Below are 49,274 nucleotides of genomic sequence, written 5' to 3' on the forward strand. Positions count from 1 at the left end.
TTCGGTTCATGCGAACCGAAATCCTATCCGGTATTAGCCCCGGTTTCCCGGAGTTATCCCAGTCTTACAGGCAGGTTATCCACGTGTTACTCACCCGTCCGCCGCTAACCTTTGGGAGCAAGCTCCCTCAGGTCCGCTCGACTTGCATGTATTAGGCACGCCGCCAGCGTTCGTCCTGAGCCAGGATCAAACTCTCCATAAAAGTGTTTGATATAGCTCTTAAAAAAATAGAATTAACGTTGACGCTTTTCTTTGTTCAGTTTTCAAGGAGCAAGATTACTATTTTAACACACAAGTTAATGAGTGTCAATAGTAATTTTTATTTTAATGCTTTCTTGCTTCAAAAAAATGTTATGATGCAAGAGCATTTTTGGTTCGTCACTTTAAAACAGCGACCTTTATATCATAACACCCTTAACCAAGAGTGTCAATATAAATTTTTAACCTGAATTTCTTGCTTAGAAGTCGCAACAGCGACGTTTAATACTATATCAAGATAACACCTAAACAGTCAACCATTTTTTCAAAAAAATATACGCAGAGATTTTCACCCTTATAATCTCTGCGTTATTCTTTTTTATAATCCTGAAGGATAGGCATAGAATCGGTGGAACAATCCCGGTCCTTTGGTTTCTTTTTCAACCACTTTAATCACTTTTCGTTCAACTAAATATTCAATCAGCATCCCTAAATCAACAGAATACATATCAAGTTCAGGGTGAGTGAGAATCTCTTGAAACTGCCAATATTCTTTTTCCTTTAAGATTTCTAACAAATGACCTGCACCAATCTCAGTTTTGGAGTGAATTAAGAACTCACTGGCAAGGAATAAAAGCTCTAATCTTTTATCCAACGTCTCTTCACTAGTTACAAGCTCTTCATAAAGCTTATAAATTTCAGGTTCAATTTGCTTCACCTGGTTCCATACTGTTATTTCCGGATGAAAGCCATTTTCGATTACCGCTAATCTCCCTAAATGATGCAAAGAGTGAACAACATGATTATATGCGTCTAAATAATGATGATTTTCAAAGAAAGACTTTCCGTCCATATAGCGGCGGATGAGCTTGGCAAATTCTAATCCCATTTTTATTTTTCTGCCGTAAAACGGAAAGTCCCTAATTTCTTCTTTTAGCTGGTTCATAAACTCATTGCGGTCAAATAAAATTTTTCCATTATACAGCCATTCAAAGATTTTTCGATTGGTTCCGTACATGATCCATTCGCGAAGCTGTGTTTCACTCACTATGTGCAGGGCCGCTTTTTTATTTTCATATGCATAGTGTTTGATAAATACTTTTTGAGACTCATCATTTGTTACGACTAATAATACAGCGTCGAATGTGTCGGTAATGGCGCTGGATTTATGACTTTTCTCTATAAGGATAACACCTAATGTGCCAGGCTGACTTGCTCTTTCCTGATATATGGGTCGAAGGATATCTTCCATGTTCTCTCCTCCAATTGGTTAATAACATTTATTTCTACAATTAATTCAAAAGTCCTCCTCTATCCTACCATGAATCTATTTTCTGTCATGTATTATTAGAAGATTAAAAAGTATGGTATATTGTACCGTAGGAGGGACAATTTTTATGCTTAAATACTCAAGTAAGATTAATAAAATCCGTACATTCGCATTAAGTTTAATATTCGTGGGCTTCATTGTCATGTACTTTGGCATTTTTTTTCGTACTAAACCCATTATCATGACGATTTTTATGCTGCTGGGTCTTTTATTCATTATTGCCAGCACGGTAGTTTATTTTTGGATTGGGATGCTATCAACAAAAGCGGTTCAGGTTACCTGTCCGACCTGCGGAAAAATCACAAAGATCCTTGGAAGAGTCGATATATGTATGTACTGTAATGAGCCGCTGACTCTGGATCCCGCTTTAGAAGGCAAAGAATTTAATGAGGGTTATAACAATAAAAGAAAATCTAAAGAGTTATAAATAAAGCTAAACAAGGTAAACACGGAGAAGGGTTTATCTTGTTTTTTGTTTAAAACAAAAAGGTTACTCGATCGAGTAACCTTTTCTCATTTTTCTTAATGTGTTTCTTTTTTGCTGCAGTCATCACAAGTTCCGTAAATCTCCATGCGATGATGAGTTACTTTAAATCCAGTTACATGTGAAGCAAACTGCTCGACTTCATCTAAACCTGGATAATGGAAATCTACAATCTTCCCACAGCTCTCACAAATAGCATGGTAATGATCTGTAGTTACAAGATCAAATCTACTGGATGAATCTCCATACGTTAGTTCTTTCACTAACCCCACATCTTTAAATACACGTAAGTTATTGTAAACTGTGGCTACGCTCATATTTGGGAACTTTCCCTCAAGCGCTTTATAGATATCATCAGCAGTAGGATGACTCATCGATTGAATTAAGTACTCCAATATCGCATGACGTTGTGGTGTGATCCGGACACCGGTTTCTTTTAAAGCAGATATAGCCTCTTTAAGTTGAATTTGGGTCACCGTCATGCACCTTCTTTCTCGAAAAGTATTATCAGATTATAATCGTTATAATTAGTGTACTAGGAGTTTAGACTTATTGTCAATAACTAGCATAGTTGAATGCCTAAAATTAAACTTCATGCAGATTCTTTTCCAAGCATCCCGCATTTGCATTTACATAACGGGCTGCTACAAAAAGAAAATCTGATAATCGATTTAAATACGATAATACAAGCGGATTTACGTCATCCCCGATTCTGACAGCGAGACGTTCAGCCCTTCGTACGACTGTTCTTGCTACATGAAAGCTGGCCCCGGCGGGATGACCGCCCGGTAAAATGAAATTTTTTAAAGGGGTTAAAGAAGTATCTAATGTATCGATACTTTCCTCTAGCTCCTCTATATATTGAGGAGCTAATTTCCACTTTACCTCTTTTCCAGCAGGAGTCGCCAGTTCTGCTCCGACGTGGAAAAGAATCGTCTGTACAGTATGTAGTATACGCAAAAGTTCGTCTTTCCCTTCAAAAGTGACTTCTTGTAAAAGACTGACACCTTGGCCAATGAATGAGTTTGCTTCGTCACAGGTACCGTATGCTTCTACACGGATATCCGCTTTTGAAACCCGTTGTCCGTAAACAAGCGAGGTCGTTCCCTTATCCCCTGATTTGGTATAAATTTTCACGCTTAGTACCTCCTGTCCAATTGGATCACATTTTTCATTTCGCCAGGTACTCCTTTATATATATGAAGATTATGCGAAAAAATGTCAAAAGCGCGAGGCAAATAGCGCTTGCTCTTCCCGGAGATATGCGGGGTGATCGTCACATTCTCCATTGTCCATAAAGGGTGGTCTTCCGGAAGCGGTTCTTGTTCTAATACATCCAAATAAGCATGTGCAATGTCTTGTTCCTGCAGGGCTTTTATTAGAACGTCAGTTTCCACAAGATCGCCTCGCCCAATATTAATAAAGACAGCACTTTCCTTCATTAATTCAAAATGCTTCTTTTGCAGCATATGGGTGGTTGATTCAAGACTCGGCAACACAGAAACAATATAATCAGCTTGCCGCAGCGGTTCTTCCCATGATTCAATACTGTACATTTCATTAAAATTTTCGGCTGCTCTTCCTGTCGTTTTGACTCCGATGGTATGCATTCCAAATAATTGACAGCGCTTGGCTATTTCACCGCCAATTGCACCAGCACCCAGTATTAAAACAGTAGCCCCGTGTAATTCCTCTGTTCGAATCCCGCGGTTCCAGTTGCTCTCCTTTTGCTCATCAAGAAAACGGTCAAATCGTTTAGCATGCCGCAGCATTAGTCCTAGTGTGTATTCAGCCATCGGAATTTGATGGACACCTCTGGCGTTTGTAACGACGATATCCCTTGCCTGAATCGCTTCAAAAGGTAATTTCTCTACTCCGGCAGACATGACGGATATCCATTTTAAATGTTTGGCTTTTTCAATATCTTCGGCAGTTAAGTCTTCCCCATATGTAATGAAAATCTCTGCGTCTATAAATTCGTTATAAATTTCTCCCTTCAGGCCCTTGTTAAAAATAAACTCATCGTCAGGGAAAAGTTGGCGAACCAGTTCTTGCAACTCTGCAGGAGGCAGGATGGAAGAAACGATTTTCACTGCGATCATCCCCCTTTTTGAAGTCTTTTCAATTATTTTATCATTGAAACGAGTAACTAGGGAGAGATTTTGAGACGTTAAGTCAAGCTCTCCAATGTCTACTAAAAAATTCAGCAGCCCAACAAGACTGCTGAATTTTTAATTTCCTACATATCTAAGTCGTCAGCAAACATCCCTTTTTTCTTGGTTAGTTCCGCGTAGGTGCTCAAAGCCAACACAATAATGGATAGGACAAATAGTGTTCCTGCAATCGGTCGTGTGAATAGTGAAAAGAAATCTCCACCTGTAATGGTCAATGACTGCAAAAGAGCATCCTCCATAAGCTGACCTAATACGAACATCAATACCAATGGTGCAAGCGGAATGTCCACTTTCTTAAATAGATATCCGATAACTCCAAACATTAACATGACACCTACATCAAACAGGCTATTATTAATCGTATAGGTTCCAGTGATTAGAACAATCAGGATAATCGGAAACAAGATTTTAAACGGTACACGTGTGATGTTAGCCCAGATGCCTGCCAACGGCAAATTCATAATGAGCAGCAACAAGTTTCCGATAAACATGCTTGCAATAACAGCCCATACGAAATCCGGACTTTCAGAGAATAAAGAAGGTCCTGGTGTCAAACCGTGCATGATAAATGCACCGAGCAGGATTGCAATAGTAGGCGAACTGGGCAAACCAAGAGTGAATAATGGTATAAGAGCAGCACCAGAATATGCGTTATTTGCTGTTTCTGGACCTGCTACCCCTTCAATCGCTCCATTCCCGAACCTTGATGGATCCTTCGCCAGTTTCTTTTCCACCGAGTAAGAAATAAGCGGCGGAATTACGGAATTTGTCCCCGGAATCAAACCTATCCCAAAACCAATACCCGTTCCGCGAGTTATTGCTAGCATCGTCGGTTTCCATTCCTCTTTCTTTGGCAGTAATCCTTGAAGCTTCGGTGGTTTCTCCGCTTTTAAGTAGCGCTCAGCACTTAGGAGAATTTCCGAAAGTCCGAATAATCCCATTGCAATTGTGACAAAGTCGAATCCTTCCATCAGATTAATTTGTCCAAATGAAAAACGGACCATCCCGGTTACCGGATCCATTCCCACTGTTGCTAGAGTAAGACCAATTATCGCAGCTATGGCACCTCTTAGAAGTGACTTTCCCATCAGTCCAATGACCATTGTCGCCCCAAATAGCATGAGTGCGAAATATTCAGGAGGTCCGAAGTTAAGTGCGAATTTTGCCAAAGCAGGTCCGACAAGTACAAGACCAATTATGGCGACTATTCCTCCTATAAAGGAACCGATTGCAGCTGTTCCCAGGGCTGCACCAGCCCTCCCTTGTTTCGCCATAGGATACCCGTCAAATGCTGTTACAACAGAGGCTGCTTCTCCTGGTGTATTGATCAATACAGAAGTAATGGTTCCACCGTACATCGCTCCATAATATATGCCTGCAAGCATAACTATTGCTGAAATTGGCTCCATCCCGATCGTAAGCGGGATCAGGATGGCAGTTCCTGCACTCGGTCCCAACCCTGGGAGTATACCGACAAGCATCCCTACTGTAACGCCTATCAAACAGTATAATAAGTTCCACCCTGTCATAGCAGCAGCAAAACCTGAAAACAGATATTCGATAGTTTCCATGTTACTCCCTCCTTACCAGCCGAATGAATTTAGGGGTAATGGGACACCCAATAAATGATTAAATATGATAAATACGGCCGTTGTAGTAACCAATGAAATGGAAACTGCTGAATACCATTTCATTTCACCTAAAAACACTATGAGCAGAACGACCATACTTGCAATCGAAAAACCTGTGTAAGGTGCGAAAATAATAAACAATACGACTGCCAATACAATCCGTAAAACTTTCCATGCTGACTTTCCTTTTGGTAAGACGTCACCAGCCATAATCCGATTCTTCCTCATGGAACTAATGATATAAAAGACAGATAGGACAATGAGTGAAGCGCTCAAAATCATTGGAAATAAACCAGGACCCGGTCCAATTTCACTGTAAATATCAAATGATAGTGATTGCCAAAAGATAGTTGCGCCAAATAAAAGAATAACGATTCCAATCCAAACGCCAAGATTCTTCATGATCGTTCACTTCCCTTCTAATCTGTAAATAAACGAAGGTTTATTTATAAAAGCACTGCCCATAAATGCATTTTTAACTATTGAAATATCAGGGTTCATTTTTCAACCTGCTATTTTTCTAATTGGATAAAACGCTTTCATTTCTTAAAAAACTTTTCTCGAACGAAAGATTAGTATATTCTGAATGATATAGTTAATTGACTATCAAGAATTTTCAAAAAATGTTGGTTCTGACTGACTGCTTGGTTTCAAGCATATAATCCATCCAATTCGGCAGCAGTCAGCTAAAAAACAACTATTCAAGATAGAAGGTGCCAGACATGAAGGAACCGATAATGCTCCCCTCCTTCTGGATTGAAAACTCTCCGTATGATTGGAGACTGTTAATTGAAGGAGGGAAACAATACAGCGAATATAAAAAAGGCGAGACACTGTTCTTAGCCGGTGAAAAAATGAAAACAGTGTTTCTTATTAAATCCGGTAAAGTCAAGCTTTCCATCACCAACACCGAAGGAAATGAAAAAACTGTAGGTTACTTGGGAAAAAACAGTATTGTTGGAACCTCTTCCGTGTTTCACGCGGAGTATATGTTTAATGCTACTACTGTTTCAAAATGCCTTTTATTCAAATTCAGTAAGGAAGAATTTATTCAAAAAGTGATGCAGAATGACCAATTGATGCTGCAGGTATTTAAAATCATGAGCATGCGGATTCGTATATTGACGAATCACGCTTTGGATTTATCCTTTAACCATTCTTATAATCGCTTAGCCAGGGCACTAATTGAAATTAGCGAGACCTATGGCAAACCGAAAAAAAATGGTGCAATCCTCATTGATTACAAGATTACACAGCGGGAATTTGCCGAATTGATTGGAACTACACTTGTCACTGTGTCAAATCATTTGAAAAAGCTTATTGAAGCAGGGATTATAGAAAAACGGAAACAGCAGTATACAATATTAGATTTCGATTCCCTTCAAAGAATTGCGGATGGAGAAGATATCACAAAAACTTGAAATCGCAGCCTTCATCTGCTTGAAGGACATTTTCAACAAACATTTTTTGATAACCTCTCTCTGGTTTCTGAGGTTTTACAGGGATCTCTCTTTTCCGTTTTTCTATCTCTTCCTCGGAAACTAAAAGATTCAATTCTCTATTTTCAAGGTCAAATTCAATGATATCTCCATCTAATACATAATTTAATGGCCCCCCTGCAGCTGCCTCTGGAGAAACATGCAAAATCACCGTTCCGAAAGCAGTTCCGCTCATTCGTCCATCAGATATACGCACCATATCCTTGACACCTTCAGCTAATAGTTTTTTAGGTATCGGAATATAACCCGCTTCCGGCATGCCTGGGGCACCTATGGGACCAATATTTTTTAATACCATTATCGTATCCTTATCCACATCTAAATCAGGGTCATCAATTCTCTTATCCATATCGTGGATGTTCTCAAATACCAGTGCACGACCTTTATGGTAAGGAATGGAGGCAGTTGAATGCTTGACAATGGCCCCTCTTGGAGCAAGCGATCCATAAAGCACTGCCAGTCCTCCGCTTTTTGACAATGCTTTTTCCTCTGTTCGGATAATATCCTCATATTCTTTGATACGGGATACCTGTGAAAGATTTTCCCTCAATGTCTTGCCTGTTACAGTCTGCTCGTCCAAGTATAAATACGGCTGTAGCTCTTTCAATAAAACCGGCACTCCCCCGGCTTTATGAAAATCCTCCATCTGATACTTGCCTGCCGGACGGATATTGGCAATCAAAGGGGTATTTTGACTGATTTCATCAAAATCCTTTAAGGTAATGCTAAAGCCAAGACGTCTAGCAATAGCAATTAAATGAATAATTGTATTTGTGGATCCCCCGATTGCCATTAATGCAGTGATCGCATTTCGAATCGAATTTTCCGTAACAATATCAGAAAACTTTTTTCCTTCTTCTACTAAGCGGACAATTGCCTTTCCAGTTTCTATGCTGTGTTGCAGGCGTTCATTATGAGTAGCAGGAATGGAGGCACCTCCTGGCAGCATCAAGCCCATCGTTTCCGTACAAACTGCAATTGAACTTGCACTGCCCATTACCATACAATGACCAGCTGTTGGAGCCAATTTTTCATTAATTTCCATTAACTGTTGTTCATCGATGGCATTTGCTCTATACTCCTGCCAAAAATAGCGGCAATCCGAACAGGCACCTAAAGTACGGCCACGGTATTCCCCATTATTCATCGGTCCACCTGTAATGAGGATAGAAGGAATATCGGCACTTGCCGCACCCATTAGTAAAGCGGGAGCCATCTTATCACAGCCCCCAATCAATACTACCCCATCAATAGGCTGTGCGTTTATCATCTCTTCCGTATCCATCGCAGCTAAATTCCGATAAAGCATGGTGGTTGGGTATGTATTAATTTCTCCCAGAGAAATGATTGGAAATTCAAGCGGGATTCCTCCCGCCATTAACACCCCTTTTTTAATAGCCTCTACAATTGGTTTTAAATGAGAATGACAACGGTTGATTTCACTATACGTATTGCAAATTCCGATAATCGGTTTATTTTGATCTTCTACTGAAAACCCTAACTGACGATTGAAAGCCTTACGTATGAATTTACTGAATCCGATATCACCGTAAGAAGTTAGCTTGTTATTATACATACGTTATCCCCTTTAGCTAAAGATCCCATTATGCTTTTATGAATTTCTTAGATAATTCATTCATTGCCTGTTCATGACCCTCGTGGAAAACACTGATTGCCATTTGTGAAGATACATAGTCAAGGGACTGTTTGAGTGTCATTGTCTGTGATTCTTTTACAATCCGCTTCGTCATTTGAATCACTTCTTGAGATTTTGATAAAATCACGTTGCAAATATCATTGGTAAATCGTTCCAATTGATTATGAGGAACGACATGGCTAACGAGCTTCAAATCAAAAGCTTCATCTGCACTTAAAACTTTTGCGGTCCAGAACATTTCTAAAGCTTTATCCAATCCAACGATTCTTGGGAGATAATACCCTCCACCGTCTCCAGGAACAATTCCCGCGTTAATATACGTCTCGCCAAGCTTTGCTTGATCAGATGCAATTCGAATATCACACATCAATGCCATATCCAAGCCAGCTCCCATCGCATGGCCATTTATCACAGCTATCATCGGCTTATCGATTTCTTCCATAAGTAAAGGAATACGCTGGATATTCTTCCATAGACTATTTTTTACATGAAGCGGAGTACTGCGAAAATCTATATCGTCGGTATCTTTTTTGGATAAGAATCCTTCCTTATTAATCATCGATTTAACATCCCCGCCTGCACAGAATGCACGTCCATTACCGGTAACAATACCGATATGGATGTCATCGTTATCCCGGATTTCGATTAATGCTTTTATCCAGAGATCAATCATTTCCTTACTGAATGCATTCATGCTTTCCGGACGGTTCAGAGTAATCTTTGCGATATTCCCTTCTACCTCAAATAGTAAGTCGGTCATATGAGCGGACCACTCCTTCCGAAATCATTTTGTCTATCTCTTCTTCCGAGTAACCAAGACTTTGCAATATCTCTCTTGAATGTTCGCCTAAAAGATTGGAAGATGATTGGACCTTCACTTCAGATCGGGAAAATTTAATGGGCGCCTTAATAACAGGAATGGTACCTAGAAGCGGATGCTCTGTATTTACTATCACTCCATGTTCCTTTACAATCTCACTGTTAACGAGTTCATGTATTCCCCAAACCGGTCCGTGAAGGACATTGCAGCGCTCAAATATTTCACACCACTCGTCTGTAGTTCTCTGCTTGAATGTTTTATTCAATGCAGCAGTTAGTTCTTCTCTACAATTAACACGTTTATGATTAGTGTCATATTTCTCAATTAGCAAATCTTCACGGCCAACAGCCCGACAGAAAGGTTCCCATGCATGGTCTGCTTGAGCTCCTGCCATAATCCAGCCATCCGCAGTAGGAAATGCTTGGTATGGAACAACCTGGGAATGCTGATTACCCATTGGGATTGGATTTTCTCCAGTTGCTATATATTGTCCAAACCTTGTTGATAAATTAAGGACCATCATATCAATTAAGTTGATTTCAATTTTTTGTCCTTCTCCGCTAATCTCTCGTTCGTATAGAGCTGCTGCAATAGCACCAAAACCAACGAAGGCAGTCGTATTGTCTGCAATTGGTACTCCCGGCAAAATAGGAGGAGAATGTTTGTCATTGGCAGTCATACTCATAACTGCCCCCATCCCCTGGATAATTGGATCCATTCCTGGACGGTCCTTATACTTTCCTTCTTCTCCGAAAGCTGAAACACTTAAATAAATGATACGAGGATTGATTTCTTTGACTTGTTCATAACCTAATCCCAACTTTTCCATAACACCTGGGCGATAGTTTTCAATGATGACATCTGATTCCATGATGAGTTTTCGGACAGCTTCCAACCCGCCCTTTGATTTCAAGTTTACGGATATTCCCTTTTTGCCGTGATTGTATGCAATATAAAGGTAGCTTTCTCCTTTATCGAAATAAGAGCCCGTTGTCCTTACCTGATCTCCTGACGGCGGTTCAATTTTAATCACATTGGCTCCCAAATCTGAAAGGATATTTCCGCAATATGGAGCAGACAGCCAATGTGTAAATTCCAAAACTTGAATACTATTAAGCACACCTTTTCCCATCTATAACATCTCCTTGGAAGTTAAAACATCTAATTAATAGCCAAGCAAATCACTTAAGCTCTTTACGTCTTCCTCGTCTTCCACCATCATTTCTTTGTATCCTTCCGAATCTAAATAGTGGACTTGCAATCCTTGTTCGCCCATCTCCTTCACATGTTCTTCATTTTCAATTGCCTTTTGAAGAGCTTCGCTTAACACTTTTAGCTTATCGTCCGGCAATCCAGCTGGAGCGGCAAGTCCGCGGGCGGAACGGAAAATTAAATCTTCATATCCCAGTTCCACAGTCGTAGGGACATCTTCTAAAAATGGAGAACGTTCCTCAGAGAAAACGGCAATGGCTTCTAATTGACCATTATTATGCAAATTCACAGCTTCCCCCGTTTTCGCTACAAATAAATCAACGTGTCCGCCAAGTACTTGAGTAGAGCCTTCAGCCGCACCTTTTGTATGAACAGGAGTAATTTTTGTACCGTAGTATTCATTCATCTTTAAAATCGCCATATGGTCATTACTTCCGAAACCGGATGTAGTTGCAGTCAATTCATTCTCTTTGGCATATTCAATCATTTCTTCAAAATTAGTAAAGCGTGTTTCCCCTGTTTTAATCGCCACTACCCCTGGATCCAATACATGATTGGCGAGAAACTGGAAGCTCTCAAGATTTTCTGAACGTTTATTTTTCGGGTCTAAATACCCGGTTATAATATTCGGAGAGTTAATATATCCAATTGTGTAACCATCAGGCTTTGCTTTCGCCAATTCTGACCAGCCAATCCAGCCAGCACCCCCTGGCTTGTTCTCAATCTTAATCGCCACCCCTAATTCCTTTTCTAAATACTGCTGTAAAATACGGGCTCCCGTATCCGTTCCGCCGCCAGCCGCATAAGATACAATCAATGTAATCGGCTTATCCGGATATTGTCCGCTATCAGCATCCCCGACAGCAGTTTTGCTGCATCCGCTCATTAACAATGCCACCCCTAAAAGTAGAACCATAAACCATTTTTTCATTTTCATAGCAACCTCCCTATTTAAGAAAACGCTTTCAAATTTAATAGAATTTTATCCTTTGTTCACCTTAAAAAATATAAAATATTTTATATTTTTAGTTTTTTCTTAAAAAAATCACCGTCAATAAAGAAAGTTTTTGCCTTTCGCTTTTATTTACACACAAAAAAAAGCGAGTCCACCGCGTGGACTCGTGACCGAGAAGTATTGAGGAGGTATGCCCTAATACAAGTTATTCTGACAAGACTGGATCGGCATGGACAATTGTCCCTTTTTTAAAAAATGGGCGATTTTTATTTATCACTGTGGCTCTTAATAAACTCAAGCGCTTCTTCTACATGCCCCGCTACCTTCACCTTGCGGAATTCCTTCACCAATATACCCTCAGGGTCAATAATAAAGGTAGACCGTTCAATCCCTAAAAATTCTTTGCCAAACATTTTCTTTGGCTTCCAGACATCGTAAGCCTCTGCTACTTTATGGTTTTCATCCGCCAATAACAAAAAAGGCAGACCATGTTTTTTTATAAATTTTTCGTGAGATTTTACAGGATCCGGGCTAACTCCTAAAATCACTGCGTTTAATCCCTCAAACTCTTTATGATAGTCCCGAAAATCACAGGCTTCGGTTGTACAGCCTGGGGTCATGTCTTTCGGATAAAAATAAACGACGACATATTTGCCCTTGTAATCTGATAATTTTACGGTTTCACCATTACTGGCCACTAGTTCAAATTGCGGAGCTTTTTTTCCAACTGCTGCAGTCATTATGATTCCTCCTTACTGACTTTACTACTAGCTCTAGGGTAACGAAAGCCGCAGCGAAAAACAACCTTCCCGCTTTAGTAGAAAGACCGATGCGCCTCTTCCCGCACTACTTTTATAACAAAACTTGTCGGGATCATATAACCGGTAAAAGCTTCAATGATTGCAATCAACTTTCCGATTCCGATTGGAACAAAGTCGCCATACCCGACAGCAAACAACGTCACACCGCTTACATATAAAGAGTCCGTTAACATCGTAAAGTAATTACTGCTTTCTAAATCCTTAATCACGGTTATTCCATTTAAAGTCAAGATAAGGTAAAGCAAGGCAAAACCTATTAATACGGTCAGATACACAGATAAATAATAAAGCGTATAGCTGCTGAGTTTAGGTCTGCGGGAACGGTCATCCGTTACCACCCCACTCAGGCTTAAAGACAGGATAAATATGATAATTATCAAAAATACAATGACCATGCCTTCACCTAAACCTTTTTTCTACTAATATATGAGACAGGCTCCCCCAACTATTCATCCTGCTATGTAATCCTTTTAAAAATTAGGTTTTTTCTAACTTAATCGTGTTTCTTTATGAAAGAAAGATTAGCATGCTACAATAAAGTAGATTAAACCTTAGAGGAGTGTCTTCATTGAATTTTTCACAATCTGAAACATTACATAAAGAAGCATTAGAACATATTGTTGGGGGTGTCAATAGTCCGTCACGGTCCTATAAGGCTGTCGGAGGAGGCTCACCTGTTGCGATGGAGCGGGCAGAGGGCGCCTATTTTTGGGATGTCGACGGCAATAAATATATTGACTACTTAGCAGCGTATGGACCGATTATTGCCGGACACGCCCACCCTCATATTACAAAAGCAATTACGAAGGCAGCAGAAACAGGAGTTCTTTACGGGACTCCGACGAGACATGAAGTAACGTTTGCGAAAATGTTAAAGGAAGCCATTCCTTCCTTAGATAAAGTTCGTTTCGTTAATTCAGGTACAGAAGCAGTAATGACAACGATTCGCGTCGCTCGTGCCTATACAGGCAGAGATAAGATACTTAAATTTGCCGGCTGTTACCACGGTCACTCAGACCTAGTTCTCGTAGCTGCAGGTTCAGGCCCTTCTACTTTAGGAACGCCCGACTCAGCTGGTGTGCCAAAAAGTATAGCCCAAGAAGTGATTACGGTTCCGTTTAATGAAATTGAGCCTTTAAAAGAGGCACTAGACAAATGGGGCGACCAAATCGCAGCTGTATTAGTTGAACCAATCGTAGGGAATTTTGGAATTGTAGAGCCCAAACCAGGTTTTCTTGAACAAGTGAATGAGTTAGCCCACTCTGCCGGTGCACTGGTCATTTATGATGAAGTCATCACAGCTTTCCGCTTCATGTACGGGGGAGCGCAAAACTTGCTCGGGGTTACGCCTGACCTGACAGCTTTAGGAAAAATTATTGGCGGCGGGCTGCCAATCGGTGCGTATGGCGGTAAAAAAGAAATTATGGAGGAGGTTGCCCCTCTCGGCCCAGCTTACCAAGCTGGAACGATGGCCGGAAACCCCGCCTCCATGCTAGCAGGTATAGCTTGTTTAGAGGTGTTACAGCAAGAGGGTGTCTATGAAAAATTAGATCAGCTAGGCGCAGTGCTTGAAAACGGAATTTTGGAAGCAGCTAAGAAACATGGGACTGCGATTACCATTAATCGCCTTAAGGGTGCCCTAACGGTTTATTTTACAGATCAAAAAGTTGAAAACTACGATCAGGCTCAAGCAACTGACGGCGAAATGTTTGCGAAATTTTTTAAATTAATGCTGAACCAGGGAGTTAACTTGGCCCCTTCGAAATACGAAGCATGGTTTTTAACCACAGCGCATACTTTAGAAGATGTAGAAAAAACGGTAGAAGCAGTAGATTATGCTTTTTCACAACTAAAGAAATAATGAAAATTTATACAGAGTGGTGAATATTGTTCCACTCTGTATTTATTTTATCTAATTTTTTGCAAGCGTTTACATCATTGGTGGTACTAGTTACCATTCAAGTATATGCATAATTATTTGATTTCAGAAAATTCTTATGATATGATAGTGGTACCGTTCTGAATTTTCCATCTACTTAGCTTTTCTTTCCTGTATCACTCCTGTATCTTGAATGCCCTTACATATGTTCTATCCACAAACGTTTTTAAAGGAGGTGAAGGCAGCTAAGGTAAACCTTAGTTAGCCAATGCAAATGAAAAAATGGAGTCCAAAGAATTTTTCCGAATATTATCATGCTGAACACGATGCATGTGGAATTGTAGCCTCAATTGAAAAAAAACGAATCCCTACAAAAGAAAATATTATGAATTGTATCAATGCGCTAATTACAATGAATCATCGTGCTGGTTTCATTAATGGCGAAGGTGACGGGGTTGGTATCCATATCGACGTCCCTAAATCATTATGGAAAGAAAAGCTTAAAGCAAACAACGCTGATCCTTCCCTCGTTAATGACCCAGCCTTTACAGTGGGTCATTTTTTTATCAGCCGGCAAAATCACAGTCAAGATATTGCTCAGTTAAAACAGCTATTAGATGGATTCGGCTTCCAACTAGTCTATGAATCTGCGAATCAAGTGAAAGAAGAAGCCTTAGGACCAATCGCACGTTTAGAAAACCCGGTATTTTGGCAAATTGCTGTTTTAGGTGATGCGGCAGATGAAAAAGCCTATAACGCAAAAATCTTTGACTTTATTATTGCTGCTGAAAAAAATGAAAATGTCCATGTAGCTTCATTTAGCCAGCATCATGCTGTTTATAAAGTAATGGGAGCCGGTGATTTACTGGCTAAATATTTCAAAGACATCTCCAGTCCGTTAATAGCCTCTACGATGACATTAGGTCATAACCGTTATTCTACTAATACATTATCAAACTTCTTTAGAGTGCAGCCTTTCAGTATTTTAGGACATAATGGAGAAATTAATACGATTTCAAAACTTGAGGACGAAGCCAGTATGCTGGATGTTCCTTTAGTGGACGGCGGAAGTGACTCCCAAAATTTAAACAGAACCATCGAGGCTTTCATTTTTCAGCATGGATATTCTTTATTCGAAGCTATCGATATTGCGTTCCCGCCGATTCTTAACGAGATCAAGTCTTATCCAGATCACTTGCAGGATTTATATACGTATATTCGTGAGGCATGGGGACATTTTGCCCAGGGTCCAGCTGCGATTATTTCACGCTACAAGGATGAGGCTGTATTTAGTGTTGATGCTCTTGGTCTTAGACCTTTGTGGATGCTATCGACTGAGTCTTCCTATCTGTTCTCATCTGAGCCAGGGATTATGCTGACTTCTGAATATGTAGAGGATCCGAAACCATTAGGCCCTGGTGAAAAAGTAGGGTTGAAATGGGATGGCGAAGAGATCCGGGTTTACTTTATGGAAGACTATCAGCAAGAGGTTTATAACAGATTTATAAGCAGACATGAGATTGCTGGGGTCAGAAAACAGCTTTTCCCTCCCTCAATCGAACAGCCAGAATATCGTATCGTAGAAATGTCAAACAACCAAATTACAAATGGACAATATAACGCATTTGGCTGGGAAAGAGAACATATTCAGCTGCTTGAACAAATGGCTGTAAAAGGAGCGGAACCAATCCGTTCCCTTGGACATGACGCACCGCTCGCAGCCATGAATCCAAGCCGCTCAAATCTTGCAGATTTTATTAAAGAAAGTGTTGCGGTTGTTACGAACCCTGCGATTGACCGCGACCGTGAAATGGAACACTTTTCAACGAGAACGATTTTAGGAAAAAGACCTGCTCTTGGCGGCGGGACACAAATCGAAGAAATCGTTCAGCTTGCCAGTCCCATTTTAATCGAAGGAAAAATGGGCAGCTTAGCCAGCCCAATGGTTGGACAGCCGAGCTTTGAACAAGTCGTTTATTTCTTTGAAAGCAAGAAGCTGAGCTACTCGATTTCAACAACCTTTACAGAGAAAGAGAACCTTGCTCAAGCTCTTGAGCGGATTAACGAAGAAGTAATTGCAGCAGTTAAGGAAGGAAAAACCCTGATTATCCTTGATGACAAGGCTGCTCACCGTGACGGGAACCTATGGATTGACCCACATTTGGTCGTCGCATCCGTACACCAGGCACTTGTTAAGAAAAAATTACGGAGAGAATGCTCTATTTTAGTTCGCTCAGCTGCCATGCGATCTTTGCATGACCTGATGATTGCCTTTGGTCTAGGAGCTAATGCTGTGAGCCCATATTATATGTTCACTACGGTGTATGACGGAGAAGCACATCCTGTAGTGAATCTGTTTTCAGCTCTCAACAAAGGGATTGAAAAGGTTATTTCAACGATTGGAATACACGAGCTTAGAGGCTACGGACGTCTCTTCTCTAGCATCGGTCTTCATGATGAAGTTGCTGATGTGCTGCAGATTGTTAACTTTTTCGGATCTGATCAGGTCAAACATAACTTTGACTTTTTAAAACAAGACTCGATTCAGCGTGCGATTGATTATCATGAAGAATCAAGCCGAATCGGCAAATCGTTCCACCTCTTCCCTCGGATTTGGAAGGCGCTTGGAGATGTGGCTAAAACAGGTGACTATACAGCTTATCGCGAAAAAATGGATGAACAAGAACAAGAAAATCCAACTACCATTCGCCATTTAACCGAACTGAAAAAGAATGAAAAATCTGCGGTCAAGCCGTCTGAGGTTAACATTTCAGTCGGGGATCACAGTCTGCCATTTGTTATTGCATCGATGTCATTCGGTTCGCAAAACGAAATTGCGTTTCGTGCTTATGCAGAAGGTGCCGACCGCTTAAACATGGTCAGCATGAATGGTGAAGGCGGAGAAATAAAGGATATGCTCGGAAAATATCCAAAAACGAGAGGACAGCAAATAGCTTCTGGACGTTTTGGTGTAAATGCAGAGCTCCTCAATTCTTCTAATCTATTAGAAATTAAAATTGGTCAGGGAGCGAAGCCTGGAGAAGGCGGACATTTGCCAGGCTCCAAGGTAACAGCCAAAATTGCAGAGGCCAGAAACGCAACAATTGGGTCTGATCTGATTTCACCTTCCAATAACCATGATATTTATTCGATTGAAGACTTAGCGCAAATGATTCATGAACTAAAAACGGCCAATGATCAAGCGAAAGTGGCTGTTAAAGTACCTGTAGTTCCAAATATCGGCACGATTGCAGTTGGAATCGCCAAAGCTGGTGCGGATATCATTACACTGAGCGGTTTTGACGGCGGTACGGGAGCTGCACGGATTCATGCGCTTCAGTACGTCGGCCTTCCAGTCGAAATCGGTGTCAAGGCTGCGCATAATGCTTTACTCGAAGCTGGGCTGCGGAAAAAAGTTGAAATCTGGGCTGATGGCGGTATTAAGAGTGCGAAAGACGTATTAAAAGTGATGCTTCTTGGCGCTAACCGTGTCGGTTTCGGTACCCTTTCGATGATTGCGATCGGATGTACCACTTGCCGCGGCTGTCACCTAGACACCTGTCATGTTGGAATTGCGACACAAATTGAAAACGAAGTTCAAGCGAAAGAACATGGTCTGCGCCGTTTTGTGCCAAGACAATTTGACTTGGCGGTCCAAGGAATCGTCAACCTATTCTCAGCGTTTGGAGAAGAACTAAAGCGTCTGGCTGCAGAAATGGGAGTAAAAAATCTTCAGGATGTAGTCGGCCGCTCCGATTTATTAGAGCATGCTAAAGGACTAGACCTTCTTGATTTAAGCCAGCTGTTAAAACCAATTACCGTTGAGTCCATGCCATCCATGGAAGCTGCAGCTGCACTTGAAGAATCTTCTCTCTCTATGGCTGTTGGTGCTGAAAGCTACGACGCTTCCTTCAGTGATATTCGCGAATCGAAGGAATTTGTCGGCATTATCTCAAACCAACGCGTATTAGGCAGCCGCGTTTCCGGCCACCGTGTCAGAGGTCGTCTGGACGGTTCCTATCGCCAGCTTCCTCCGGTTCACCTGAGCTTTAAAAAGGGTTCCATCCCTGGAAACGGTCTTGCGGCTTATAACACAGAAGGCATTTCCCTCTCCATCCAGGGCGGCGCACAAGACGGTGTTGGAAAAACTTCATTCGGCGGTCAAATTGCCGTGTTGAAAGGTAAAGGTAAAGATGGATCCTTCTATAACGGATCTGTCGGTAAAGGGTTTGGCTATGGAGCTCAATCCGGTCTCCTCATTGCTCAAGGCAATGCGGACGCACGTGCGGGAATCCGCTTATCCGGTGCCGATTTGATTATTGGAGGACAACGCAAAGTTCCGGTCCCTGAACAGGAAAAAGGGAATATTGCGGTTCATGCGAACATCAAAGGCTTTGCCTTCGAATATATGACTAACGGAAGAGGTCTTGTCTTAGGAGATCCAGGTCCATGGATTTGCGCTGGTATGACAGGCGGTGTCGTCTACCTTCGCCTTGACCCTGCGATTGGATTGACTCAAGAAGCCCTCCGCCGCAGAATTGCAAAAGGAGCTAAAGTCTCCATGCAGCCATTGGATGAAAATGGCAAGAAAGATGTTGTGGAACTGCTTGATTCGTACCTCGCTGCTTTAGAGGATACAGAGCAATTTGAAGAAATAAAATGGATTCAATCGCTTCAAAGCAGTCCAGAAAAACATTTTATTCAAGTGATTCCTGCGAAGGAACAAGCGGATCCGTCTGTTTCAACTGAGTGATCCGGATAATTTGAATACGTTAGTGGACCCGCTGCCGCAAGTATGTTTGTGGCGGCGGGTTTTTTTCATGTGCGGCTCTAGTTAACTTTAATAAAAAAAGGCCGATTCGCTTCTCCAGCTTTGTATGAGGATCCGTGTGGCGCAAATTTTTGCCGGACATACAATCCGCTATTTGCCAGCCCCCGTCCACCAACTTTTCTCTTGAACATCCAAGCAAACCCATGTATAGTACAATAATGCCCGGATTGGCTAATAATAGGGTGTCATGTGCAAGATAAGTTTGAATATGATGTAAAGTGGTAATGTAAGACTAGCTTATTAACTAAAAAAGCGAGGAAAAAATGGAATTATGAAATTAGGTGCACGGATCTTTAAAACTGGGTTAGCGATCATGTTGGCTCTGTTTTTAGCTGAAATACTTCATTTACCAGCTCCATTGTTTGCTGGGATTGCAGCGATATTTTCAATTCAGCCAACGGTTTATAGATCCTATTTATCAATTATTGAACAGATTCAATCAAATATCATTGGGGCTGTTGTCGCCTTCTTGTTTGTCTATTTTCTGGGGAACAACATATTAGTGATTGGGCTCGCGGCTATTGTCGTGATTGCGATTAATCTAAAATTAAAGACTGACAGTACCATTGGTCTTTCGCTTGTAACCGTCATCGCGATCATGGAAAACCCGGGAAATGAACTATTCTCATACGCGATCCTTCGTTTTTCAACGATTATGGTGGGGGTTGCTTCTTCCTTTGTGATTAATTTGGTATTTCTGCCTCCTAAATATGAAACGAAGCTATACTACCGAATATCTAACACAACTGATGAAATTATCCGCTGGATTCGAATTCAGCCTAGCATGAGTTCTGAACATACCCTTTTAAAAGGAGATATTAAAAAGCTTCAGGAGACGATTGTGAAGATGGATCAGCTTTATCTGCTATTCAAAGAGGAACGCAGCTACTTTAAAAAAACCGCTTTGAGCAAGTACCGTAAATTAGTGATCTACCGCCATATGATTTCATTAAGCAAACTGGCATTAAATATTTTAAAAAGACTGCATCGTTACGAGAATGAACTGCATCAGATGCCTGAAGGGTTTCAGGAAGCGATTCATGAGCATTTGAATACAATGACGGTTTTACACGAGCAGCTGCTTCTTCAATTTTTAGGGAAGGTTCGAACTCCAGAATTATCTGAGAGGCACACTCATCTGAGAAAAGAACTCATGGATCTATTTTTCTTGTATGAAAAATGCATCGATCACGACAACCAGTATCACCTATTCCATATGCTTCAGTTAATTTCCGATGTGATGGAATACGGCGAATATCTGGAGCACTTAGAAAAGCTAATCCATAATTTCCATACCTATCACAAAGAAGAAAACAAACTCAAAATTGCCGAGGAAGAAGAGCTATAATCAAAAAACAAAGGCTTTCCTGATGGTCTGCCCCCCATCAGGAAGCCTTTTTTATATCAGCATACCCTCACTTGCTTTTACACAGGACTCCCTCCATTAATTACCTTCCATTTTAGACATCACCTGCCCACACTTGCCTCTATTGAGCGGAATAGTGTAATGGTGAGGAGGGAGAAAAAAATTGAGACGAGTCATAGATAATTTCCTCTGCTTAATGGTGCCTATGATTCTTTATATGGGACTTATTTTTCTTTCCTTGGAATATCCGCAGGAAAAGGAAAATAGCCAAAGTCCAGGGCACGAACAGCCTGTTACTCAAGAACCTCAGCCAAGCAACCCGGAATCTCACCCCTCGAACCCTGACCCACAGCCTGATGACCAGGATCAGCCTGCCAATTCTGAACCAAAGCCCAGTACACCAGACGTGGTATGGGGTGTTGATTCAGCAAGTCTAACCACTGAGAATCTTCTTGCCTGCGTTAGAGAACATGTTGGACAGCCTAAGGTTTGGGGCAGATATTTAGAAGACAAGGACGATGTGTCATACGGTCTTAAAAAGGAAGAAGTTCAGCTTCTTCTTTCAGAGGGAATCAGTATCCTTCTCATTTATAATCATTTCAATGATGCTCGAGGATATGAAAATGGAAAAAATGAGGCAGCTGGAGCTGTTAAATTAGCTAAAAATCTGGGTGTTCCTCCAGGTGTCGCTCTATTTGCTGACATTGAACCGGGTTACCCGGTAGATGAAGCTTTTATTAGAGGATGGTATGATGGTCTATCAGCTTCCGATTATCATCCTGGTATTTACGGTATTTTTGCTCCAGACAGACAACTTACTTCTGCCTTCGAAAAAGCAAGCAAAGCAAACCCTGCCATAAAATCAGAAACCGTTATTTGGAGCGCTTTTCCTCAGGTAGGAATTACAACTGAACAGGAGGCTCCAGCCTTCCAAGGAGAAGCACCAGAAGGTTCTTTATTGCTTGGCTGGCAGTACGGTATTGAAGCACAATCCTGCAATATTGATACAAACCTTTTTAAAGAAGGCTTGCTCACCTATTTGTGGAACAAATAAAAAGACAAGATCACCTCTTGTCCAAAAAGGGGGTGGATCTTGTCTTTTATTCTTTCATTCTTGGATCAAGCGCATCGCGCAATCCGTCTCCCATCAGGTTAAAGCCGAGTACAGTCAGCATAATCGCAAGCCCTGGAAAAATCATCGTCCACGGAGCATTGTACAAATAGTTGCGCGAATCTGCCAGCATTTTACCCCATTCAGGCTGCGGCGCCTCGGCACCTAATCCTAAGAACCCTAATGCAGCTGCTTCAATAATCGCCGTTGCCACCGCTAACGATCCTTGAATAATGATAGGGGCCATACTATTTGGCAAAATATGCTGAAAGAGAATGCGGCGATTTTTCATGCCGACGGCTTTTGCTGCTACGATATATTCTTCTTGTTTAACACTAAGAACCCTTGAACGTATCAGCCTGCCAAAGTTAGGGATATTGATAATCGCAATGGCAATGAGAGCATTTCGCAATGATGGCCCTAGCACCGTAACAATCCCAATCGCTAACAAGATGCTTGGGAAGGCTAGCAAAATATCAAAAAACCGGGAAATGATCGCATCTACCCATTTTCCATAATATCCGGCTAAAATCCCTAACAAACAGCCTGCGATCATCGAACCCATTACAGCAAAAAATCCAACCCATAGAGAAATCCTCGCCCCATATATAATTCTTGAGAAAATATCGCGTCCAAAATCATCAGTCCCAAACCAATGCTCACTAGATGGAGCGAGCAGCCGCTTAGCGATATCCTGATCATTATATCCTGTAGGAGCAATAACCGGTGCCAGCAAAGCAACCGCTATAAAAAATAAAACGATCACAGTTCCCGCTAACGCCAGTTTATTTTTTATAAATATCTTCCACGCCTCAGTCCATGGGGAGACAGGCTGATCCTTTAATTCTATTAATTTTGCTTCCATTTCTGCACCCCCTAGCGATACTTGATACGAGGATCAATTGCAGCATACAACAGATCCACAATGAGGTTTATGAAGACAAATAGGATAGCGATTATCAGAATGCCAGACTGGACAACAGGGTAATCGCGATAATTGATGGCATCATAAATATAACGTCCTATACCTGGCCAGCTAAAAATCGTTTCGGTTAAAATAGCACCGCCTAATAGCAGCCCTGTCTGTAATCCAATGACTGTCAATACTGGAATCACAGCATTTTTTAATGAATGTTTATAAACCACCCAAAAGGCGGACATTCCTTTCGCCCGTGCCGTCCTGATATAATCAGAATTCATTACTTCAAGCATGGTCGATCGTGTGATACGTGCGATGATCGCCATAGGAATGGTGGCAAGTGCAACACTTGGCAGAATTAAATGTTTCACAACCACCCGGAATTGTTCCGTCTCCCCTTGCAGCAAGGTATCAATCAAATATAGGTGGGTGATTGCTTCAACCGGATTCCGAACCTCTTCTCTGCCCGAGGTTGGAAGCCATTCTAACTGGATTGCGAAAATCCACTGCTCCATTAAACCAAGCCAAAATATCGGCATCGAAACCCCAATCAGGGCCAATACCATCGCCATATAATCAAACCAGGACCGTTTAAACCAGGCACTGATAATTCCTGCATTTACACCAATCACAACCGCAATAAGCATCGCACAGAAGGATAGCTCAAAGGTTGCTGCTAAAAATGGCCAAATCTCCTCTGTAATAGGGCTATTCGTTCGTATAGATGTTCCAAGATCCCCAGAAAATAAACCAGCGACATAAATAAAAAATTGAGTATACCACGGTTCATTCAAGCCTAGCTGCACCCTCATCGAATGGATGGCTTCTTCCGTCGCAGCCTGTCCTAAAATCAGCTGTGCTGGGTCACCGGGAATAGCCCGAATCATCATAAAAACGATAAACAACAATCCAAAGAGAACCGGTACTAACTGAATCAATCTTTTAATGATATAGGCGAACAAATTTTCACCTCATTTCTTCTTTTTGAAGGCTTGGACACTAATTTAATTTGCGTTAGCATGAGTTGAGACGGTAACTGTGAGTTAATTCAGCGCTGCCGAGAGTAAGTTCCTCGCTACCGAGGCTAATCCCGCGCTACCGAGACTAAATCCCGCGCTACCGAGACTAAATCCCGCGCTACCGAGACTAAATCCCGCGCTACCGAGACTAAATCCCGTGCTACCGAGACTAAATCCCGCGCTACCGAGACTAAATCCCGCGCTACCGAGACTAAATCCCGTGCTACCGAGACTAAATCCCGTGCTACCGAGACTAAATCCTGTGCTACCGAGACTAAACACTATGTCTATACAGGGAAGAGGGAGATTTTCGCCTCCCTCTTTTTTGGTTGTCATTATTGTTTGAATGTCACACCAGCTAGGACGTCAGAGCCAGTTGGATGCGGCAAGAAGTTCTCAATTCCCTTTTTGCCGGCTAAAGCTGGTTGAGAGTGTACAAGCGGTACCCAAGGGGCATCTTCATGGATGATTTCTTGAGCTTGCTTGTATAAGGCTTCGCGTGTTGCCGGATCTGTTTCGGATTGGGCCTGGATTAAGATTTCGTGAAGCTGATCATTGGAATAATACGTGTAGTTGTTGCTTCCGATTGAATCTTTATCGAGCAATACATAAAGGAAGTTATCGGCATCTCCGTTATCTCCAGTCCATCCAAGCAGGAATGCATCTGCTTCACCCAGTCTTGCCTTCTCTAAATAGACCCCCCACTCATACGTAACGATTGTTGCCTTAATTCCAACATCAGCAAGGTTAGCCTGAATCGCTTCCGCTACCTTTTGTCCGTTTGGCATGTATGGCCGCGGTACCGGCATTGCCCATAGCTCCATTTCAAAGCCATCTGGATAGCCTGCTTCCTCTAGCAGCTGTTTTGCTTTTTCAGGATCATATTCATAGCCTTGGATTTCGTCATTATACCCTGCAATAACAGGCGGCATTGGATTGACTGCCGGCTGAGCTGCACCTTCAAAAAACGCGTCGATAATCGCTTGCTTATCAATCGCATGGTTAATGGCCTGACGAACAAGCTTGTTATTAAAAGGTTCTCTTGTTGCTGTAAGACCAAGGTAAGCAACGTTCATAGATGGCCGGTTAAATACTTGCAAATCAGGGTTGGCTTCAATTTGCGGCATATCACTGTAGTTCACACCATCGATTAAATCAACCTCTCCTGACATGAGTGCATTCAGACGGGCAGAGTTATCAGGAATCGAGCGGAATATAATGGTCTCAAGCTTTGGAAATTCTGGATCCCAATAGTTTTCATTTTTGACAATCGTAATCCGGTCGTTACGCTTCCATTCCTGGAATATATATGGCCCTGTTCCGACTGGATTTTCGGTAAATTTGTCGCCGTACTCTTCAATAGCTGTTGGGCTTGCAATGGCAAAAGGTGACATGGCAAGGTTTTTAAGGAATGGTGCTAATGGTCTGGTTAGCTTAAATTCAACCGTATAAGGATCAACGGCTGTAACTGTGTCGATAATGCCTCCAAATTGAGAGTTATAGTAATAAAATTGTTCTTTACTGCCCGCTTTCCAGCGTTCAAAGTTGTACACTACCGCATCCGCATTAAAATCAGTGCCGTCGTGGAATTTTACACCTTCTCTTAGCTTAAGAGTGTAGGTTAACCCATCCTCTGACGTAGTCCACTCAGTGGCTAGCCCCGGATAAATTTCAGTGTCTTGCGGTCCAAATTCTACAAGCGTTTCATAAATGTTTTTCGTAACTTTAAAAGACTCACCATCCGTCGCAATTGCCGGATCTAAGGCGACAGAATCACCGCCTCTTCCAAATACGAGCGTATCCATTGCTTCGCCTTCATCAGTGGTTCCCTCATCACCTGTGTCATCATTGTTCGGCTGCTCTGTATCAGGTGCTTCCTCTTCCGGTTCCTCAGCAGTGTTGTTACTGCTGCATGCAGCCAGCACCAGCATGATTATTAATAAAAGACCGAGCCACTTACCCCAACTACTTTTTCTCATTCATGTTCCCCCTTTTTTTACCTAATGGTTAGCCTATCAATCCATATGCTTGTATGAGGCAAAACATTCCTCTTTATTGATACAAATGACATGCGACAAAATGACCTGGCCTGTGTTCTTTAAAAACTGGCAGTGCCTTTGAACAAATATCGATTTTATCCTGACAGCGTGTATGAAATGGGCAGCCGCTTGGGGGATTGGACGGATCCGGAACATCCCCTTTTACCACAATCCGCTCACGGTTCAATTCAGGATCAGGAACCGGGATCGCAGATAACAAGGTCTTCGTATAAGGATGAAGCGGCTCATTGTATAAATCCTCTGTACTGCCAAGTTCCATCATTCTTCCCAGATACATAACCCCGACCCGATCACTGATGTGGCGGACCACTCCTAAATCATGAGAGATAAAAATATAGGTTAAGGCGAATGTATCCTGTAATTCAGTAAGGAGATTTAATACCTGAGACTGGATTGAAACATCTAGCGCTGACACTGGCTCATCGGCAATAATCAATTTTGGCCTTGTCATTAAAGCACGGGCAATCCCAATTCGCTGTCTTTGTCCTCCGCTAAACTGGTGCGGATATCTTTTCGCATGGTACGGGCTTAGGCCGACCACCTCTAGCATCTCAAGTACTCTCTGCTTTCTCTCTTTTGCATCTGTTACCCCGTGTACGATTAGTGGCTCTTCCAAAATTTTTTGAACCGAATGGCGCGGATTTAATGAAGCAAACGGATCCTGAAAAATCATTTGCATATGTTTCCGCATTTTTCTCATATCATCGGGTTTCAATTTAGTCAGATTCGTATCTTCAAACCAAATACTGCCCTGATCCGGTTCAATTAAGCGCAGCAGCATTCTCCCTGTTGTTGATTTTCCGCAGCCGCTTTCTCCAACAAGTCCAAAGGTCTCTCCTTTTTTTAATGAAAAACTAATATCCTGAACGGCTTTGACCTCTCCAATCTTTCTGCCAAAGATTCCGCCAGTAATCGGAAAAGCCTTTTGAATTCCTTCTACTTTTAAAAGGGTTGAACTCATTTGTCATCCCTCCCTTCTTCAGCTAAAAAGCAGCGAACCTGATGGCCATCCCCAATTTTGTATAAAGACGGATCCTCGTCCTTACAACGTTCCATTGCATGAGGACAACGTGCATAAAAGCGGCAGCCCTTTTTGATCGAACCAGGCTTAGGCACCTGGCCAGGAATCGAATACAGCTTTTCCTTTTTCCGCCTGATATCTGGGATTGACTGAAGCAGCCCTATCGTATAGGGATGTTTCGGATTTTTAAAAATCTCGGAAACAGTGGCCTCTTCGACAACTTGTCCAGCGTACATTACCATGACACGTTGGCAAACCTCCGCTACTACCCCCAAATCATGCGTGATTAACATAATCGCCGTTCCTAATTGTTTATTAAGCTGTTTCATTAAATCTAGAATCTGCGCCTGAATCGTTACGTCTAATGCGGTAGTGGGTTCATCTGCAATCAGGAGCCGCGGCTTGCACGACAAAGCCATCGCAATCATAACCCTCTGCCGCATCCCGCCTGATAGCTGGTGCGGATATTCCTTCATCAGCTCTTCCGCTCTGGGCAGACCAACAAGCTTTAACATATCTACCGCCCGTTTTTCGGCTTCGTTTTTCGAAACCTTTTCATGAATTCGAATCCCTTCGACCAATTGGTTCCCTATTGTAAAAAGGGGATTTAAGGACGTCATCGGTTCCTGAAAAATCATGGCGATTTCATTTCCGCGGATTTTACGCATCTGCCTTTCCGATGCCTTCACAATGTTCTCATCTTCCATCCATATTTCCCCGCTCACGATTTTACCGGGCGGCGAAGGGATAAGCTTCATGATTGATAAGGAAGTTACACTTTTACCGCACCCAGACTCCCCCACAATGCCTAAAACTTCACCCTTATTCACATAAAAAGAAACATCATCCACGGCCGGAATTTCTCCATCCGCCGTAAAAAAAGAAGTCCGTAAATGATTCACTTTCAAGACTGGTTGCTCTGTCACAAATCCACCTCTTTCAGAAAGCTATTGATTATTAGCTATCCTATGATGGACAAGCGTAAAAAAGACTACCTATTTAATAGAAAAGTATAATGTGAAAGTTTAGAAGGGAAGAATTGAAGGGGGGAGTATGTGTAGGTTGGCTTGTGGATCAAATTCGGATGGTTCTATCGGTCAAATATTGATTTTATCGGTCATTTTGGGATTCTATCAGTCAAAAATTCTTCCTATCAGTCAAATCCGGCACTTTATCGGTCATTTTTGGCATTCTATCAGTCAAACTCGACGTTCTATCAGTCAAATCGTCCTTCTATGGGTCAAATTCACTTTCTATCAGTCAAATTCACTTTTTATCAGTCAAATAATCATTCTATCAGTCAAAATCGTATTTTATCGGTCAATTTTTCATTGTATCGGTCAAATCCAAATTTTATCGCGAGCTTACTGATGGATTGTACCGGTCTAGACCGTATTCTCTCAAAAAAAAGAAGCCGCAATCCAAATAGATTGCAGCTTATACATTGCTCATTTTGAAACAGAAGAACCGTCCCTCTGTGTCCCTCTGTTTCTTATTCAATGGTTACATCATCGATCATATAGATTTCTGCTGGGCTCATCCAGAAGCCTTTTACGTTTTTCCCTGTTACGGCTAGTGATTCGTCATTGCGGAGGAAGATGGCTGGTGCATCTTCTAATTCAATTGCTTGTGCCTCTGCGTAAATGGCTAATCGCTTATCTGGATCTGACTCTTGGCGACCGCGGTTAATCAGTTCATCAACGGTTGGGTTACTATAGAAAGAACGGTTTCCTGGATTTCCTCTCGCATCGGAATGGAATAAGAAATATTGGTTATAATCCGCATCCCCCGTCATGTTAGACCAACCTAGGATGAACATATCATGTTCACCGTTCGCTGTTGCCTCTAGATATGCACCCCATTCTACCACTTTCACTTCAACGTCAATCCCAATTCCTTTTAACTGGGATTGAACGACTTCTGCCACATCCATACGTTCCTTGTTATCATTTGTCCAAATCGTCGTTTTAAAGCCATCTGCGTATCCAGCTTCTGCAAGCAATTCTTTTGCTTTCTCAACGTTATATTCGTAGCCTTTCAGATCCGGATTATGCCCCCATACGCCAGGACCCATTGGACCTGTTGCCACTGTACCCACATTATTGAATACTCCTTCGACAATGGCTTCTGTGTCGATAGCGTAACTAATTGCTTGTCTTACACGAGGATCATTAAATGGTTCCTTTTGCGTGTTAAATCCAATGTAGTCAATCCCAAGGGCATCTGTACGAAGCAGCTTCATTGAGTCACTGGCTTCGATTCTTTCAATTTCAGTTACTGGAACTGGATTAGCGATATGTGCTTCACCCGTTTCAACCATTGCAATTCTAGTAGAGTCTTCCGGTACTACCTTGAATGTAACAGTCTCGACATTTGGTTTTTCTCCCCAATATTCATCATTGCGGACTAGCTTAATTTCTTGCCCTGGCTTCCAGCTGTCAAATTTGAATGGACCCGTACCAACTGGATTTTGCCCAACTTTTTCTCCAGAATCTATTAAAGCAGGACTTATAATACCTGCTGCATAGTGTGATAAATTAGCTAGCAAAGGCGCAAAAGGATAGGCAGTCTTCAACTGTATCTTATGGTCATCAATTACATTCACTTCTGTGATCATTTCGAATAAGTTTTTACGAGGTGAAGCGGTTTCCTCTGCCTGAACCCGTTCAATCGTCTTTTTAACAGCATCTGCCGTAAATTCGGTTCCGTCGTGGAATTTAACACCTTCCCTCAATGTAAATTCCCAAGTTGTATCATCAATTTGCTCCCATTCTGTAGCTAATGCAGGCTGAATTTCCATATTTTCATCCTGTCGAACCAGCCCTTCGAAAATTTTACCATGATATACGTTAGCCGAAGGGATATCCGTTCCCAAATGTGGATCCAGTTGTGTAGCATCAGATAATACTGCGATGATTAGGTCCCCAGAATTCCCTGAATTATTACTATCTGATTCTCCTAATGCCCCAGGGTCTTGATTTCCTGTACAAGCTGATAAGAGTAAAGAGATGATAATTGCCAGACATAACCCTAACCAAGTTTGTTTTCTTTTCATTTCAATATCACTCTCCTTTTATTTAATTGATCTATTAGACCTCAATATGGGTCGGTAATACTTGAAGTTCTTTTGTCGATTTGGTCAAGTTTCGGTGTCCATCTTTAGTAATAACGACAAGGTCTTCGATACGGACACCCCCGAACCCAGGAATGTAAATACCTGGTTCCACCGTGATTACCATTCCCTCTTGGAGAACCGTGTGATCTGTTGAACGCATTCCTGGCTTTTCATGAATCGCTAGTCCAAGCGAATGCCCCAGACTATGGCCAAAGTTATCTCCATAACCCGCCTCCCTAATAATGGAGCGTCCTATTTCATCCATTTCACTGCAAGTTTTTCCCGGACCAATATGCTTTAGCGATTCTTCTTGTGCTCTCAACACTATATCATAGATCTCCTGCTGCTTTTGGCTTGGCGGACCGATTACAACTGTTCTTGTAAAGTCTGAGTAATAACCGTCCACAATGGCACCATAATCCATTTTTACAAAATCCCCAACTTCTACGATGCGTTCCGTTGCTTGTCCATGTGGTAAGCATGATCTGGGACCTGACGCAATCACATGATTCGGTTTAATTTTTTGTGCTCCCAGCTTTCTCATAGTGATTTCAAGCTCTAAGCCAATTTCTTTTTCTGATACACCTGGCCGGATAAATCCTAATATGTGATTGAACGCTTCATCGCATATTTCAATTGCTCTCTGGATTGATGCGATTTCTCTTTCATCCTTAATCATGCGGATGTCGTATACAGCTGGTGAAGCATTGACTAGTTTAGCATTTGGCAGCCTTGATTGTATTTCTAAATAAATCTCTGCTGGAAGTGAGTCAAGTTCAACTCCGATTGTAATGGCTTTATTGGAAGGAAAATAGTGGCATACCATTTCAATCATGTTTTGCTGATGCTGGACAACCTCATATCCTTTAGCTTGCTCTCTCGCCTGATCGGTGTAGCGGAAATCAGTAAAAAGGGTTTCTGAATCTTTTTGAATAAGAACCGCTCCGCTCGAACCCTGGAAACCGGAAAAGTAATAACGATTTTCGCCAGATATAAGTATGACTCCCTCCCATCCATATTCGTCCATCTTTTTCTTCAATTTTGATACTCGATGTTCCATTGGTGTGACTCCCCTTTTCAAGCCCATTTCTGATGAGTTGTGTTCATTATAGTTAATTTATGAGGGCAATGTTTTCAATTTCATGTCGTAAATTTACATAAATTTTACTTAATCTAAATATTCAGACAAAAAATGACGAATTTTTGATAACTTAAGGACAACAAGATGACAGAGGAGGGAATAAATGTGAGCAGTCTAGTAAACACAGAAAAATCAAGTGCTATATCTATAAAGCCAGCAAAAAAACAAAAGCCGTGGCTGGAGTTGGGCAAGGCACTCTTGCATAATAAAATGTCACTCATTGGCGGCTTCATAATTGTTATTTATCTGGTCATGGCTTTGCTGGCACCAGTTATTGCACCTTATGATCCTTATGAAATTGATTTGGTAAATAAATTAGAAGCTCCATCTTCCGAGCACATCATGGGAACAGATGATAAAGGAAGAGATATATTTAGCCGAATTCTTTATGGCTCCCAGCTTTCTCTTTCCGTAGGTGTTGTATCGGTATTAATCGGAGCCTTTTTTGGGATTATTTTGGGAATCGTGTCGGGTTACTATGGCAAATGGATTGACACCATTATTATGAGAGTTATTGATGTCCTTCTTGCCTTTCCCGGAATCCTATTAGCGCTTGCGATTGTTAGTGCGCTAGGTCCCAGCTTAATCAATGTCATGGTTGCAGTTGGGGTCTTTTCAATCCCTACTTTTGCGAGGATTGTGAGAGGTTCGACACTAGCAGCTAAAAAAATGGAGTACATCGACGCCATTAAAGTATTAGGAGCAAGCGACGCAAAAATTATTTTCGTTCATATATTGCCGAATATTTTATCACCTATTATCGTACAAGGCACTTTACGTCTGGCCACAGCGATTCTCTCCGCTGCTGGATTATCCTTCCTAGGGATGGGCGCACAGCCTCCATCAGCGGAATGGGGAGCCATGCTGAGTGATGGGCGCGACTTTTTATGGACTGCCCCTCATATCGCCTTGTTCCCTGGTTTAGCGATTGCGATTATCGTGTTAGCTTTCAACCTATTCGGAGATGGTTTGCGCGATGCATTAGATCCTAGGATGAAACAGTAAAGGAGGAACCCATAAATGTTTGTTTTTATCATAAGACGATTATTACAAATGATACCCGTCCTCCTTGGCGTCACTTTTGTCGTATTTTTAATTATGCAAATGGTGCCTGGTGATGCGGCTATGCTTGTTGCAGGTGAAGGAGCATCAGATGAACAAGTTGAGGCTATTCGAGAAGAACTCGGTTTAAATAGACCTTTGATTATTCAATATATTGACTATGTAGGCAGCGTGCTTCAAGGAGACTTAGGAACTTCGATTCGAACAGACCGCCCGGTTTTAGATGAAATTATGGTCCGACTTCCGATTACGATTGAGCTTGCCTTTTGGAGTATAGTAATCACAATCGCATTAGGTGTTTTTGCAGGAGTGATTGCAGCAACAAAACAAAATAGTTTTTCTGATGTAGGGCTTATGATTGTTTCCCTTATCGGAGTATCCCTGCCAAACTTCTGGTTAGGTCTGATGTTAATTATTTACTTCTCAGTAGAGCTTGGCTGGTTCCCAGTGGCAGGATGGGGATCTTTCGCACATGTCATATTACCTGCCTTAACTCTTGGAACCGGCGGAGCAGCAATTGTCGCCAGAATGACCCGTTCCAGTATGCTTGAAGTCATTCGTCAGGACTATATTCGAACTGCTAAAGCAAAAGGAATCCGGCAACGCATGATTATTTATAAACATGCTTTAAAAAATGCCTTGATTCCAGTCATTACAGTTGTAGGATTACAATTCGGCGCTCTCCTAGGCGGAACCGTTCTTACCGAATCCGTGTTTGCCATAAATGGAGTTGGACGTTTAATCATTGATGCGATCCGAATGAGAGACCTTCCACTTGTTCAAGGTTCAATTTTATTCGTTTCGGTAATATTTGTCATCGTCAATATGGTTGTTGATATTTCTTATCGTATGTTAAACAAACGTGTTGATTTGAACTAATGAGAGGAGAGGAAAATCTCATGAACCATTATAAAAAAGAAACTATACTTGAAGTCAGAGATTTACAAACCCACTTCTTCTCGAAAAGGGGAGTGATTAAAGCTGTAGATGGTGTCGATTTCGAAGTGGTCAAAGGCGAAACACTGGGTATTGTTGGAGAATCAGGCTGTGGGAAAAGTATAACCTCCCTCTCCATCATGAGATTGATTCCGCAGCCGCCAGGAAAAATCGTGGCAGGAGAAATTAATTTTAAAGGTCAAAATCTTCTCCAAATTACAGAAGAACAAATGAGGAAGATTCGAGGAAATAAAATTTCGATGATCTTTCAAGAACCTATGACATCCTTAAACCCAGTGTTTAGTGTTGGGGAACAAATTGCAGAGGTTTTCCGCACTCATCAGAAGATTGGAAAAAAAGCTGCTTGGGACAAGGCCATAGAAATGCTGAAATTAGTTGGCATTCCTTCCCCGGAAAAACGTGCAAGCCAAGAGCCTCATGAACTGAGCGGCGGAATAAGGCAACGGGTCATGATTGCAATGGCTCTTGCTTGCAATCCAGAGCTTTTAATTGCAGATGAGCCAACAACTGCATTAGATGTTACCATTCAAGCCCAAATTTTAGAGCTTTTAAAAAAGCTCCAAAAAGAACTAGGAACAGCTGTTATTATGATTACCCACGATATGGGAGTTGTCGCTGAAACCTGTGACAAAGTAGCGGTTATGTATGCAGGAAAAATTGTTGAATATACCGATGTTGACACCTTATTTGAAGATCCAAAACACCCTTATACGGTTGGACTATTAAAAAGTATTCCGCGTTCTGACCGAGATGTGGAAGAATTAGAGGCAATTCCGGGAAGTGTACCGAGTCCACACGACTTGCCAGCTGGCTGCAGCTTCTCTCCAAGATGCCCGTTTGCAACAGATTTATGCAAAAACGAGCAGCCGGAACTGATTGAAAATCACAGTGGTGACAAGATTCGCTGCTGGATGTATACCGATCGTTGGGCACATGCAACAACTGAGGAGGTAGCCAGTAATGTCCGTGATTAAGTTAAAGAAAGAACCAATTTTAAAAATCCAAGACCTCCAGCAATACTTCCCGATAAAAGGCGGAATTCTGGGTCGTACGGTTAATTACGTTAAAGCAGTTGATGGAGTAAGCTTCAGTATAAATGCCGGGGAAACAGTAAGTATCGTGGGTGAATCCGGATGTGGAAAATCTACAACGGGAAGGGCTATTCTCAGATTGGACGAACCTACAGGCGGACAGGTTATCTTCCAAGATAAAGATTTACTTTCCTTACCTAAACGGGAATTACGTTCTGTCAGAAAAGATTTACAGGTAATTTTTCAGGATCCTTATGCATCACTGAATCCCCGCAGAACCATATGGCAAACGTTAGAGGAAGCAATGGGAATCTTAAACGTCGTGCCAAAAAAGGACCGAAAGAAACGAGCCATAGAACTGCTTGAGCAGGTAGGGCTTCGGGAAGAGCATTTAGACCGTTATCCTCACGAATTTAGCGGGGGGCAAAGGCAAAGAATTGGGATTGCCCGTGCTTTAGCAGTCGAACCTAAGCTTATTATTTGTGACGAAGCTGTTTCTGCACTCGATGTTTCGGTTCAGGCACAAGTGTTAAATCTATTAAAGAAACTGCAAAAAGAATACGACTTAACCTATTTATTTATTTCGCATGATTTAGGTGTGGTTCGTCATATTTCTGATCGTATTATTGTGATGTATTTAGGTAAAATCGTAGAAATTGCCAATAAAAAAGATCTATTTAATAATCCTATGCATCCATATACACAAGCTTTATTATCAGCTATCCCGGAACCAGACAGAAAGAAAAAGAAGGAAAGAATTATCTTAAAAGGAGATGTTCCTTCTCCTATTAACCCGCCAAAAGGATGTCGATTCCATACAAGGTGTCCCCTTGCTACGGATCACTGCATTCAAGTAGAACCTAAATTAATAACTTTTGAAAGTAATCACGCTGTAGCTTGTCATTATGCTGATAAAATCCTATAAACGGTATTCATACAGAAAAAGGCGGTTCCCCCTAGCCGCCTTTTTTGTTTTGTTGTCCTCATATTGGTTAAAAATACCCACCCCGATGAATATGTCGAAATTTAGCGAATGTGATATAATATTATAAATTTTCTGCAAGGATTTGATGAAGATGCTCCTGAACTACAACACCTTTTCAATATTTGTTATTCTCGCTATCTTTGCACCATTGGCAGGGACCATTGCCTTGCTCGTTGTGTTGGCATTTGAGAAACAAATAGATGGCCTAACCTTTCAAAAACAGCAAGTTCAAATGGAAAAGGAACTGCAGGAAAGTGAGTATATGCAATTAAATCAGCAAATTCAGCCCCATTTCCTATTTAATACTATGAATTTAATGCTAGGGCTCGCCCGGTTAGATCGGAAGGAAAAGCTTATTCAAGTAATGGAAGCATTCTCTCATTATCTTAAATTTAAATATCAAGTCAGAGAACATCTAATTCCGCTTAATAAAGAGTGGGAGTATACTCAATCTTACATTCATATACAAAAAATCCGATTCCAAAACCGGCTTAGAGTTGATATGATATTAAATCCTGATGCTAATCAAGTCCTAGTTCCGCCTTATTTAATTCAGACCTTAGTGGAAAACGCTTTTAAGCATGGCCTGGAAAAAAAGCCGGGCGACCTGTATCTGAAGCTGCAAGCGGATTTAATCAATGATCAAGTCACCATCATTGTCACAGATAATGGGATTGGTATTGGCGATCTGTCGAAAAAAGATCTTTTTCAAAAAGGCCATGGTCTTCCAAACATTCACAGAAGATTAAAATTGCTATATGATCAATCGTCACTAGACATAAAAAGGGGCAGTTCGGGAGGTACAAAAGTTTCAATTGTCCTTCCCAAAATGCTTGAAGATGAGGAGGAGCCGAGCAATGAACATTCTATGCGTGGATGATGAACCAATCGTGTTAGAACAGCTAGAACATATTTTACAGCCTGTCTTTCCCTTCTTAAACTTTTTCTTTGCAAATGACAGCAGCCAAGCTATTTCTATAAGCAAAGAAAACCACTTCCATTTAGCCATTGTAGATATTGAAATGCCAGGAAAATCCGGTCTTGAATTGGTTCGTGACTTAAAAGAAAATCAGGAAAACCTGCCTGTTGTTATTTTATCGGCTCATCAGGATTTCCACTTGGCCAAAACCTCGATTCATCTCGGAGTTGCTGAATATCTGACAAAACCAATTTTTGAAGATGAATTAAAAGAAACGGTCAGCCGCTTCACTTCAGAAATTTATAAACAGGGATATTCAAAACTGATCAATGAAACTTTATCCGTTATTGAAGTATTTTATGAACAGCGGCTCTCTCTGCAAGAAGTGGCATCTAAAGTTCACGTAAGCCCTGCCTATTTAAGCAGAAGATTTAGTGAAGAAGTGGGTACTTCTCTGACTGATTATATTAATCAATACCGGCTGGAAAAGGCAAAGCTGCTCCTTTTAACTACTGATGAAACGATTTCTTCGATTGCGGAGAGAACTGGTTTCAATAGTCTTCATTACTTCTCAACCCAGTTTAAAAAGAAAGAAAATATGACACCTAAAGAATTTCGCGAAAGGAATCGAAGAATGTGAGTACATTTACTGCAACTAGAATTAATACGCTTGGTTACGGCCTTTTTACCATATTACTAATCTCCAGATGGACTACAGGAAATGCATTTTTTACGGTACCCGAATCTCTGCTTCAATTCGGTTTCACGGGAGGCTTAGTGTTTGCGTTTGCTGGTTGCTTAGCCTTTTTAGCGATGATTCCTTTTTCAAAAAAGCTTAGGAATGAATCTAAAAACCAAGAGCTGCTTCCGGTACTGGAACAAAGATTATCGGATTCAGCACTTGTTTGGACAAAACGGATGATGAGCTTAGGCATTTATTTTGGCATGATTAGTATCGGACTAGCGGTAAGTGTATTATTAAATGCAGTCTTTTATATACCTTTCCAAATTGGGTTTGCTGTTTTCTTTATTTGTGGCTGGTTCATCGTATTCCTTGGAAATTTAGAGTGGTTCACAAAATTTAATGTGATGAAAGTTGGATTACTTTTATTAGTAATGGTTATGATTCTGATCCACTCTTATTTATTTGAAGGAACTGAACCTGTCTATAATGGTATCCGATTATATCACCCCTATTTATTTTTTATTGAAAATGACCGGATCCTGCCATTATTGGCTTCAGTATGGTTAATCATGCTCGGGAATATGATAATGGATGTGAAGATGTGGGGAGTTCTGCTAAAAGCAAATCGGGATAAACTTCATCGCGGTTTATGGGTAACCGGCTTAGTCTGGAGTACCATACCGTTTGGATTTTCTATGATTGTTTTGGCCTCCATTTATCAAGGCGGATTCGATTCCATTTATACCGTATTTGAAAAAATGTTTCACAGATATGAAAGCTGGCCGATTTCGATTGTTTTATTTTGTGTATTCTTTATCATTTTATTTGATACGTTTTGGACCCAAGTCAGATCACTGCAAGCGTTAAATGGTTCTCCCTTTCCGAAAAAACCTGCGCTAATTGTCTTACTGCTAGCAATATTTATTATTGTTTTACCCGCTATTATTTATTTTCAATCTATAACGTTATTAGAATTATTTTTTATTACAGGTGTATTTTTTGCTGCCGCGATTCCATTTTTCGGTGCACTAATTTGGAAGAAATTAAAGATTGGAATGGAAGGTCCGCTTGTAGTTGGATGTGCTACTATTATAGGCTGGATTTGTTATTGGCTCAGATTAGATTATATAAGTGTCATCATTGCCAGTCTGTTTTCTGCAGGACTAATTGCTGGAATATTATACTTTCGCAGAAAACAGCTATCATAAACTAAAAACTACAGCCGAAAATGACTGTAGTTCTTAGTTTATTCCCTTTTTCGCTCAAAATGGGAGTCAGTTTCGCTATGCTTAATTCGCATCTAGCTGCTGAACCTGGAACAGGTCGTAGTAGTGGCCTTTTTTCGCCATTAATTCAGAATGGGTTCCCATCTCGGTAATTTGGCCATGTTCGATGTGAACAATTCGATCCGCATGTGTGATCGTTGAAAGGCGATGGGCCACGATAAAGGTGGTTCGGTCACGTGCCAATTTGTCTAAAGCCTCCTGAATGAGGTGCTCGCTTTCTAAGTCAAGTGCCGACGTAGCCTCATCTAAAATAAGGATAGGCGGGTTTTTCAGAAAGACCCGGGCAATCGCAATCCTTTGCCTTTGTCCTCCAGATAGCTTAACACCTCTTTCTCCGACTGTCGTGTCGTAGCCTTTTGGCAGATTCATAATGAATTCATGAGCATTGGCTGCTTTGGCTGCTCTGATTACCTCTTCTTCTGTTGCATCCGGTTTTCCGAGCAGGATGTTGGTTTTGACGGATTCACTAAATAAAATGTTGTCCTGTAAAACCATCCCTATTTTATCGCGCAAACTTCGGACTTTGAATGTACGGATGTCTGTTCCATCTAATAAAATTTCCCCTTCAGTCACATCGTAGAAACGCGGAATTAAACTGATTAAGGACGACTTTCCTCCGCCACTCATTCCTACAAGGGCGACTGTTTCTCCAGGCTGGATATCCAGATTGAGGTTTTTCAAAATTTTTTCCTCGTCCCGGTCATAGGCAAAGCTGACATTCTTAAACGTAATATTGCCTTTGACCCCTTTACATTCAACCGCTCCAGGAAGATCATCCACATCATATTTTTCATCAATAAACTCAAAAACACGGTCCATCGAGGCAATTGCCTGGGTTAACGTCGTGGAGGAATTGACCAGTCTTCTTAAAGGGCTGTATAAGCGGTCAATATAAGCAATGAACGCCATCATTTCCCCTAGAGATAAATCCTGTTGGATGACTTCATAGCCTGCAAAAGCAATTACGAGTAATGGAGCTACATCCGTTATCGTGTTCACCACTGCAAATGCCTTCGCATTCCAGCTGGTATGATCAAGTGCTTTTTGAAGGAAATTCTGGTTTTGTTTCTGAAACTGTTCCTGCTCAAAATCCTCGATGGCAAAGCTTTTAATTACAGAAATGCCCTGAACCCGCTCATGCAGATAGCTTTGTACCTCCGCTAAGGCTTGAGACCGAACTCTTGTTAAGCTTCTAAGGCGTCCGAAAAAGTATTTGACTGAAATCGCATAAAACGGAAAAAGAATCAGAGAAACGATAGTTAATTGAATATCCATGGTAAACATAATCGCTACCGCAATAAGGATGGTTGCAATATCAAGCCATAAGTTCATTAAGCCTGTAATAACAAAGTTCTTGGTCTGCTCTACATCATTGATCACACGGGATATCACTTCGCCAGCCTTGGTATTGGAGTAATACTTTAAGCTTAATCTTTGAATATGTTCAAAAAGGCGGTCACGGATATCATATAAAATTTTACTTCCGGTCCATTGCGCAAAATATTGACGATAGTATTCAATCGGCGGTCTGATGACTAAAAAGACAACAAAAGTGACGCCCATAATCCAAAGCAGCTGTTCCAGCTTTTCGTCTGTCGCTAATGCTTGATTCCCGACTATATCGTCGACCACGTATTTAATTAGGATTGGAATCAGCAGCGGAATCGCGAATTTGATGATTCCAATGATTAATGTTGCAATAATTTGCAGGCGATAGGGCCTGACAAATGCCATATAACGTCTAATACTATCCAATGGTATGTCCCCCATTATCTATTTATCTCTTTATCATTTTCCGAATTTAGCTTGGATTTACTAACAAAATTTAAAAAACCTGTTGATCTCAACAGGTTTGCTTATCCTACTTTAAATAGAACAAGTATCTCTCATACCATTCGTCAATAAAATCTGGAGCAAAAGGGCCTTTTCTCTGACGAATCCATCTGACTAATTTTTCTACATTTCTTTTCAAAATGTGATCAATGACTTCGGGGTATTCCATGTTGCGTCGATGCAGCTCGTATTCATCTTCGTCTAAAAGCGTATAGGTCATGTCAGGAAAAACTTTAATATCCAGGTCGTAATCTATGTATTTTAAGGCTTCTTGATCGTATGCAAAAGGAGAACTTAAATTACAGTAATAATAAATGCCATCTTCCCGAATCATCCCAATAATGTTGAACCAATGCTGTGCATGAAAATAACATATCGCAGGTTCTCGAGTTACCCACGTTCTTCCGTCTGATTCCGTTACCGTAGTTCGATCATTGCCGCCGATCACAAGATTGCTTGTCCCTTTTAGAACCGTCGTTTCTTCCCAGACACGGTGAAGGAGCCCGTTATGCTTATAGCTTTGGATTTGCATTTTTTCGCCTTCACGAGGAACTGCCATGGGTGTCCCTTCTTTCTTTACAAAAACGATACATCATGTATTATCAACCGTCCAATCTGAGTTCATTGAAAGTTGCCGTTCTTTTCTACTTATTATAACGGTAATTAGTAAAATTTAAAACAAGCACGTATATAAAAGAAAAAAGAGCCAATAATATGACTCTACACGGAGACTTCCTTTTGACTCTCAACTTGATAGGTTAGAATGACTTCTTTTGTTTGGTCTTCAAAGGTTTGATGGATTTTTTTCAGCTCTTCTCGCATGTTCTCTATCTCATGCTGAATACTGACCAAACGAGTTTCTTCTTGTAATCGGATCAGTTCTGCTTCAATTCTTTGGCACCGTTCCAGTTCAGATTGTAAAAATAAAAGTTGTTCCATTGTTTTCATTTGTTCTTGGACAAGCTTCTCAAACATTCCCATTTTTTCACTCTCTCCTTATACCAATGGTTCTAGTTAAAATAATTCGTGTCCGACAGCATATTCCCTTTGACTAGTTCTGTAACATTATCCCTGCTTTTGTCGAATATTAACAGCAAGAAGAAAGCGTCTCATCGATGGGTTGAGACGCTTTCTTTAAGGGTTACTACTGTTGTTGGTTCTGAGCTCCAGTAGTACTTTGTGCTTTTTTAGCTTGAGATTGTTGGTTTTGTTGTCTTACTTGTTGAGCATTAGTTTCGCTAGCAAATTCAGTTCCGAATTGTCCGCCAGCTGCTGATGCTGCATTTTGTTTTCTTACTTGAGCAGCATTAGTTTTTGAAGCTTGTCCTTGTTGTTGGTTTTGGTTTTGGCCCACTGTAATCACCTCCACAAGTCTTAATGTAACCACTTGTGAAGGAAATATCCGATTTTTTAGTGGAAATCCTTGGGAATATCATTATAACATCAGTGAGCGTCCGCCATCCACAATAATCGTTTGTCCCCGGATCATTTCTGCTCGGTCAGACAATAAAAAGGAAACCGTGTTCACGATATCTGAAAGCTCGACCATCCTTCCCGCTGGTGTATTCTTTACCGCATCGGCGAGTAATTCCTCGCGATTCGGGAAGTGTTTTAAGGCATCTGTATCAATGGCACCGCCAGATACAGCATTCACCCAAACATTTTTTGATGCCAATTCTACCGCTAAATAACGAGTAAGTGCCTCTAACGCAGCTTTGGAAACACCGACCACCGTATAATTCTCCAAATAGCGGATCGAGCCGAGAGAACTGATACTTACGATTTTTCCGCCGCCTACCTTCTCCATCCGTTTTGCTGCTTCTTGTGCACAGAATAATAAGGCTTTTGTGTTAATGTTCATCGTCCAATCCCAATGATTTTCTTCAAGCTCCATGATTGGTCTTTGTACCCCAGAAGCCGCATTGCTGACGAGGACATCTAATCTGCCATATACTTCATCAATTTCTTCAAACATTGCTTTAATTTTTTCAGGATCCCCTACATTCGCGCGGACAATATGTGCCTTTTGCCCAAGCTCTTCAATTCTTTCCGCTGTTTCCAGTGCTCCTTTTTTGCTTCTTGCATAGTTAATCACTAAATCATATCCTTGTTTGGCCAGATCAATTGCGATTGCTCTGCCGAGTCCGCGGCTAGAACCCGTGACTAATGCTACTTTGTTGCTCATCTATACTTCCTCCAGTCCTATGAATAATGTCGATTTTTTTAACCAAAATAAGAAAAACAGCTTGAAAGGTGTTGTCATTATGTATGTAGGAAGAGATATGACGGAATTGTCCATGACACCTAAAAATGAATGGCAAGATAAAGAATTAGCTTTTTTCCATCATTCTTTGCAGCAAATGGCCCAGTATTTAAATAGTGAGGGTTTAACGATTCATAAAGAAATTATTAAAGAAATTGAACGAAGAGGCGGGCTTCAGCGCCAAGAAGCCACCTATACCTCAGGAACCTTCCCCACTATAGACTAAGGTATCTTTATAGGCTTCCCACATTTTTTGAAACGGAACAGGAAACGCATACTGTGTTAATTGGTCTTCCTGAACAAGTAAATATGGGGAGTTAACTTTTTTGCGGATTGATCCTTTAACGACATACGCATCAATCTCCCACTCAACATGAGAGAACTGATGCTTCACTGTCGTTAAAGGCTCCATTGATTCCACATCCATTCCAAGCTCTTCCTTTAAAGATAAACGAAACTTTTCGAAATTTCTAGGGTCGCTTTCGTCTCTTTCCCAGTTTGGATGTTCCCACAAGGAAGCAAGCAGACCGGTATCCGGCCTCTTGCGAATGATAAACTGCCCTTCATCCGTCAAAACAATGGCGGCCATCCATCTTTTGTTTTTGATATGTTTCTTCGTGTTTTTGATCGGCAGAAGTGTTTCCTTTCCTTCGTGATACCCTTTGCAATAATCCCTTACCGGACAAAGCAGACATGACGGGGATTGCGGTGTACAGATTAAGGCGCCTAATTCCATAATTCCCTGATTAAATGGAGAAGGATTCTCTTGATCGATTACTTTTTTTACTAACTCCTCAAATATTTTTCTCGTTTTTGGCTTGGCAATATCCTCTTCAATTGAAAAAATTCGCGAAAACACCCTCATTACATTCCCATCCACTGCCGGTTCAGGCTTGTTAAACGCAATGCTCATCACAGCCCCAGCCGTATAAGGACCCACGCCTTTAAGGGATTGAAACTCATCGATATTGTTTGGAACTTGTCCATTATATTTCTCAGCGACTTCTCTAACGGCTGATTGCAGATTGCGGACCCTTGAGTAATATCCAAGTCCTTCCCAAGCCTTTAAAATTTCATCTTCACCAGCTTCCGCAAAATCGTGCAGTGTCGGAAACTTTTCTAGGAAACGATTATAATAAGGGATCACCGTATCTACTCTGGTTTGCTGGAGCATCACCTCTGATACCCAGATTTTATAAGGATCATTGGTCCTTCGCCATGGCAAATCACGTTTTTCTGCTTCATACCAGTCTAATAAAGCCTTCTGAAAATCTTCTATGTAAAAATCCTTTAATGCTGTATTCAAAATGTCATTCACAGTTGCTGCTCCTTTACCTACTATAAATACAGAGGCCTTTTAGGATGTTAAACCTTTGCGGAAAAGGGAATAAAATAGTTAAAGGCCAAAAATTCATCTCTTTTCCTATTGTACATGAAATGGTTTTGGAATTGACATATTTAAAGTTGCTTATTATTGGGATTGGTGGTTCCTTGGAAATGAAGGGAGCGAGTGAGTGAAACATAAGAACCGTCCCTATGTTTCAGGAAAGGGGGAAGATGATTGGATACCGGAACGCATTTGGTGATGGGGGTTGCGTTGGGGGGATTAGCGTCGCTTGATTCGGTTGTGACGAGCAGTGAACCGACAGCTACTGCCGTGATGATTGCAGCTTTAGTTGGCTCCCAGGCTCCCGATGTGGATACGATTTTAAAATTGAAAAACAATGCACTTTATATAAAGCATCATCGAGGAATTACTCATTCCATTCCAGCCGTGTTTCTTTGGCCGACTGCCATCACTTTAACCCTTCTTGCTTTTTTTCCGAATGCTGACTGGCTGCATCTATGGGGTTGGAGTTTTTTAGCCGTTTTCCTCCATGTCTTTGTTGATATTTTTAATGCTTATGGAACTCAAGCGCTACGGCCTTTTTCTAAGAAATGGGTCGCCTTAGGATGGATTAATACCTTTGACCCCTTTATATTTGGGATCCATCTCGTTGGTATTATTTTGTGGATTTTGGGTGCTCACCCCGGCTATACCTTTTTAGTCATATACGCTGTGCTGGTTGTCTATTACATCCTTAGGTTCCGCTCACAGCAAAAAATTAAGAAAACAATTTCAAAACAATTTCCCGAACTGAAAATGGTCATCATCGCCCCTACAATTCGCTTTTATCAGTGGAGAGTGGCCATTATAGACCATGATCACTTTTATGTCGGGAAAGCATTTAAAGACAAACTCATGATATATGATCAGTTTAAAAGGCTCCCTTTTCCTGAGAAACAGATTCTGTCAGCTATCCAAGAAGATGAAAATGTTTCTGCCTTTTTATCCTTTTCCCCTGCTTATCGCTGGGAAATGGAAGAAGAGGACGATAAAATTGAGGTTCGCTTTATTGATTTAAGGTATCGGAAGGACGGACATTATCCCTTTGTCGCGATTGTACATTTAGATCGGGATTTAAATATTATTTCATCTTTTACTGGCTGGGTTTATAGTGAAGAAAAATTGCAGAAAAAATTGGAGATCCTTCCTGATTAACGTTTGGAAAGAATGTCAATCATCCCACAGCATGAGATCATCCTCCTGATTCATACTATAGATACGTGGGATAGCATTGATGAAATTCATGGTATTTCACGTTCCTATTTTGTATAGTCAGGGGTGAGTGAGATTGCGGAATAAGGAAACAGGATTCCCGATTGTTAGCGGAGGGAATAAGTTTGAAGGAGAACCACGAGCCAAAGCTGAATATGCATCAAAACGGGCTGACGGCACCACTCAAACTCATCCACAAGAGCGTATGAGAGCATCCAACCAACGCGTAGACGATAATTCTGCACGTCCTTAGGAGGGTTTTTATATGGCTAATAGGAAAAACAAATTATTTTTTCAGGATGAATATCAAAGTCCATTTGAACAAACCTGGACGAACCGGAAGCATCTATACTCCCAAGTAAAAGGACAAACTCAGCAAACGCAGAACCTCATTATTTTAGAGCATCAGACGAGAAAACAATCGTAGTGGTTGGATTTCTCTTTTCGTTTCATTACGCATCATCTTCTCATCACTAAATGGAAGGGCTGACGAATGTGTCAGCCCTTTTCGTACACCAATCGGTATTCTAGTGCTTCCTTATGTTGGACTTCTGCAGCTTGAGGTGCTCCTTGATTATTTTTGGATTTCAGCACTCACTAACTGTTGAGGTGCTTGATTTTTATAGGATATCTGTTCCATTATCTGTGACAAATCGGGGATTTTGGAAAACTTTAGTTCCCTTATCTTGGCAAAAACATGTTTTTTTGGATGATTTTCGGCAAATAAGAGATCATATGTCCTTTACAAACTTCAAAACTGCGCTTTTTTGGGCAAATAGCAGAACGTATGCCCGTTACAATCGCGTTTTGCCGGTTACCAGCTTTGTACTGAATCCGCTATTTGTGAAAGTGTAGTTCCTGTTGTCTTCTATTTTGATTTATTAATCAAAAGTGAAATCGGCAAGGCCTCTTGCTGGACAGTCCCGCCCAGCCGGTACCCCCAGGCAAACCTTCCATTGATGTAGTCAATCTTGAAATATTGACCGGGATCGCCATGAATTTCATAAATCTCTCCTTTTTTATAATCCTCAGGATCCCGTAAATATGCTTCTGCCATGACCGCTTTGCGCTCGAGAACAGCGTATTCATTCACCATACCCATTTGCTCTGCTTTTCTTGCTTGTTCCCTTAGCTGTCTGATTTCTTGCTCTAATTCTTGCTTACTCATTTGGCTATATCGCTTTTCTTGATTCACTCCCAAACTCTCCTTCTCATAAAACCACTCATAATCAAAAGCAAAATAGACAAGCTATCTATATGCTTACATTTTTAACATGCTACATTTTGTATCATATAAGAAGAAAAGGCTGGTTGCAAAGGAGGAGCCCTGTTTCGGGCGATATTAATCACAGGAGAAGGGACAGGAATAGGTAAGGTGCTGACCCATTTATTTACAAAACAAGGATTCCAGTTTGGCAAACAGCTAAAAATGTTTTGAAAATATAAGCATGGAATCCATACGTTTTGTATTGTAGTGTTAGTCCTCCTCCTCTTTTTCATGAATAAACCGTTCAATAAGATCCAAATCGAATCCTTTGCGATATAAAAATTGTTTTACCTTTAGAGTATCGCCGCCGTATCTGCTCCAGGCTTTCTCTCCTTGCTTGACAATTGCATTCCATTCTTCATCTTGATCTGGACTCCAATCAGCCTCTTCAAGAGCAATGGAGATAACACTTGACTGAAACCCTTTTTGAACGAGTTTTTCATAAAGCTTTTGTTTTTTTTCAACTGTAGAATATTTAGCCAGCCCCGTGCTCCATTTTTCAATTAGTGCAACGGCTTTTTCAATTTCCCGTTCTTCTGTGAATAGATCTATCGCTTTTTCTATATACTCCGATCTGATTCCCTTTTCCTTTAATCGCGCGGTAATCCAAACGGGTCCTTTGTCGCTTGTTTCCATATAGGTTTTGACAAAGGCAACTGCATACTCATCATCTTTTATGTAATTGTATTCTTCCAGGTGATGAAGAACCTCCTCGAGAACTGCTTCTTCAATTTCTTTTTGCAATAAAAATTGCTTTACTTCATCCCGGCTTCGCATCCTAGCTGTCAGATAATTAGCAGCTAGGTGAATCCCTTTGCGAATCTGGTCCTGGTATTGAATCTCTTGTATATCAAAGCTTGTCAGTTCCTTCCCCTTCTTCAGTTGAAAGGAAACAAGCACGTGTTCATCAACACTAAAAGCATACTCTTCTTTTTGTCCATCAAATGTATATATATTGTAGCGACCTTTATTTTTCTTCTGCGGAGTTATTTTAGAAACAATCATCTAAACCACCTCCCCTATACTCTAGCATATTTTTTGCCTATAATTGTTATCAAATATGCAGAAAATGTAAGGAGAAAGGAGGATTACCTTCGTATGAAAATTGCAATTGCAGGCGGAAGCGGATTTGTCGGAAAAGCTTTGGGGGACCTTTGTCTGCAGAAAGGATATGAGGTAACCGTTTTAACTCGCAGCGAATCACGTACATCTGATCATCCTAGACTAAGCTACATCCAATGGCTGTCGCCAAATACGGAGCCAGAGACACACTTAGAAGGTTTTAATGCTTTTATTAATCTTTCCGGCGAATCGTTAAACAGCGGTCGATGGACACGCAAAAGGAAAAAGCAAATAGTCGATAGCCGTATTTCAACTACTAAAGAGCTGAAAAGAATTGTTTCTGCGCTTGAGAAAAAACCAGATGTAGTTGTTCAGGCAAGTGCTATTGGAATCTATGGGACATCTACAGATCAAACGTTTACTGAAGATTCGGCAGAGTACGGCTCTGATTTTTTAGCAGAGACCGTAAAGGCATGGGAAAAAGAAGCTGAAGCCCTAAATGAAATTGGAATTCGCACCTGTTTGGCGCGATTCGGTGTGATTTTAGAAAAAGATGGCGGGGCGCTTCCGTTAATGGCTCTCCCTTATAAATTATTCGCAGGCGGCCGGTTAGGTCGTGGCGATCAATGGGTTTCCTGGGTCCATTTAGAGGACGTCGTCCGGTCGATTTTATATTTGATCCATAACCCAACTCTGCAGGGGCCGATCAATATTACTGCCCCCAATCCAACACAAATGAACGATTTCGGGAAAACATTAGGAAGGGTGCTAAACCGTCCACATTGGTTCCCAACTCCCGGTTTTGCATTACGCCCTGCCTTAGGTGAAAAAAGTATGCTCGTTTTAAAAGGACAAAAAGTATTGCCTGAAAAACTGAAACATGCGGGTTTTACTTTTCAATACCCGGATGTTGATCAGGCATTGCAACAAATCTTTTCCAAATAACAGTATCTTATCTGCGGCAATAGGGAAGAATAAAAATAAATCTTTGCCTGAAAGGATGAGGATGCTGTGGATAAGAAAAAACGTGAAAAAATGAGAAGTAATTTAACAAGCATGCAAGAAGTCCGGTATCAAAGAGATTTTAAATTAGCTGACCGTGCCGCTGGATTTGAAGTACATAAGAAAAGAGATTAACTTTTACTCATAAATACAAGGGTCATGGAGAAACTAAAGAACGAGGAGCCACACGGTTCTTCGTTCTTTTCTTTAAGAAAGGCTAAAACCTGAATTAGGGGGAGATCCGCATGGGCAGAGGACATGTTCATCGCAAAAACAGGGACAAAAATGCAAATTCCTTACCGCAAACCCCAGCTAACTTAAAACGACCAGCAGTAGAGTACTCTGAAGAGTTAGCAGACGCTGATGATTTAGAAGCTCAAGCTCGTGCGAATGCAGCGAACCAGCGAGTGAAAATGAGACAACATAAGAAATTAAATAAATAATTCTCCTGACGGAAAGGGATTGTCTCGTAGTCAAGCGATGATAATCCCTTTTCCTGTGTATAAAGTTACGTACAAGATTGTGGATATTGTGTATAACTTTGTGGATGGTTGTTGTGAAAGGCTTTGTTTGATTACTTGAATGTGGATAGATTTGAGCGAAATATTGTGGATAATGTGAATAAGTGTGGTTTTTCTGTTAATAAAGCTGTTCTTAATGTGGATAAGTTTGTGGATGATTTGATTAATGAATAAAAGCCGGCTTTAAAATGAGTATAAATGGGGAGTGTAATATAAACTGTGTAAGTAAGGAATACGTACGGTTCCTTACTCACACAGTTTTTTATTTGATAGAATAATAAGTATAAAGCTAAAGGAGTGTTTTCAATGGGGAAATTGAAAAGAGATCCGAACTCCGTAGAATTAGCTAACAAGATTATCGAACAGTACCAACCTAAATCTGTAGAAGATATGCAAGAAGCATTAAAAGACATATTTGGCCCTATGTTTGAGTCATTTGGGCTATGAATCAAATGACAAGGGAGAAAAAGAAACAAGCAATAGAAGAAATGGATATGGCAAAAAGTTCGTGAAAACGACGACAGGAGAAGTTGAAATTGCGGTCCCCCGTGATCGTGAT

Annotated in this window: 47 protein-coding genes, 1 rRNA gene and 1 pseudogene; 21 read left to right on the plus strand and 28 right to left on the minus strand. The window is 41.1% G+C overall.

Annotation, left to right across the window (positions count from 1 at the left end):
- A 16S ribosomal RNA gene (locus MLE14_RS15930) occupies window positions 1-202 on the minus strand; the annotation flags it as partial.
- Window positions 203-577: 375 nt separating this feature from the next.
- The gene (locus MLE14_RS15935) at window positions 578-1,450 is read right to left on the minus strand and encodes a nucleotidyltransferase-like protein (protein WP_243299408.1); all 873 of its coding nucleotides are present in this window, start codon (window positions 1,448-1,450) and stop codon (window positions 578-580) included.
- 145 nt (window positions 1,451-1,595) lie between these two features.
- Between MLE14_RS15935 and MLE14_RS15940 the strand changes: the two genes are divergently transcribed.
- Window positions 1,596-1,955: a YgzB family protein gene (locus tag MLE14_RS15940; protein ID WP_243299409.1), complete on the plus strand. Its 360-nt coding sequence runs from the start codon at window positions 1,596-1,598 to the stop codon at window positions 1,953-1,955.
- Between the two features lie 95 nt (window positions 1,956-2,050).
- Here the strand turns inward: MLE14_RS15940 and perR are convergent, their stop codons facing one another.
- The 5 genes from perR to MLE14_RS15965 all read right to left on the minus strand — a co-directional run bounded on the left by perR (window position 2,051) and on the right by MLE14_RS15965 (window position 6,219).
- Window positions 2,051-2,494, minus strand: coding sequence for a peroxide-responsive transcriptional repressor PerR (gene perR / locus MLE14_RS15945; RefSeq protein ID WP_279326365.1), 444 nt, complete (start codon window positions 2,492-2,494; stop codon window positions 2,051-2,053).
- A gap of 103 nt (window positions 2,495-2,597) precedes the next feature.
- Window positions 2,598-3,149 (minus strand): cob(I)yrinic acid a,c-diamide adenosyltransferase, encoded by a 552-nt coding sequence (locus MLE14_RS15950; protein ID WP_243299411.1) that lies wholly within the window; start codon window positions 3,147-3,149, stop codon window positions 2,598-2,600.
- 2 nt (window positions 3,150-3,151) lie between these two features.
- Window positions 3,152-4,105 carry a D-2-hydroxyacid dehydrogenase gene (locus MLE14_RS15955; RefSeq protein WP_243299412.1) on the minus strand — a complete coding sequence of 318 codons (954 nt, stop codon included), beginning with the start codon at window positions 4,103-4,105 and terminating at the stop codon, window positions 3,152-3,154.
- A 146-nt stretch (window positions 4,106-4,251) separates the two neighbouring features.
- Window positions 4,252-5,757, minus strand: a complete 1,506-nt coding sequence (locus tag MLE14_RS15960) for a tripartite tricarboxylate transporter permease (RefSeq protein ID WP_243299413.1) — start codon at window positions 5,755-5,757, stop codon at window positions 4,252-4,254.
- Between the two features lie 12 nt (window positions 5,758-5,769).
- On the minus strand, window positions 5,770-6,219 hold the full coding sequence (locus MLE14_RS15965) for a tripartite tricarboxylate transporter TctB family protein (RefSeq protein WP_243299414.1): 450 nt from the start codon (window positions 6,217-6,219) through the stop codon (window positions 5,770-5,772).
- Window positions 6,220-6,539: 320 nt separating this feature from the next.
- Between MLE14_RS15965 and MLE14_RS15970 the strand changes: the two genes are divergently transcribed.
- Window positions 6,540-7,238: a Crp/Fnr family transcriptional regulator gene (locus tag MLE14_RS15970; protein WP_243299415.1), complete on the plus strand. Its 699-nt coding sequence runs from the start codon at window positions 6,540-6,542 to the stop codon at window positions 7,236-7,238.
- Here MLE14_RS15970 and MLE14_RS15975 read toward each other — a convergent pair.
- The 6 genes from MLE14_RS15975 to MLE14_RS16000 all read right to left on the minus strand — a co-directional run bounded on the left by MLE14_RS15975 (window position 7,225) and on the right by MLE14_RS16000 (window position 13,176).
- A complete protein-coding gene (locus tag MLE14_RS15975; protein ID WP_243299416.1) occupies window positions 7,225-8,892 on the minus strand; it encodes a dihydroxy-acid dehydratase in 1,668 nt (555 codons plus the stop codon). The genes MLE14_RS15970 and MLE14_RS15975 overlap by 14 nt on opposite strands.
- Window positions 8,893-8,920: 28 nt before the next feature.
- The gene (locus MLE14_RS15980; protein WP_243299417.1) at window positions 8,921-9,733 is read right to left on the minus strand and encodes an enoyl-CoA hydratase/isomerase family protein; all 813 of its coding nucleotides are present in this window, start codon (window positions 9,731-9,733) and stop codon (window positions 8,921-8,923) included.
- The gene (locus MLE14_RS15985; protein WP_243299418.1) at window positions 9,714-10,925 is read right to left on the minus strand and encodes a CaiB/BaiF CoA transferase family protein; all 1,212 of its coding nucleotides are present in this window, start codon (window positions 10,923-10,925) and stop codon (window positions 9,714-9,716) included. Before MLE14_RS15985 ends, MLE14_RS15980 begins: the two co-directional genes overlap by 20 nt.
- Before the next feature lie 33 nt (window positions 10,926-10,958).
- Complete coding sequence (locus tag MLE14_RS15990; protein WP_243299419.1) at window positions 10,959-11,936, minus strand: tripartite tricarboxylate transporter substrate binding protein; 978 nt, start codon at window positions 11,934-11,936, stop codon at window positions 10,959-10,961.
- Between the two features lie 290 nt (window positions 11,937-12,226).
- Complete coding sequence (bcp, locus tag MLE14_RS15995; RefSeq protein ID WP_243299420.1) at window positions 12,227-12,700, minus strand: thioredoxin-dependent thiol peroxidase; 474 nt, start codon at window positions 12,698-12,700, stop codon at window positions 12,227-12,229.
- 74 nt (window positions 12,701-12,774) lie between these two features.
- Window positions 12,775-13,176: a potassium channel family protein gene (locus MLE14_RS16000; protein ID WP_243299421.1), complete on the minus strand. Its 402-nt coding sequence runs from the start codon at window positions 13,174-13,176 to the stop codon at window positions 12,775-12,777.
- Window positions 13,177-13,349: 173 nt separating this feature from the next.
- Between MLE14_RS16000 and MLE14_RS16005 the strand changes: the two genes are divergently transcribed.
- The 4 genes from MLE14_RS16005 (at window position 13,350) to MLE14_RS16020 (ending at window position 21,911) form a co-directional block, all read left to right on the plus strand.
- Window positions 13,350-14,642 (plus strand): glutamate-1-semialdehyde 2,1-aminomutase, encoded by a 1,293-nt coding sequence (locus MLE14_RS16005; RefSeq protein ID WP_243299422.1) that lies wholly within the window; start codon window positions 13,350-13,352, stop codon window positions 14,640-14,642.
- A gap of 286 nt (window positions 14,643-14,928) precedes the next feature.
- Window positions 14,929-19,413 carry a glutamate synthase-related protein gene (locus MLE14_RS16010; protein ID WP_243299423.1) on the plus strand — a complete coding sequence of 1,495 codons (4,485 nt, stop codon included), beginning with the start codon at window positions 14,929-14,931 and terminating at the stop codon, window positions 19,411-19,413.
- A gap of 349 nt (window positions 19,414-19,762) precedes the next feature.
- On the plus strand, window positions 19,763-20,839 hold the full coding sequence (locus MLE14_RS16015) for an FUSC family protein (protein WP_243299424.1): 1,077 nt from the start codon (window positions 19,763-19,765) through the stop codon (window positions 20,837-20,839).
- Window positions 20,840-21,020: 181 nt separating this feature from the next.
- Entirely contained in the window at window positions 21,021-21,911 is an 891-nt protein-coding gene (locus MLE14_RS16020) for a glycoside hydrolase domain-containing protein (protein WP_243299425.1), read from the plus strand.
- Window positions 21,912-21,957: 46 nt separating this feature from the next.
- On the opposite strand, the gene MLE14_RS16025 is transcribed toward MLE14_RS16020, so the two are convergent.
- The 7 genes from MLE14_RS16025 to MLE14_RS16055 all read right to left on the minus strand — a co-directional run bounded on the left by MLE14_RS16025 (window position 21,958) and on the right by MLE14_RS16055 (window position 31,162).
- Entirely contained in the window at window positions 21,958-22,833 is an 876-nt protein-coding gene (locus tag MLE14_RS16025; RefSeq protein WP_243299426.1) for an ABC transporter permease, read from the minus strand.
- Between the two features lie 11 nt (window positions 22,834-22,844).
- Window positions 22,845-23,837: an ABC transporter permease gene (locus MLE14_RS16030; protein ID WP_390629039.1), complete on the minus strand. Its 993-nt coding sequence runs from the start codon at window positions 23,835-23,837 to the stop codon at window positions 22,845-22,847.
- Window positions 23,838-24,241: 404 nt separating this feature from the next.
- Window positions 24,242-25,885, minus strand: a complete 1,644-nt coding sequence (locus MLE14_RS16035) for an ABC transporter substrate-binding protein (RefSeq protein ID WP_243299428.1) — start codon at window positions 25,883-25,885, stop codon at window positions 24,242-24,244.
- Between the two features lie 73 nt (window positions 25,886-25,958).
- On the minus strand, window positions 25,959-26,927 hold the full coding sequence (locus MLE14_RS16040) for an ABC transporter ATP-binding protein (RefSeq protein WP_243299429.1): 969 nt from the start codon (window positions 26,925-26,927) through the stop codon (window positions 25,959-25,961).
- Window positions 26,924-27,913: an ABC transporter ATP-binding protein gene (locus MLE14_RS16045; protein ID WP_243299430.1), complete on the minus strand. Its 990-nt coding sequence runs from the start codon at window positions 27,911-27,913 to the stop codon at window positions 26,924-26,926. The genes MLE14_RS16040 and MLE14_RS16045 overlap by 4 nt, the downstream gene beginning before the upstream one ends.
- Window positions 27,914-28,479: 566 nt before the next feature.
- On the minus strand, window positions 28,480-30,042 hold the full coding sequence (locus MLE14_RS16050) for a glutathione ABC transporter substrate-binding protein (RefSeq protein WP_243299431.1): 1,563 nt from the start codon (window positions 30,040-30,042) through the stop codon (window positions 28,480-28,482).
- A gap of 34 nt (window positions 30,043-30,076) precedes the next feature.
- Window positions 30,077-31,162, minus strand: coding sequence for a M24 family metallopeptidase (locus MLE14_RS16055; protein ID WP_243299432.1), 1,086 nt, complete (start codon window positions 31,160-31,162; stop codon window positions 30,077-30,079).
- Between the two features lie 165 nt (window positions 31,163-31,327).
- On the opposite strand from MLE14_RS16055, the gene nikC reads away from it, so the two are divergent.
- The 7 genes from nikC (at window position 31,328) to MLE14_RS16090 (ending at window position 38,090) form a co-directional block, all read left to right on the plus strand.
- Window positions 31,328-32,248, plus strand: coding sequence for a nickel transporter permease (gene nikC / locus MLE14_RS16060; protein WP_279326862.1), 921 nt, complete (start codon window positions 31,328-31,330; stop codon window positions 32,246-32,248).
- A gap of 15 nt (window positions 32,249-32,263) precedes the next feature.
- The gene (gene nikB / locus MLE14_RS16065; RefSeq protein ID WP_243299434.1) at window positions 32,264-33,184 is read left to right on the plus strand and encodes a nickel ABC transporter permease; all 921 of its coding nucleotides are present in this window, start codon (window positions 32,264-32,266) and stop codon (window positions 33,182-33,184) included.
- 20 nt (window positions 33,185-33,204) lie between these two features.
- Window positions 33,205-34,236, plus strand: coding sequence for an ABC transporter ATP-binding protein (locus MLE14_RS16070; protein ID WP_243299435.1), 1,032 nt, complete (start codon window positions 33,205-33,207; stop codon window positions 34,234-34,236).
- A complete protein-coding gene (locus tag MLE14_RS16075) occupies window positions 34,223-35,218 on the plus strand; it encodes an ABC transporter ATP-binding protein (RefSeq protein WP_243299436.1) in 996 nt (331 codons plus the stop codon). Before MLE14_RS16070 ends, MLE14_RS16075 begins: the two co-directional genes overlap by 14 nt.
- A gap of 145 nt (window positions 35,219-35,363) precedes the next feature.
- A complete protein-coding gene (locus tag MLE14_RS16080) occupies window positions 35,364-36,158 on the plus strand; it encodes a sensor histidine kinase (protein WP_243299437.1) in 795 nt (264 codons plus the stop codon).
- Window positions 36,136-36,837, plus strand: a complete 702-nt coding sequence (locus tag MLE14_RS16085) for a helix-turn-helix domain-containing protein (protein WP_243299438.1) — start codon at window positions 36,136-36,138, stop codon at window positions 36,835-36,837. Before MLE14_RS16080 ends, MLE14_RS16085 begins: the two co-directional genes overlap by 23 nt.
- On the plus strand, window positions 36,834-38,090 hold the full coding sequence (locus MLE14_RS16090) for a hypothetical protein (protein WP_243299439.1): 1,257 nt from the start codon (window positions 36,834-36,836) through the stop codon (window positions 38,088-38,090). Before MLE14_RS16085 ends, MLE14_RS16090 begins: the two co-directional genes overlap by 4 nt.
- A gap of 81 nt (window positions 38,091-38,171) precedes the next feature.
- Here the strand turns inward: MLE14_RS16090 and MLE14_RS16095 are convergent, their stop codons facing one another.
- The 5 genes from MLE14_RS16095 to fabL form a co-directional block, all read right to left on the minus strand.
- A complete protein-coding gene (locus MLE14_RS16095; protein WP_279326863.1) occupies window positions 38,172-39,923 on the minus strand; it encodes an ABC transporter ATP-binding protein in 1,752 nt (583 codons plus the stop codon).
- Between the two features lie 106 nt (window positions 39,924-40,029).
- A complete protein-coding gene (ntdP, locus tag MLE14_RS16100; RefSeq protein WP_243299441.1) occupies window positions 40,030-40,560 on the minus strand; it encodes a nucleoside tri-diphosphate phosphatase in 531 nt (176 codons plus the stop codon).
- Between the two features lie 161 nt (window positions 40,561-40,721).
- A complete protein-coding gene (locus MLE14_RS16105; protein WP_243299442.1) occupies window positions 40,722-40,982 on the minus strand; it encodes a YgaB family protein in 261 nt (86 codons plus the stop codon).
- A gap of 163 nt (window positions 40,983-41,145) precedes the next feature.
- Complete coding sequence (locus MLE14_RS16110) at window positions 41,146-41,355, minus strand: gamma-type small acid-soluble spore protein (protein WP_243299443.1); 210 nt, start codon at window positions 41,353-41,355, stop codon at window positions 41,146-41,148.
- Between the two features lie 81 nt (window positions 41,356-41,436).
- Window positions 41,437-42,186: an enoyl-[acyl-carrier-protein] reductase FabL gene (gene fabL, locus MLE14_RS16115; protein ID WP_243299444.1), complete on the minus strand. Its 750-nt coding sequence runs from the start codon at window positions 42,184-42,186 to the stop codon at window positions 41,437-41,439.
- A gap of 79 nt (window positions 42,187-42,265) precedes the next feature.
- Between fabL and MLE14_RS16120 the strand changes: the two genes are divergently transcribed.
- On the plus strand, window positions 42,266-42,490 hold the full coding sequence (locus MLE14_RS16120; protein WP_097158445.1) for a cytosolic protein: 225 nt from the start codon (window positions 42,266-42,268) through the stop codon (window positions 42,488-42,490).
- Here MLE14_RS16120 and mutY read toward each other — a convergent pair.
- Window positions 42,464-43,582, minus strand: a complete 1,119-nt coding sequence (gene mutY, locus MLE14_RS16125) for an A/G-specific adenine glycosylase (RefSeq protein ID WP_243299445.1) — start codon at window positions 43,580-43,582, stop codon at window positions 42,464-42,466. The two genes, MLE14_RS16120 and mutY, sit on opposite strands and share 27 nt — an antisense overlap.
- Window positions 43,583-43,825: 243 nt before the next feature.
- Between mutY and MLE14_RS16130 the strand changes: the two genes are divergently transcribed.
- From MLE14_RS16130 to MLE14_RS16140, 3 genes are all read left to right on the plus strand, one after another.
- Complete coding sequence (locus MLE14_RS16130; RefSeq protein WP_243299446.1) at window positions 43,826-44,806, plus strand: metal-dependent hydrolase; 981 nt, start codon at window positions 43,826-43,828, stop codon at window positions 44,804-44,806.
- 133 nt (window positions 44,807-44,939) lie between these two features.
- Window positions 44,940-45,116 carry a small, acid-soluble spore protein K gene (locus MLE14_RS16135; RefSeq protein WP_243299447.1) on the plus strand — a complete coding sequence of 59 codons (177 nt, stop codon included), beginning with the start codon at window positions 44,940-44,942 and terminating at the stop codon, window positions 45,114-45,116.
- 12 nt (window positions 45,117-45,128) lie between these two features.
- The gene (locus MLE14_RS16140; RefSeq protein ID WP_097158448.1) at window positions 45,129-45,290 is read left to right on the plus strand and encodes a YpzG family protein; all 162 of its coding nucleotides are present in this window, start codon (window positions 45,129-45,131) and stop codon (window positions 45,288-45,290) included.
- Between the two features lie 441 nt (window positions 45,291-45,731).
- Here MLE14_RS16140 and MLE14_RS16145 read toward each other — a convergent pair whose 3' ends face one another.
- A complete protein-coding gene (locus MLE14_RS16145) occupies window positions 45,732-46,058 on the minus strand; it encodes a YfhH family protein (RefSeq protein ID WP_313897769.1) in 327 nt (108 codons plus the stop codon).
- A 282-nt stretch (window positions 46,059-46,340) separates the two neighbouring features.
- Window positions 46,341-47,135 carry a recombination regulator RecX gene (recX, locus tag MLE14_RS16150; RefSeq protein ID WP_243299448.1) on the minus strand — a complete coding sequence of 265 codons (795 nt, stop codon included), beginning with the start codon at window positions 47,133-47,135 and terminating at the stop codon, window positions 46,341-46,343.
- Between the two features lie 93 nt (window positions 47,136-47,228).
- Here recX and MLE14_RS16155 point away from each other — a divergent pair, with 93 nt between their 5' ends.
- The 4 genes and pseudogenes from MLE14_RS16155 to MLE14_RS16170 form a co-directional block, all read left to right on the plus strand.
- On the plus strand, window positions 47,229-48,137 hold the full coding sequence (locus MLE14_RS16155; protein ID WP_243299449.1) for a TIGR01777 family oxidoreductase: 909 nt from the start codon (window positions 47,229-47,231) through the stop codon (window positions 48,135-48,137).
- A gap of 66 nt (window positions 48,138-48,203) precedes the next feature.
- The gene (locus tag MLE14_RS16160; RefSeq protein WP_097158454.1) at window positions 48,204-48,329 is read left to right on the plus strand and encodes a YfhE family protein; all 126 of its coding nucleotides are present in this window, start codon (window positions 48,204-48,206) and stop codon (window positions 48,327-48,329) included.
- Between the two features lie 110 nt (window positions 48,330-48,439).
- A complete protein-coding gene (locus MLE14_RS16165) occupies window positions 48,440-48,637 on the plus strand; it encodes a YfhD family protein (RefSeq protein ID WP_243299450.1) in 198 nt (65 codons plus the stop codon).
- Window positions 48,638-49,012: 375 nt separating this feature from the next.
- Window positions 49,013-49,274, plus strand: a pseudogene (locus MLE14_RS16170) (transposase); the annotation flags it as partial.

This window comes from Bacillus litorisediminis (assembly GCF_022808645.1).
GTDB classification, from domain to species: domain Bacteria; phylum Bacillota; class Bacilli; order Bacillales; family JC228; genus Bacillus_BF; species Bacillus_BF litorisediminis.

What these genes read in the sequence shown, in the direction of transcription:
- MLE14_RS15935 (WP_243299408.1), bottom strand. Translation starts at nt 1,450, where the DNA reads ATGGAAGATATCCTTCGACCCATATATCAGGAAAGAGCAAGTCAGCCT.
- MLE14_RS15940 (WP_243299409.1), top strand. Translation starts at nt 1,596, where the DNA reads ATGCTTAAATACTCAAGTAAGATTAATAAAATCCGTACATTCGCATTA.
- perR (WP_279326365.1), bottom strand. Translation starts at nt 2,494, where the DNA reads ATGACGGTGACCCAAATTCAACTTAAAGAGGCTATATCTGCTTTAAAA.
- MLE14_RS15960 (WP_243299413.1), bottom strand. Translation starts at nt 5,757, where the DNA reads ATGGAAACTATCGAATATCTGTTTTCAGGTTTTGCTGCTGCTATGACA.
- MLE14_RS15965 (WP_243299414.1), bottom strand. Translation starts at nt 6,219, where the DNA reads ATGAAGAATCTTGGCGTTTGGATTGGAATCGTTATTCTTTTATTTGGC.
- MLE14_RS15970 (WP_243299415.1), top strand. Translation starts at nt 6,540, where the DNA reads ATGAAGGAACCGATAATGCTCCCCTCCTTCTGGATTGAAAACTCTCCG.
- MLE14_RS15975 (WP_243299416.1), bottom strand. Translation starts at nt 8,892, where the DNA reads ATGTATAATAACAAGCTAACTTCTTACGGTGATATCGGATTCAGTAAA.
- MLE14_RS15980 (WP_243299417.1), bottom strand. Translation starts at nt 9,733, where the DNA reads ATGACCGACTTACTATTTGAGGTAGAAGGGAATATCGCAAAGATTACT.
- MLE14_RS15985 (WP_243299418.1), bottom strand. Translation starts at nt 10,925, where the DNA reads ATGGGAAAAGGTGTGCTTAATAGTATTCAAGTTTTGGAATTTACACAT.
- MLE14_RS15990 (WP_243299419.1), bottom strand. Translation starts at nt 11,936, where the DNA reads ATGAAAAAATGGTTTATGGTTCTACTTTTAGGGGTGGCATTGTTAATG.
- bcp (WP_243299420.1), bottom strand. Translation starts at nt 12,700, where the DNA reads ATGACTGCAGCAGTTGGAAAAAAAGCTCCGCAATTTGAACTAGTGGCC.
- MLE14_RS16000 (WP_243299421.1), bottom strand. Translation starts at nt 13,176, where the DNA reads ATGGTCATTGTATTTTTGATAATTATCATATTTATCCTGTCTTTAAGC.
- MLE14_RS16010 (WP_243299423.1), top strand. Translation starts at nt 14,929, where the DNA reads ATGCAAATGAAAAAATGGAGTCCAAAGAATTTTTCCGAATATTATCAT.
- MLE14_RS16015 (WP_243299424.1), top strand. Translation starts at nt 19,763, where the DNA reads ATGAAATTAGGTGCACGGATCTTTAAAACTGGGTTAGCGATCATGTTG.
- MLE14_RS16025 (WP_243299426.1), bottom strand. Translation starts at nt 22,833, where the DNA reads ATGGAAGCAAAATTAATAGAATTAAAGGATCAGCCTGTCTCCCCATGG.
- MLE14_RS16035 (WP_243299428.1), bottom strand. Translation starts at nt 25,885, where the DNA reads ATGAGAAAAAGTAGTTGGGGTAAGTGGCTCGGTCTTTTATTAATAATC.
- MLE14_RS16040 (WP_243299429.1), bottom strand. Translation starts at nt 26,927, where the DNA reads ATGAGTTCAACCCTTTTAAAAGTAGAAGGAATTCAAAAGGCTTTTCCG.
- MLE14_RS16050 (WP_243299431.1), bottom strand. Translation starts at nt 30,042, where the DNA reads ATGAAAAGAAAACAAACTTGGTTAGGGTTATGTCTGGCAATTATCATC.
- MLE14_RS16055 (WP_243299432.1), bottom strand. Translation starts at nt 31,162, where the DNA reads ATGGAACATCGAGTATCAAAATTGAAGAAAAAGATGGACGAATATGGA.
- nikC (WP_279326862.1), top strand. Translation starts at nt 31,328, where the DNA reads ATGACAGAGGAGGGAATAAATGTGAGCAGTCTAGTAAACACAGAAAAA.
- nikB (WP_243299434.1), top strand. Translation starts at nt 32,264, where the DNA reads ATGTTTGTTTTTATCATAAGACGATTATTACAAATGATACCCGTCCTC.
- MLE14_RS16070 (WP_243299435.1), top strand. Translation starts at nt 33,205, where the DNA reads ATGAACCATTATAAAAAAGAAACTATACTTGAAGTCAGAGATTTACAA.
- MLE14_RS16075 (WP_243299436.1), top strand. Translation starts at nt 34,223, where the DNA reads ATGTCCGTGATTAAGTTAAAGAAAGAACCAATTTTAAAAATCCAAGAC.
- MLE14_RS16080 (WP_243299437.1), top strand. Translation starts at nt 35,364, where the DNA reads ATGAAGATGCTCCTGAACTACAACACCTTTTCAATATTTGTTATTCTC.
- MLE14_RS16085 (WP_243299438.1), top strand. Translation starts at nt 36,136, where the DNA reads ATGAACATTCTATGCGTGGATGATGAACCAATCGTGTTAGAACAGCTA.
- ntdP (WP_243299441.1), bottom strand. Translation starts at nt 40,560, where the DNA reads ATGGCAGTTCCTCGTGAAGGCGAAAAAATGCAAATCCAAAGCTATAAG.
- MLE14_RS16105 (WP_243299442.1), bottom strand. Translation starts at nt 40,982, where the DNA reads ATGGGAATGTTTGAGAAGCTTGTCCAAGAACAAATGAAAACAATGGAA.
- fabL (WP_243299444.1), bottom strand. Translation starts at nt 42,186, where the DNA reads ATGAGCAACAAAGTAGCATTAGTCACGGGTTCTAGCCGCGGACTCGGC.
- MLE14_RS16120 (WP_097158445.1), top strand. Translation starts at nt 42,266, where the DNA reads ATGTATGTAGGAAGAGATATGACGGAATTGTCCATGACACCTAAAAAT.
- MLE14_RS16140 (WP_097158448.1), top strand. Translation starts at nt 45,129, where the DNA reads ATGGCTAATAGGAAAAACAAATTATTTTTTCAGGATGAATATCAAAGT.
- recX (WP_243299448.1), bottom strand. Translation starts at nt 47,135, where the DNA reads ATGATTGTTTCTAAAATAACTCCGCAGAAGAAAAATAAAGGTCGCTAC.
- MLE14_RS16155 (WP_243299449.1), top strand. Translation starts at nt 47,229, where the DNA reads ATGAAAATTGCAATTGCAGGCGGAAGCGGATTTGTCGGAAAAGCTTTG.
- MLE14_RS16165 (WP_243299450.1), top strand. Translation starts at nt 48,440, where the DNA reads ATGGGCAGAGGACATGTTCATCGCAAAAACAGGGACAAAAATGCAAAT.